General features: G+C 74.7%; 46 protein-coding genes. 31 read left to right on the top strand and 15 right to left on the bottom strand.

The window, feature by feature from the left end:
- Positions 1-15 precede the first annotated feature (15 nt).
- From ACFVXK_RS13005 to nadE, 10 genes are all read left to right on the top strand, one after another.
- On the top strand, positions 16-885 hold the full coding sequence (locus tag ACFVXK_RS13005; RefSeq protein ID WP_389611562.1) for a DMT family transporter: 870 nt from the start codon (positions 16-18) through the stop codon (positions 883-885).
- Positions 886-890: 5 nt separating this feature from the next.
- Positions 891-1187: a hypothetical protein gene (locus tag ACFVXK_RS13000; protein WP_389611561.1), complete on the top strand. Its 297-nt coding sequence runs from the start codon at positions 891-893 to the stop codon at positions 1185-1187.
- A 69-nt stretch (positions 1188-1256) separates the two neighbouring features.
- A complete protein-coding gene (locus tag ACFVXK_RS12995) occupies positions 1257-1523 on the top strand; it encodes a GlsB/YeaQ/YmgE family stress response membrane protein (protein ID WP_358893215.1) in 267 nt (88 codons plus the stop codon).
- A 72-nt stretch (positions 1524-1595) separates the two neighbouring features.
- Complete coding sequence (gene rraA / locus ACFVXK_RS12990) at positions 1596-2075, top strand: ribonuclease E activity regulator RraA (protein WP_389611560.1); 480 nt, start codon at positions 1596-1598, stop codon at positions 2073-2075.
- 78 nt (positions 2076-2153) lie between these two features.
- The gene (locus tag ACFVXK_RS12985) at positions 2154-3797 is read left to right on the top strand and encodes a peptide-N4-asparagine amidase (protein WP_389611559.1); all 1644 of its coding nucleotides are present in this window, start codon (positions 2154-2156) and stop codon (positions 3795-3797) included.
- A gap of 27 nt (positions 3798-3824) precedes the next feature.
- Positions 3825-5489, top strand: coding sequence for a serine/threonine-protein kinase (locus tag ACFVXK_RS12980; RefSeq protein WP_389611558.1), 1665 nt, complete (start codon positions 3825-3827; stop codon positions 5487-5489).
- A 65-nt stretch (positions 5490-5554) separates the two neighbouring features.
- On the top strand, positions 5555-6466 hold the full coding sequence (locus tag ACFVXK_RS12975) for a squalene/phytoene synthase family protein (protein WP_389611557.1): 912 nt from the start codon (positions 5555-5557) through the stop codon (positions 6464-6466).
- Between the two features lie 142 nt (positions 6467-6608).
- A complete protein-coding gene (locus tag ACFVXK_RS12970) occupies positions 6609-7835 on the top strand; it encodes a histidine kinase (RefSeq protein WP_389611564.1) in 1227 nt (408 codons plus the stop codon).
- Positions 7832-8437, top strand: a complete 606-nt coding sequence (locus ACFVXK_RS12965) for a response regulator (RefSeq protein ID WP_389611556.1) — start codon at positions 7832-7834, stop codon at positions 8435-8437. The genes ACFVXK_RS12970 and ACFVXK_RS12965 overlap by 4 nt, the downstream gene beginning before the upstream one ends.
- A gap of 124 nt (positions 8438-8561) precedes the next feature.
- Entirely contained in the window at positions 8562-9410 is an 849-nt protein-coding gene (gene nadE, locus ACFVXK_RS12960) for an ammonia-dependent NAD(+) synthetase (protein ID WP_389611555.1), read from the top strand.
- Between the two features lie 7 nt (positions 9411-9417).
- Here nadE and ACFVXK_RS12955 read toward each other — a convergent pair whose 3' ends face one another.
- Positions 9418-10194, bottom strand: a complete 777-nt coding sequence (locus tag ACFVXK_RS12955; RefSeq protein ID WP_389611554.1) for a transglycosylase SLT domain-containing protein — start codon at positions 10192-10194, stop codon at positions 9418-9420.
- Between the two features lie 393 nt (positions 10195-10587).
- Positions 10588-11550, bottom strand: a complete 963-nt coding sequence (locus tag ACFVXK_RS12950; protein WP_389611553.1) for a dihydrodipicolinate synthase family protein — start codon at positions 11548-11550, stop codon at positions 10588-10590.
- 71 nt (positions 11551-11621) lie between these two features.
- On the opposite strand from ACFVXK_RS12950, the gene ACFVXK_RS12945 reads away from it, so the two are divergent.
- The 5 genes from ACFVXK_RS12945 (at position 11622) to ACFVXK_RS12925 (ending at position 17108) form a co-directional block, all read left to right on the top strand.
- Entirely contained in the window at positions 11622-12848 is a 1227-nt protein-coding gene (locus tag ACFVXK_RS12945; protein WP_389611552.1) for a LysR family transcriptional regulator, read from the top strand.
- A gap of 73 nt (positions 12849-12921) precedes the next feature.
- Positions 12922-14007, top strand: coding sequence for an S-(hydroxymethyl)mycothiol dehydrogenase (locus tag ACFVXK_RS12940; protein ID WP_389611551.1), 1086 nt, complete (start codon positions 12922-12924; stop codon positions 14005-14007).
- A gap of 107 nt (positions 14008-14114) precedes the next feature.
- Positions 14115-15425, top strand: a complete 1311-nt coding sequence (locus tag ACFVXK_RS12935) for an alpha/beta fold hydrolase (RefSeq protein ID WP_389611550.1) — start codon at positions 14115-14117, stop codon at positions 15423-15425.
- A 19-nt stretch (positions 15426-15444) separates the two neighbouring features.
- A complete protein-coding gene (locus tag ACFVXK_RS12930) occupies positions 15445-16209 on the top strand; it encodes a PIG-L deacetylase family protein (protein WP_389611549.1) in 765 nt (254 codons plus the stop codon).
- A gap of 65 nt (positions 16210-16274) precedes the next feature.
- Entirely contained in the window at positions 16275-17108 is an 834-nt protein-coding gene (locus ACFVXK_RS12925; RefSeq protein ID WP_389611548.1) for an enoyl-CoA hydratase/isomerase family protein, read from the top strand.
- On the opposite strand, the gene ACFVXK_RS12920 is transcribed toward ACFVXK_RS12925, so the two are convergent.
- Genes ACFVXK_RS12920 through ACFVXK_RS12910 form a run of 3 tightly spaced genes read right to left on the bottom strand, consistent with a single transcriptional unit; the run spans position 17105 to position 19865 of the window.
- Positions 17105-17734, bottom strand: coding sequence for an SMI1/KNR4 family protein (locus ACFVXK_RS12920; protein ID WP_389611546.1), 630 nt, complete (start codon positions 17732-17734; stop codon positions 17105-17107). The two genes, ACFVXK_RS12925 and ACFVXK_RS12920, sit on opposite strands and share 4 nt — an antisense overlap.
- A gap of 38 nt (positions 17735-17772) precedes the next feature.
- The gene (locus ACFVXK_RS12915) at positions 17773-18672 is read right to left on the bottom strand and encodes an SDR family oxidoreductase (protein ID WP_389611545.1); all 900 of its coding nucleotides are present in this window, start codon (positions 18670-18672) and stop codon (positions 17773-17775) included.
- Positions 18673-18725: 53 nt separating this feature from the next.
- On the bottom strand, positions 18726-19865 hold the full coding sequence (locus tag ACFVXK_RS12910) for a hypothetical protein (RefSeq protein ID WP_389611544.1): 1140 nt from the start codon (positions 19863-19865) through the stop codon (positions 18726-18728).
- Positions 19866-20166: 301 nt separating this feature from the next.
- Between ACFVXK_RS12910 and ACFVXK_RS12905 the strand changes: the two genes are divergently transcribed.
- The 5 genes from ACFVXK_RS12905 (at position 20167) to ACFVXK_RS12885 (ending at position 24868) form a co-directional block, all read left to right on the top strand.
- Positions 20167-21153 (top strand): NADPH:quinone oxidoreductase family protein, encoded by a 987-nt coding sequence (locus ACFVXK_RS12905; RefSeq protein ID WP_389611543.1) that lies wholly within the window; start codon positions 20167-20169, stop codon positions 21151-21153.
- Entirely contained in the window at positions 21150-22340 is a 1191-nt protein-coding gene (locus ACFVXK_RS12900) for an acyl-CoA dehydrogenase family protein (RefSeq protein ID WP_389611542.1), read from the top strand. Before ACFVXK_RS12905 ends, ACFVXK_RS12900 begins: the two co-directional genes overlap by 4 nt.
- The gene (locus ACFVXK_RS12895; RefSeq protein ID WP_389611541.1) at positions 22337-23485 is read left to right on the top strand and encodes an acyl-CoA dehydrogenase family protein; all 1149 of its coding nucleotides are present in this window, start codon (positions 22337-22339) and stop codon (positions 23483-23485) included. Before ACFVXK_RS12900 ends, ACFVXK_RS12895 begins: the two co-directional genes overlap by 4 nt.
- Positions 23486-23608: 123 nt before the next feature.
- Positions 23609-23977 carry a tyrosinase family oxidase copper chaperone gene (locus ACFVXK_RS12890; RefSeq protein ID WP_389611540.1) on the top strand — a complete coding sequence of 123 codons (369 nt, stop codon included), beginning with the start codon at positions 23609-23611 and terminating at the stop codon, positions 23975-23977.
- A 27-nt stretch (positions 23978-24004) separates the two neighbouring features.
- A complete protein-coding gene (locus ACFVXK_RS12885; protein WP_389611539.1) occupies positions 24005-24868 on the top strand; it encodes a tyrosinase family protein in 864 nt (287 codons plus the stop codon).
- Positions 24869-24942: 74 nt separating this feature from the next.
- Here the strand turns inward: ACFVXK_RS12885 and ACFVXK_RS12880 are convergent, their stop codons facing one another.
- Together ACFVXK_RS12880 and ACFVXK_RS12875 are read right to left on the bottom strand one after the other, a co-directional pair.
- Entirely contained in the window at positions 24943-25227 is a 285-nt protein-coding gene (locus tag ACFVXK_RS12880; protein ID WP_389611538.1) for a chaplin, read from the bottom strand.
- 93 nt (positions 25228-25320) lie between these two features.
- Positions 25321-25644, bottom strand: coding sequence for a hypothetical protein (locus tag ACFVXK_RS12875; RefSeq protein WP_389611537.1), 324 nt, complete (start codon positions 25642-25644; stop codon positions 25321-25323).
- A 144-nt stretch (positions 25645-25788) separates the two neighbouring features.
- Between ACFVXK_RS12875 and ACFVXK_RS12870 the strand changes: the two genes are divergently transcribed.
- Entirely contained in the window at positions 25789-27243 is a 1455-nt protein-coding gene (locus tag ACFVXK_RS12870) for a carboxylesterase/lipase family protein (protein WP_389611536.1), read from the top strand.
- Here ACFVXK_RS12870 and ACFVXK_RS12865 read toward each other — a convergent pair.
- A complete protein-coding gene (locus ACFVXK_RS12865) occupies positions 27221-28615 on the bottom strand; it encodes an alpha/beta hydrolase-fold protein (protein ID WP_389611535.1) in 1395 nt (464 codons plus the stop codon). The genes ACFVXK_RS12870 and ACFVXK_RS12865 overlap by 23 nt on opposite strands.
- A gap of 269 nt (positions 28616-28884) precedes the next feature.
- On the opposite strand from ACFVXK_RS12865, the gene ACFVXK_RS12860 reads away from it, so the two are divergent.
- Genes ACFVXK_RS12860 through ACFVXK_RS12850 form a run of 3 tightly spaced genes read left to right on the top strand, consistent with a single transcriptional unit; the run spans position 28885 to position 32115 of the window.
- A complete protein-coding gene (locus ACFVXK_RS12860; protein ID WP_389611534.1) occupies positions 28885-29766 on the top strand; it encodes an alkaline phosphatase family protein in 882 nt (293 codons plus the stop codon).
- Positions 29767-29768: 2 nt separating this feature from the next.
- Positions 29769-31031, top strand: coding sequence for an MFS transporter (locus ACFVXK_RS12855; protein ID WP_389611533.1), 1263 nt, complete (start codon positions 29769-29771; stop codon positions 31029-31031).
- A gap of 55 nt (positions 31032-31086) precedes the next feature.
- Positions 31087-32115 (top strand): hypothetical protein, encoded by a 1029-nt coding sequence (locus tag ACFVXK_RS12850; protein WP_389611532.1) that lies wholly within the window; start codon positions 31087-31089, stop codon positions 32113-32115.
- 94 nt (positions 32116-32209) lie between these two features.
- Here ACFVXK_RS12850 and ACFVXK_RS12845 read toward each other — a convergent pair whose 3' ends face one another.
- The gene (locus ACFVXK_RS12845; protein WP_389611531.1) at positions 32210-32896 is read right to left on the bottom strand and encodes a GNAT family N-acetyltransferase; all 687 of its coding nucleotides are present in this window, start codon (positions 32894-32896) and stop codon (positions 32210-32212) included.
- Between the two features lie 140 nt (positions 32897-33036).
- Here ACFVXK_RS12845 and ACFVXK_RS12840 point away from each other — a divergent pair, with 140 nt between their 5' ends.
- The 3 genes from ACFVXK_RS12840 (at position 33037) to ACFVXK_RS12830 (ending at position 35907) form a co-directional block, all read left to right on the top strand.
- Positions 33037-33843, top strand: coding sequence for an alpha/beta fold hydrolase (locus tag ACFVXK_RS12840; RefSeq protein ID WP_389611530.1), 807 nt, complete (start codon positions 33037-33039; stop codon positions 33841-33843).
- An 81-nt stretch (positions 33844-33924) separates the two neighbouring features.
- Positions 33925-35178, top strand: coding sequence for an MFS transporter (locus ACFVXK_RS12835; protein ID WP_389611529.1), 1254 nt, complete (start codon positions 33925-33927; stop codon positions 35176-35178).
- Positions 35179-35229: 51 nt separating this feature from the next.
- Positions 35230-35907 (top strand): (2Fe-2S)-binding protein, encoded by a 678-nt coding sequence (locus tag ACFVXK_RS12830; RefSeq protein ID WP_389611528.1) that lies wholly within the window; start codon positions 35230-35232, stop codon positions 35905-35907.
- 55 nt (positions 35908-35962) lie between these two features.
- Here the strand turns inward: ACFVXK_RS12830 and ACFVXK_RS12825 are convergent, their stop codons facing one another.
- Both ACFVXK_RS12825 and ACFVXK_RS12820 read right to left on the bottom strand, forming a co-directional pair.
- Entirely contained in the window at positions 35963-37732 is a 1770-nt protein-coding gene (locus ACFVXK_RS12825) for a S8 family serine peptidase (protein ID WP_389611527.1), read from the bottom strand.
- A gap of 375 nt (positions 37733-38107) precedes the next feature.
- On the bottom strand, positions 38108-39475 hold the full coding sequence (locus tag ACFVXK_RS12820) for a cation:dicarboxylate symporter family transporter (RefSeq protein ID WP_389611526.1): 1368 nt from the start codon (positions 39473-39475) through the stop codon (positions 38108-38110).
- A 156-nt stretch (positions 39476-39631) separates the two neighbouring features.
- Here ACFVXK_RS12820 and ACFVXK_RS12815 point away from each other — a divergent pair, with 156 nt between their 5' ends.
- Positions 39632-41470, top strand: a complete 1839-nt coding sequence (locus ACFVXK_RS12815; RefSeq protein ID WP_389611563.1) for an ATP-binding protein — start codon at positions 39632-39634, stop codon at positions 41468-41470.
- Positions 41467-42171, top strand: coding sequence for a response regulator (locus ACFVXK_RS12810; protein WP_389611525.1), 705 nt, complete (start codon positions 41467-41469; stop codon positions 42169-42171). The genes ACFVXK_RS12815 and ACFVXK_RS12810 overlap by 4 nt, the downstream gene beginning before the upstream one ends.
- Here ACFVXK_RS12810 and ACFVXK_RS12805 read toward each other — a convergent pair.
- On the bottom strand, positions 42126-42974 hold the full coding sequence (locus ACFVXK_RS12805) for a tyrosinase family protein (RefSeq protein ID WP_389611524.1): 849 nt from the start codon (positions 42972-42974) through the stop codon (positions 42126-42128). The genes ACFVXK_RS12810 and ACFVXK_RS12805 overlap by 46 nt on opposite strands.
- Positions 42974-43369 (bottom strand): tyrosinase family oxidase copper chaperone, encoded by a 396-nt coding sequence (locus ACFVXK_RS12800; protein WP_389611523.1) that lies wholly within the window; start codon positions 43367-43369, stop codon positions 42974-42976. The genes ACFVXK_RS12805 and ACFVXK_RS12800 overlap by 1 nt, the downstream gene beginning before the upstream one ends.
- Positions 43370-43666: 297 nt before the next feature.
- Here ACFVXK_RS12800 and ACFVXK_RS12795 point away from each other — a divergent pair, with 297 nt between their 5' ends.
- Positions 43667-45058: a glutamate decarboxylase gene (locus tag ACFVXK_RS12795; RefSeq protein ID WP_389611522.1), complete on the top strand. Its 1392-nt coding sequence runs from the start codon at positions 43667-43669 to the stop codon at positions 45056-45058.
- Positions 45059-45885: 827 nt separating this feature from the next.
- On the opposite strand, the gene ACFVXK_RS12790 is transcribed toward ACFVXK_RS12795, so the two are convergent.
- Together ACFVXK_RS12790 and ACFVXK_RS12785 are read right to left on the bottom strand one after the other, a co-directional pair.
- Positions 45886-48363, bottom strand: coding sequence for a Helicase associated domain protein (locus ACFVXK_RS12790; protein WP_389611521.1), 2478 nt, complete (start codon positions 48361-48363; stop codon positions 45886-45888).
- Between the two features lie 99 nt (positions 48364-48462).
- Positions 48463-50130 (bottom strand): sigma-70 family RNA polymerase sigma factor, encoded by a 1668-nt coding sequence (locus ACFVXK_RS12785; RefSeq protein ID WP_389611520.1) that lies wholly within the window; start codon positions 50128-50130, stop codon positions 48463-48465.
- 209 nt (positions 50131-50339) lie between these two features.
- Between ACFVXK_RS12785 and ACFVXK_RS12780 the strand changes: the two genes are divergently transcribed.
- Positions 50340-50932, top strand: a 593-nt coding sequence (locus ACFVXK_RS12780) for a bifunctional 4-hydroxy-2-oxoglutarate aldolase/2-dehydro-3-deoxy-phosphogluconate aldolase (RefSeq protein WP_389611519.1), incomplete at its 3' end; no start/stop codon positions are given.

The raw sequence follows: 50932 nt of genomic DNA, 5'->3' as shown, positions 1-50932 counted from the left end.
CGCCGGAGGTGAGCGGTGAACGCCACCCTGCTCGCCGTCGCGCTCTGCCTCGCCTCCGCCGTCACCTACGCGGCCGCCGCCGTCGCCCAGGAGCGGCTCGCCCGCCGGGCCGTCGCCCGCTCCGCCCGGGACCTCCTCGGCAACGGCGCCTGGTGGTGGTCGGCCGGGCTGAACGCCGCCGCCGCGCTGCTGCACGCCGCCGCCCTGCGCTACGGCCCGCTCACCCTGGTCCAGCCCCTCGGCGCCCTCACCCTCGTGGCCGCCGTCCCGCTCGGGGCGCGCGGCGCCGGCCGGCGGGTCGCCGCCACCGAGTGGCGGGGCACCCTGGCCACCGTCGCCGGGCTCGGCCTGCTGCTGCTCCCCGCCTCCGGCCCGGCCCCCGACGACACCCTCAGCGTCGCCGAGGCCCTCACCGTCTCCGGCGCCACCCTGGCCGTCATCGCCCTGCTCACCGCCCGCAAGGACCCCGGCCCCGGCCTGCGGCACGCCACCGCCTCCGGGCTGGCCTCCGCCGTGGCCTCCGCCCTGACCCAGACCGTGACCGTCGCGGGCGGCCGCGGCGGCTCCCTGCTCAGCGTCCGGGTGGTCACCGTCGCGCTGCTCGTCGTGGTCTTCGCGGTCGGCGGGATGCTGCTCTCGCAGCGGGCCTACCGGGGCGGCCTCGGCGCCCCGCTCGCGGTGGTCAACCTCGCCAACCCGCTCGCCGCCGCCGTCATCGGCATGGTCCTGCTCGGCGAACGCCTCCACGGCGGAGCCTTCGGCATCGTGCTCGCCGTCACCGGGGCCCTCGCCGCCGGCCGCGGCGTCCTCCTGCTGACCCGGACGGCGCCCGCTGCCCAGACCGGCGAGAACCACCCCGTCCCGGCCGGGCATGTGGCAGCCTGAGCACCATGGCCGACCGTTCGTACCTCTCCCTGTGGTCCCGGGACTCCGTGCTGTCCATCGGCTCGGTGGGCTCGGTGCTCTCCGTCGGCTCCGTCGGCAGCGTGCTGTCCGTCGGCTCCCTCGGCTCGGCCCTCTCCGTCGGCTCGACGGCCTCCTGGCTGAGCGCGGGCTCCGCCTTCTCGGCCCGCTCCACCCTCTCCCTGTTCTCCTACCGCTCCCGGGGCGGCCTCGCCGTGGCCGGAATCGGCGCCGTGACGGCCGCCGCCCTGGCCACCCGTCTGCTGCGGACCCGCCGCGGCTGAGAACCGCCGGGCCCGCGTCCGCGTCCTCCTCACCGTAGAGACGCAGACCAACGAGCGGAGTGAACGACCATGGGCATCATCGGCTGGATCGTCCTGGGCCTGCTGGCCGGAGGCATCGCCAAGATCCTGCTGCCCGGCCGGGACCCCGGCGGCCTCATCGGCACCACCCTCATCGGCGTCGCGGGCGCCTTCATCGGCGGCTGGCTCTCCGCCAAGTTCCTGGACCGCCCCATCCAGAACCACTTCTTCGACCTCGCCACCTGGGGCTCCGCCATCGCCGGCTCCCTCGTCCTGCTCATCGGCTACCGGATCCTCTTCGGCAACTCCCGCGACTGAGCCGCGAGCACCCGCCGCATACGCTGGGCCGCGCACGGCACGACGTACGAGTTGCGAGGAGCCCCCAGCGAGATGAGCGTCACCCCCGTCCCCACCGCCGACCTCTACGACGAGCACGGCGAAGACCTCGGCATCTGCACCACCGCCTTCCGCGCCATCGGCGGCCGCCGCCTCTTCGCCGGACCGGTGCGCACCGTCCGCTGCCACGAGGACAACGCCCTGCTGCGCGAGCTCCTCCACACCCCCGGTGACGGCGCCGTCCTCGTCATCGACGGCGGCGGCTCGCTGCGCACCGCCCTCGTCGGCGACCTCATCGCCGGCGCCGCGGAGCGCTCCGGCTGGGCCGGACTGATCGTCAACGGCGCGGTCCGCGACAGCGTGGCGCTGGGCGGGCTCGACCTCGGCGTCCAGGCGCTCGGCACCTGCCCGCGCAAGAGCGGCAAGACCGGCGCGGGCGCCGTGGACGAGCCCGTCACCATCGGCGGGGTCACCTTCCGCCCGGGCGACACCGTGTACGCGGACGACGACGGCGTCGTGGTTCTCCCCGCCTGAAGCCGTAGGCGAGTTCGCGCCAGGACCGGACCACCGGCCCTGGCGGCCGGGACCGGGGAGCCGCTTCACTGCGGGCCCATGAGACGACACAGGATCATGGGCCTGCTCGGCGCGCTCACCCTCGCCGCGGGCACCCTGGCCGCCACCGCCGGACCCGCGGCGGCCACCCCCGCCCCGGTCTCCGCCCGGCCCGCGGACACCCCGCCCGCCGAGTTCGGCACCGACTGGCACGACCCCCTCACCGCCGCCCCGCCCGTGGAACACCCCGCCACCACCTCCTGCCGGGTCACCCTCGCCGAGGCGCAGTTCCGCGACTTCACCCCCTACCGGGGCGACTACACCCCGCCCGCGGGCTGCGGCCGCGCCGACTGGGCCAAGGTGGTGCTCCGCCTCGACGGCAAGGTCAAGGGCCGCCAGTACGACCGCCTCGGCCACCTCGCCGTCGGCGGCGTGGAGATCCTGAGCACCTCCACCCCCGAACCCTCGCCCGAGGGCATCGAGTGGTCCGTGGAGAAGGACGTCACCCGCTACCGCGACACCCTCGCCCGCCCGCAGCCCGTCGAGATGCTGATCGGCAACGTCGTCGACGACACCTACACCGGCGTCATCGACGTCAAGGTCACCCTCACCTTCTACGCCGCCGAGGGCCGCACCCGCCCCGCCCCCGCCCCCGACCGCGTCCTCCCGCTCACCACCCCGGCCGTCACCACCCCGCGCAACACCGAACGGATCCTCGCCGAGGTCTACGCCACCGGCTCCGGCGGCGGCTGCGAGGAGTTCTGGTACCTGACCGTCCCCGACGCGGCGCCCTACTCCTGCAAGGCCGCCGACGGCCCCTACCGCGAGGTCCGCGTCTCCGTCGACGGACAGCTCGCCGGGCTGGCCGCCCCCTTCCCGACCGTCTGGACCGGCGGCTGGTCCAACCCCTTCCTCTGGTACGTCACCCCCGGCCCGCACGCCTTCGACGTCCCGCCCGCCGTCTACGACCTCACCCCCTACGCCGCCCTCCTCAACGACGGCCGCCCGCACCGGATCGAGGTGACCGTCGCCGGGGTACCGGCCGGCCAGAGCGGCTGGAGCACCCCCGCCAACCTGCTGCTGTGGCAGGACCGGGGCCGCGAGGTCGTCACCGGATCCCTCACCCGCCACGAGGAGACCGCCCCCACCGGCACCTCCCGCTGGACCCCCGCCGCCCCCGGCGGCGAACACCGCCTGGACACCGACGGCGCCCACCGACTCACCACCGCCGGGTACCTCGACACCTCCCACGGCCGCGTCACCACCACCGTCACCCGGGCCGTGGGCAACACGTCCGCCCACCGCTGGACCGACGGCGAGAACCGCGACGCCCTCACCGCCACCTGGAACGACGAGGAGAGCGTCACCCGGGGCGCCACCACCACCCGCACCACCCGCGTCTACACCATGGACGGCGAGACCACCCTCGGCGCCGGCGACCGGCTGCGCACCGTCCTCTCCCTGGGCGACCGCGCCGACACCGTCACCCTGCGCGGCGGGCACGAGACCGGCCGGACCCGCCTGGACGACCGGTACACGGGCGACGCCTCGTACACCGCGAACGTCCCGCGCGACCAGCGCCACGCCGTCGGCACCACCACCGCCCGCTACCAGCTGTACGGGTCCGAAATCGGCGGCGGCTGTTACGACCGTACGGTGTCCACCGCGCAGGGCGCCCTGACGGCGGACCGGCGCCGCTGCTGACGGAGGCGCCCTCTACGATGACCGGCCATGGACACGAGTGAGGCCGGCAGACGGCTGGTCGACGGCCGTTTCGAACTGATCGCACCCCTGGGCGCCGGAGGCATGGGAACGGTGTGGCGCGCCCGCGACATCGCCCTGCACCGCGAGGTCGCCCTCAAGGAGGTGCGCCCGCCGGACCCGGCCTCCGAGGCCGCCAACCCCGGGCTCTCCGCCCAGATGCGCGAACGGGCCGTGCGCGAGGCCCGGGCCCTGGCCCGCCTCGCGCACCCCGGCGTCGTGACCATCCACCACATCGTGGAGCCCGCCCCCGGCACCGACGGCCACCCGTGGATCGTGATGGAGCTGGTCAAGGGCGGCTCCCTGCACGACCGGCTGGCCGACGGCCCCCTGCCGGTCGCCGACGTGGTGCGGCTCGGGCTCGACGTCCTGTCCGCGCTGCGCGCCGCGCACGCCGAAGGGGTCCTGCACCGGGACGTGAAACCGGCCAACGTGCTGCTGCGGCCCGACGGAGCCGCCGTGCTCACCGACTTCGGCATCGCCGCCCTGGGCGGGGCCACCGCCCTCACCTCCACCGGGGTCCTGATCGGCTCGCCCGAGTACATCGCCCCCGAACGGGCCCGGGGCGAGGAGGGGCTGGCCGCCTCCGACCTGTGGTCGCTGGGCATGATGCTGTACGTGGCCGCCGAGGGCACCCACCCGCTGCGCCGGGCCACCAGCCTCGCCACCGTCGTCGCCGTCCTCGACGACCCGATCCCGGCGCCGGTCCGCTCCGGCCCGCTGGGCCCCGTACTGGAACGGCTCCTCGTCCGCGACCCGGCGGTACGGCCCGACGGCGCCGCACTGGAAGCCCTGCTCCGCGCCGCGAGCACCGCTCTCGCCACCGGCGGGAGCCCGGCCGCCCCGGCGGTCCCGCCCGCGTACGCGCCCCCGCCCCCGCCGTCCGACACCCGGCCCTTCGTCCCCGGCGGCGGCTCCCCCTACGACGCCACGGCCCCCGTCACCCCGGCCCGCGGCCGCCGCCGCCCGGTCCTGATCGGCGCCCTCCTCGCCGTCGCCCTCACCGGCGGCGCCGTCGGCCTCGTCCAGGCGTTCCCCGACGGCGGTTCCGGCTCCGCCGGCGCGAACGCCAAGGGCCCCACCACCGGCGCCCCCGCCACGACCGGCGCCGCCGGCCTCGCCACCGGCGGCCGGGCCACCCCGGCCACCGTCCCGTCGGCACGGCAGAGCGGCCCCGCCGGCGAGGCCGGGGGCAGCATGCTCACCCCCGACCGGGTCCGCACCGCCCTCGCGGCGTTCAAGCAGCTGTCCGGCACCACCACCTTCGTGGAGATGACCGTCTACGAGGGGTACGTGCTCGCCTCCATCCCCACGCCCGACGGCGCCGGGACCTACGACCGCTACGAGTACCGCGACGGCCGGGCCAAGCGGACCGGACCCGGCGGCCGGATCGACGACGCCAAGGCGCTCGTCGACATGAACGCCGTGAACTGGGACGCCCTGCCCGGCCTCCTCGACCGGGCCCAGAAGGAACTCGGCGTGACCAAGCCGACCTCCCGCTACGTCATCGTGGAGCCCTGGCTGTTCGACGGCGGCTCCACCTCCGTGCGGCCCTACCTGAGCGACGAGTACGGCCGGGGCGGCTACCTGTACGCCGACGCCCAGGGCGACGTCAAGAAGGTCTACCGCTCCTGACATCGTGTCCCCGTGGCCCGCACACGCGTACGGGCGGGGACACGGCACAAGGGAGCACGCACACGATGCCCAGCTGGCGCACCACCCTCACCCGGGCCGGGATATCCGGCCCCGGGCTGCGGGACGACTACACCCGGGCCGCGCGCGGAGTGCTGCGCCGCGACCCCGCCCGGTTCGTCACCCTGCGCCTGCTGGCCGCACCGCCCCTGGTGCCCCGGCTCGCGGCGGGCCTGGCCTTCATGAACCTCGTCGACGACGTGGCCGAGACCGGTACCCCGCAGGCGCGGAGCGCCGGCCTCGCCGAGCTGACCGCCCGCACCACACGGGCCCTGGAGACCGGCGACAGCCCCGACCCGCTGCTGCGCGCGTACGCCCACGCCGTCGGCACCGGCGGGCTGCCCACCCACTGGATCACCCGCTTCCTCGACGGCGCGGCCACCGCCGAGGCCGCCTTCGACGGGTTCGGCACCGAGGAGGACTTCCAGGCCTACCTCGACGCCTACGCCTGGCCCGGGGTCCTGGTCTTCACCGGACTCCAGTACCAGGGCGGCCCGGACGCCGCGCAGGCCGCCGGCTGGCGCACCTTCGTCGACGCCGCCCAGCGCGTCGACTTCCTCGCCGACCTGGCCGGCGACCTCGCCGAGGGCCGGCTGTGCCTGCCGCGCGCCCGGCTCGACGAGCACTCCGTCACCCGCGCCGACCTCGAAGGCGCCCGCGACACCCCCGCCGTCCGCGCCCTCCTCGCCGCTGAATGCCGCCTCGCCCGCACGGCCCTGGCCGCCGCCGACGAGGGGATCCTCGAACTCACCGCCCCCGGACTGCGCCCGGTGGTCGCCGCCATGGCGGAGCTGATGGGCCACCAACTCGCCGCGGTGGAGCGGGCCGGGGCCGGAGTACTGCGCAAGGACGTCGGTTACGGCTTCAAGGCCCCGGCCGGCACCCTGCTGCGCGCACTGCGCCGGCGCCGGGCGTTGTGACATTCGTACTGCCCAGGAGCGTACGGGCGGCTCTGCCACCGGCCCCGTCCCGGTCCCTACCGTGGTGGTCATGAGAGAACAGCTCTCCCCGCCGCCCCTCCTCACGGACGGCGCGGCGGCGGAACGGGAAGCGGGAACGGACATGCGGGACGACTGCCGGAGCAAGGACGACTGGAAGGCCGACTGGCCCGCCCGCAAGGCGGCGTGGCGCGCGGCGGAGAAGGCCCGCAAGGCGCGCGGCGAGGCCCCCGACTACGGCCGCGGCCCCCTGGGGCCGCCCAACGCCTTCACCCTCCTGCCCTGGCTCCTCCTCGGCATGGGCGCCATCTCCAACGTGGTCCACGGCCAGACCCCCAACCCGTGGGTCGGCGCACTGGGCCTGCTGGTCTTCAACTCCCTCTACGTCACCCTGGCGTTCCGCGCCTTCCACAAGGAGGCCCGGGAACTGCCCTCCACCCGCTGGTGCCTGGTCGTCCTCGGCGCCGTCACCTGCGCCCTGGCCGGCGCCTACGGGGACAGCTGGCTGCTGTTCTTCCCGCTGCTGGGCCTGGCCGCCGGCGCGGTGATCCGGGGCCGGCGGCTCGGCCAGGTGATGTTCGGCATCAGCGCCCTCGCCGGGGTGATCGGCGGACTGCGCGAGGGCTGGGACGCCCTCGGCATCGTCTACGGGACCTTCCTGTCCGGCATGGTCACCGCGGCCATCCTCGCCCTGTCCGAGACGGTGAAGGAACTGCGCGACACCCGCCAGGAGCTGGCCCGGTCGGCGGTGGACCAGGAACGGCTGCGCTTCTCCCGCGACCTGCACGACCTGCTCGGCCACACCCTGTCGGTGATCGTCGTGAAATCGGAGGCGGCCCGGCGCATCGCCCCCCGCGACATGGAGGCCGCCATCGGCCAGGTCCGCGACATCGAGACCGTCGGCCGCCAGGCCCTCACTGAGATCCGCGAGGCCGTCACCGGCTACCGCGAGGCCAGCCTCGCCGCCGAACTCGACCGGGCCCGGGGCGCGTTGAGCGCCGCCGGCATCGAGCCCCGGGTGCGCCAGTCCGGCCCCCCGCTGCCCCCGCAGACCGCCGCGCTGCTGAGCTGGGTGGTCCGCGAGGCGGCCACCAACGCCGTCCGCCACAGCGGGGCCGCCGGCTGCGACATCGAGGTGCAGGGCGGGCCGGAACGGGTCCGGCTGGTGATCACCGACGACGGGCGCGGCGTAGGCTCGACCCCGCCGGGCAGCGGACTGACCGGCCTCGGAGAACGCCTCGCCGCCGCGGGCGGCACGCTCACCAGCGGCCCCGTACCGGGCGGGGGCTTCCGGGTCACCGCCGAACTCCCCGTGGAGCCGGCCGCGGAAGGGGACGAGGGGACCGGATGATCAGGCTGCTGCTGGCGGAGGACCAGGGGATGATGCGCGGCGCCCTGGCCCTGCTGCTCGGGCTGGAGGAGGACATCGAGGTCGTGGCGCAGGTGGCCGCCGGGGACGAGATCGTGCCCGCCGCCCTCGAGGCCCGGCCCGACGTGGCCCTCCTCGACATCGAACTCCCGGGCCGCAGCGGCCTCGACGCCGCGGCCGAGCTGCGCACGGCCTGCCCCGGCACCCGGGTGCTGATCCTGACCACCTTCGGCCGCCCCGGCTACCTGCGCCGGGCGATGGAGGCGGGGGCCGCCGGGTTCCTCGTCAAGGACGGGCCGGTGGAGGAACTGGCCGCCGCGGTCCGCCGGGTGCTGGCGGGGGAGACCGTGATCGACCCCTCGCTCGCCGCCGCCGCGCTCAGCGCGGGCCCGAACCCGCTGACCCCGCGCGAGGCGGACGTGCTGAACGCCGCCGTCGACGGGGCCACGGTCGCCGACATCGCGGCCCGGGTGCACCTGTCGGAGTCGACCGTGCGCAACTACCTGTCGGCGGCCATCGGCAAGACCGGCACCCGCAACCGCATGGAGGCCGTCCGCGCGGCCCGCCGCCAGGGCTGGCTCTGAGGCACGGCCGGGGCGGCGGGGCCGCCTGGGTAGGCTGGGGCCCAGACACCACACCGTCGAACGGGACGCGGCTGTCCGCGGACGGCGCGGACGGCGCGGACACCGCCGAGAACGAGGAGCAGACGTGAGCGAGCCGGCGTCCATCGCCCTGCAGCAGGAGATCGCCCGGGACCTGGAGGTCGCCGAGACCTTCGACGCCGAGCGGGAGATCGAGCGCCGGGTGGCCTTCCTCGCCGAGCGGCTGACCTCGACCGGCCTGCGCTCCCTCGTCCTCGGGATCAGCGGCGGCGTGGACTCCACCACCGCGGGCCGGCTGTGCCAGCTCGCCGTCGAGCGGGCCCGCGCGGCCGGGCACGAGGCCCGGTTCCACGCGATGCGGCTGCCCTACGGGGTCCAGGCCGACGAGCACGACGCCCAGCTCGCGCTGTCCTTCATCCGCGCCGACGCGGTCCTGACCGTGGACGTGAAGCCGGCGAGCGACGCCGCCCTGGAGGCCGCACGGGCCGCCGGCGTGGAGTTCCGCGACGCGCACCACCAGGACTTCGTCCACGGCAACATCAAGGCCCGCCAGCGCATGATCGCCCAGTACGCGGTGGCCGGCGCCCACGACGGCCTGGTGGTCGGCACCGACCACGCCGCCGAGGCGGTCTCCGGCTTCTTCACCAAGTTCGGCGACGGAGCGGCCGACCTGGTCCCGCTGACCGGCCTGACCAAGCGCCGGGTGCGCGCGGTCGCGGACGCCCTGGGCGCGCCCGCCGAGCTGGTGTGGAAGGTCCCGACGGCCGACCTGGAGACCCTCGACCCGGGCAAGGCCGACGAGGACGCCCTCGGGGTCACCTACGACGACATCGACGACTTCCTGGAGGGCAAGCCGGTCGACGCGCGGGCCTTCGAGACCATCGTCCGCCGCTACCGGCTCACCGACCACAAGCGCCGGCTGCCGATCGCCCCGGGGCACGCCGCGGCCCGGTAGCCCGGGCTCAGTAGGCGCCGTTGACGTTGTCGATCGAGCCGTAGCGGGCGGCCGCGTAGTTGCAGGCGGCCGTGATGTTCGCGACGGGGTCGTAGGAGTCCATCGCCGTGCCCGGCACGTGGTAGGCCCGGAAGGTCGGGTCGATCACCTGGAGCAGCCCCTTGGAGGGGATGCCGGCCGCGGCGTTGGAGTCCCAGTTGTTGATGGCGAGGGGGTTGCCGGAGGACTCCCGCATCACGTTGCGGTGGATGCCGTCGTAGCTGCCGGGGATCCCGTGCCGGGCCATGATGTCCAGCGACTGCCGGATCCAGCCGTCCAGGTTGTTCGCGTACGTCTTCACGGCGGCGGGCGCCGCGGCGGGCTGGGCGGCGAGGGCGGTGGCCCGGGCGGCGGCGGCCTTCGCGGCCCCGCCGAGCGCCAGTTTGAGGCCCGGGCGGATGACGGCCGGATCGCTGCCGATGACCTCGCGGTTGGCGGCGTAGAGGGCCTTCCAGCCGCCGCTCACGGAATGCTCGGCCGCGATCTTCGCCAGGGTGTCGCCGCCGACCACGGAATAGATCAGGGGGGCCGCCGCCTTTTTCGTCGCCGGTTGGGCGGCGGGCTCCGCGGCGGGGAGCGCCAGGGTGTGCGCGGCGGGTGCCGCGGCCGGCTGCAGGGCGGCCGCCCCGGCCGTGGTCGCGCTGATCAGGGGGAGGGCGAGGGCCGCTCCGCCCGTGCCGGCGAAGGCCAGCCTGCGGGCGATCTTGTGCTGCTTCGACCGGCGGTGCTTACCCGATGCGGGCATGGCGCATTTCCTCACGTGCGGGTGCGGGGAAGTCCCGGGGTGCGGCCGGATTCGGCAGTGGGCCACCGGGAATGAGGGTGACCGTAGGCCAGCGTGAAGGGCCGGACAAGACGCGAATTCCACCCGGAGATCGACTTCCGGCGGACCGCCCGCGAAACGACCTTGAAAAACTTCTCGGGAAATCCGGGTTTCCCTTTCCGGGAAAAGGGAATCGACCCTTCCGGGGAAATGGATGTTGGCCCGGCGGGTGTGGCTCACATCACGGCCCCGCCGGGCCCCTCGCCCCCGTTCCCCATACGGGTAATTAGCGGGCCGATGCCGCCGATTGGGGCGACCTGCGCGAGAGTTTGCAATCCGCTCGAATGTGAAGGAAACGGGCGCACCCGGGTGGGGTCAGAGCGCGGCCAGCTCCTTCAGGGCGGCCGTCACCGCCGCCTCGGACGCCGGCAGCATCGGAAGCCGTACGTCAGGCGTGGGGATCCGCCCCTGCGCGTACAGCACCCCCTTGACCACCCCCGGGTTCGGCTCCGCGAAGAGGGCCGCCGAAAGCCGCGCCAGCCGGTGGCCGAGCTCCCGGGCCCGCACCGCGTCGCCGTCCCGCCAGGCCCCGGCCAGCTCCGCGAACCGCTCCGTCGCCAGGTGCGCCGACGCCAGGATCCCGCCCGAGGCCCCGAGCGCGAGCAGCGGGGACACGTACACGTCGTCCCCGGCCAGCACCGCGAACCCGTCCGGCAGGTCGCCCAGCAGTGCCACCGTCTCCTGGTCGATCCCGCCGCCTGCGTACTTCACCCCGGCCACCCCGGGCAGCGAGCCCAGCTCACGCAGCGCGGCCGCGTCCAGCGGCTGCCCCGTCCGGTAGGGGATGTGATAGACGATCAGCGGAACCGGGCTGACGGCGGCCAGCCGTGCGAAGTGCGCCAGCACCCCAGCCGCCGAGGGCCGGACGAACGCGGGCACGGTCACCAGCGCGGCCCCCGTCTCCGGCCACCGCGCCAGCCGCGCCAGCGCGGCCTCGCTCGCCCGGGTCCCGCTCCCTCCCGCCCCCACCGTCAGCGGCGCGCCCCGCTCCCGGCAGACCCGCGCGCAGACCCCGGTGACCAGGTCGCGCTCGTCCTCCTCCAGGGCCGCCACCTCGGCGGTGGTGCCCAGGGCGACGATCCCGGCGGCGCCCGCGTCGAGCACCTCGTGCGCGAGGGCCTCCAGCGCCCCGGCGGCGACCTCCCCGCCGCGGGTGAAGGGGGTGACGAGGGGGACGTGGATCCCTTCGAGGGGCGGGACCGCAGTCCGGTCCGCCGTGTGCCGCGTGTCTTGCGTGTCCTGGGTGTGCTGTGTGTCCTGCTCCGTGTCCTGTCGCATGCCCAAGAGCCTCGCCCGCCCCGAGCGCCGAATCCAGTTCACATTCCTTACGTGATCCGTAAGCTGAGCCGATGCTCGACGTACGCCGCCTGCGGCTCCTGCGTGAACTCGCCCGCCGCGGCACCATCGCCGCCGTGGCCGAGGCCCTCGCCTACAGCCCCTCCGCCGTCTCCCAGCAGCTCGCCGTCCTGGAGCGCGAGGCCGGGCTGCCGCTGCTGGAGCGCACCGGCCGCCGGGTCCGGCTCACCCCGGCCGCCCAGAACCTGGTCGGGCACGCCGAGGCGGTCCTGGAGCGGCTCGAACAGGCCGAGGCCGACCTCGCCGAGGCCCGCAGCGGCCTCGCCGGGGTGCTGCGCGTCGGGGCCTTCCCCACCGCCACCCGCGCCCTCGTCCCGGCCGCCCTGGTCCACCTGGCCCGCCGCCACCCGGCGCTGGAGCCGATGGTCCACGAGACCGACCCGGCGGCGGTCGCGCACGCGCTGCGGGCCGGGGAACTGGACGTGGCCCTGGTCCACGAGTACGACTTCGTCCCCACCCCCGCCGAGCCGGGCCTCGCCACCCGACCCCTGTACGGGGAGGCGATGTACCTGGCGACCCCGGCGCCGGAGCCGCCTCCGACCGCGGGACCGACCCCCTACCCGGCCCCCGGCCCGCGGTCGGAGCCGGACGCGCACCCGGAGCCCGGCCCCGGAACGGCACCGGCCGCGGGACCGTACCCGGGGCCGGCCTCGTGCCCGGCCCCCGCCCCGGCGGCGGAGGCGTGGCCGGAGCCGGACGCGTACTCGGGGCCCGGTCCCGGAACGGCACCGGCTGCGGCCGGGTACCCGGCCTCCGCCCCGGGTGCGGAGCCGTGGTCGGGGCCGGGGGCGCACCCGGGGCCCGGCCCGGGAGCGGGCCCGGCCGCGCCCGTCGGCGACCCCGTCCGCGACCAGGGCGCGGTGCTGCGGGCGCACCGGGACGCGCCCTGGATCACCGCCACCCCCGGCACCCTCTGCCACACCATGACCCTGCGCGCCTGCCAGGCCGCCGGGTTCACCCCGCGCGTCCGCCACCGCATCGACGAGTTCGCCACCGTCCTCGCGCTGGTCGCGGCCGGGCAGGGGGTGGCCGTCGTACCCCAGCTCGGGATGGCCGGCCCCCCGGACCCCGGCGTCGCCTTGACCCGCCTCCACATGGAACGCCGCACCAAGATCGCCTTCCGCGGCGGGGCCGGCGCCCACCCCGCCGTGGCCGCCTTCGCCGCCTCCCTCCGGGCCTGCGTACCGCCGGATCTGGCCGTACCGCGCGCCGGGACGTGACACAACTCCCGTACCGCGCGCCGCCCGTGTACGTTCGGTGATCCAGACCGATCCGATCAGAACGGGGTACGACGTGACACATCGCGTACGAGGAGTCATCGCGCGGAGCAAGGGCGCACCGGTGGAGACGACCACGATCCTCGTGCCCGACCCGGGCCCGGGCGAGGCCCTGGTCAAGGTCCAGGCCTGCGGGGTCTGTCACACCGACCTGCACTACCGCGAGGGCGGCATCAACGACGAGTTCCCCTTCCTCCTCGGCCACGAGGCGGCCGGCGTCGTCGAGTCCGTCGGCCCCGACGTCACCTCCGTCGCCCCCGGCGACTTCGTCGTCCTCAACTGGCGCGCGGTGTGCGGCACCTGCCGGGCCTGCAAGCGCGGACGCCCCTGGTACTGCTTCGCCACGCACAACGCCACCCAGCCCATGACCCTGGAGGACGGCACCCCGCTCTCCCCGGCGCTCGGCATCGGCGCCTTCGCGGAGAAGACCCTCGTCGCCGCCGGCCAGTGCACCAAGGTCGACCCGGCCGCCTCGCCCGCCGCCGCGGGCCTCCTGGGCTGCGGGGTGATGGCCGGCCTCGGCGCCGCCCTGAACACCGGCAACGTCGGGCGCGGCGACTCGGTCGCCGTCATCGGCTGCGGGGGAGTGGGCAACGCGGCGGTGGCCGGCGCCCGGCTGGCCGGCGCCTCGAAGATCATCGCCGTCGACCTGGACGACCGGAAGCTGGAGTGGGCGCGCGGACTCGGCGCCACCCACACCGTCAACGGGCGCGAGCAGGACGTGGTCAAGGCGATCCAGGAGCTGACCGGAGGCAACGGCGCGGACGTGGTCGTCGAGGCCGTCGGCCGCCCCGAGACCTACCGGCAGGCCTTCTACGCCCGCGACCTGGCCGGCACCGTCGTGCTGGTCGGCGTGCCCACCCCGGAGATGAAGCTCGAACTCCCCCTCCTCGACGTCTTCGGCCGCGGCGGGGCCCTGAAGTCCTCCTGGTACGGCGACTGCCTGCCCGAACGCGATTTCCCCCTGCTGATCGACCTCTACCTCCAGGGCCGGCTCGACCTCGACGCCTTCGTCTCCGAGACCATCCCGCTCGACGGGGTCGAGGAGGCCTTCGCCCGCATGGAGCGCGGCGAGGTGCTGCGCTCGGTGGTCGAGTTCTGAGCGGGTGACGCCGGGGCCGGTTCCGTAGACTCGGCCGGACCGCACACCTCCGCCCGCCCCGGCCGCGACCCGGCCGGGGCCAGGGCCCGCACCCCCAGGGGCCGTCCGTGACCCGCCAGCGCAGCCACAGCTACCGCCAGCCCGGTGTCGTCCTGACCGACCACCACTTCACCGTGCCGCTCGACCACGCCCGCCCCGGCGGGGAGCACATCGAGCTCTACGCGCGCGAGGTGGTGGCCACCGGCAAGGACCCCGAACGGCTGCCCTGGCTGCTCTACCTGGAGGGCGGCCCCGGCTTCGGGGCCCGGCGCTTCACCGGACGGCAGGCCTGGCTGGAGCGGGCCCTGGCCGACTACCGTGTCCTGCTCCTCGACCAGCGCGGCACCGGCCGCTCCACCCCCGCCAACCGGCAGACCCTGCCCCTGCGCGGCACCCCCGAGCAGCAGGCCGACTACCTCGCCCACTTCCGCGCAGACTCCATCGTCCGCGACGCCGAGCACCTGCGCCGCACCCTCACCGGCGGCGCGCCCTGGACCGTACTCGGCCAGAGCTTCGGCGGGTTCTGCGCCACCCACTACCTCTCCACCGCGCCCGAGGGCCTCACCGCCGCCCTGATCACCGGCGGGCTGCCCTCCCTGGACGCCACCGCGACCCAGGTGTACGAGGCCGCGTTCCCGCGCATCGAGCGCAAGAACCTCGCCCACTACGCCCGCTACCCGATGGACGTCGAACGCGCCCGCCGCATCGCCGCCCACCTCGCCGACCGTCCCGCCGAACTCCCCGGCGGCTACCGGCTCACCGCCGAGGCCTTCCAGTCGCTCGGCCTGCTCCTGGGCGGCGGCGACGGCAGCCACCAGCTCCACTACCTCCTCGAGGACGCCTTCGTCACCACCGCCTCCGGCCCCGCCCTCTCCGACGCCTTCCTCGAAGCGGCCCTCTCCCACCTCTCCTTCGCCGGCCACCCCCTCTACGCCCTCCTCCACGAGTCCATCTACGCCCAGGACCCCGCCACTCCCACCGGCTGGGCCGCCGAACGGGTCCGCGCCGCCCACCCGCGCTTCGACGCCGCGAAGACCCTCGGGGGCACGGACCCCCTCCTGTTCACCGGCGAGACCATCCATCCCTGGCACTTCACCGCGGACCCCGCCCTGGCCCCCCTGCGCGAGACCGCCGGCCTCCTGGCGGCCCGCACGGGCTGGCAGCCCCTCTACGACCCGGAGCGCCTGGCCGTCAACGAGGTCCCGGTGGCGGCCGCCGTCTACCACGACGACATGTACGTCGACACCGACCACTCCCTGCGCACCGCCCGCACGATCCGCGGCCTGCGCACCTGGGTGACGGACGAGTACGAACACGACGGCGTCCGCGCGGGCGGCCCCCGCGTCCTGGACCGCCTGCTCACGCTCCTGGAGGAGTAGTTCGCCTATTGTGCGACGCATGACCGAACAAGCTGATCAGCAGGCGCCCTTGCAGCCGATGCCCGCCGACTGGAAGCGCGCGCTCGCGGTCGTCGCCCACCCCGACGACCTGGAGTACGGCTGCGCGGCGGCCATCGCCCACTGGACGGACGGCGGCCGCGAGGTCGCCTACGTGCTCGCCACCCGCGGCGAGGCCGGGATCGACGGGGTGGCCCCGGACGAGTGCGGCCCCCTGCGCGAGGCCGAGCAGCGCGCCAGTGCGGCCGTCGTCGGGGTCTCCACCGTGGAGTTCCTCGACCACCGCGACGGAGTCGTCGAGTACGGCCCGGCCCTGCGCCGGGACATCGCCGCCGCCATCCGGCGCCACCGCCCCGAGCTGGTGATCACCCTCAACCACCGGGACACCTGGGGCGGAGCGGACGGCGGCGGGAACTGGAACAGCCCCGACCACAAGGCCGTCGGCCGGGCCGTCCTGGACGCCGCCGGAGACGCGGGCAACCGGTGGATCTTCCCCGAGCTCATCTCCGAGCAGGGCCTGGAGCCGTGGGACGGCGTGCGCTGGGTCGCGGTGTCGGGGACCACCACGCCCACGCACGCGGTCGAGGCGGAACCCGGGCTGGAGCGCGCCGTGCACTCCCTGCTGGAGCACAAGGCCTACATCGCGGCCCTGACCGACCAGGACCCGCAGGAGTACGTCCGGGACTTCCTGACCGGCAGCGTCCGGCAGGCGGCGGCCCGCTTCGGCGGCGTCCCTGCGGTCGCGTTCGAGGTCTTCCCCCGTTGACCCCTTGACCGCGGGCACCTAATCTGACGAGCCGTCAATTCTGGTGCCCGCGGGGGTGTTTCACGGTGATCGACACGATCGGCACGGACATCGGCGAGGGTGAGGAACGCCTCCGGCTGGAGGTCGAGGACGGGATCGCGCTCCTCACCCTCTGCCGCCCCGGCACGCTCAACGGCTGGAGCTGGGAGTCCACCCGACAGCTGGGCCTTCTCGCCGACCGGATCCGCTTCGACCCGGCGGTGCGCGCGGTGCTGCTGCGGGCGGAGGGCCGGGCCTTCTGCGCCGGCATCGACGTGACCGCCCCCGGCGGAGCCATGACGGGGGACTCCGCCGCCCAGCGGACCCGGAACTACTACGAGGGCATCCGCTGGGTCCACGAGCGCTTCGCCGTCCTCTCCCGCCTCCCGCAGCCCGTCGTCGCCGCCGTCCAGGGCTACTGCCTCGGCTTCGGCTTCGAACTGGCCCTGATGGCGGACATCCGGGTGGCCGCCGACGACGCGGTCTTCGCGCTGCCCGAGGCGCGGTTGGGGGTGGCGGTGGACGCCGGCGGGGACCTGCGGATCGCCCGGGAGGCGGGCGCGGGCTGGGCCAAGCTGCTGGCCCTGACCGGCCGGCGGATCGACGCCGTGACCGCCGAGCGGCTGGGCCTGGTCCAGCTGGTGGTGCCCCCGGCCGAGCTGGACACGACAGCCCGCGCCCTGGCGGCGGAGATCGCGGCGAACGCCCCGCTCGCCGTCCAGGGGATCAAGCGCGCGGTCGACGCCTACGCCGACGCCGCCCTCCCCGCGGCCCTCGACCGCGTGGCGATGACCGCCGCCCTCACCCTGACCTCCGAGGACGCCCGCGAGGGCTACACCGCCCAGGCCGCCCGCCGGCCCCCGCGCTTCGGGGGAGCCTAGGAGGCGGCCCCCGGTATGCGCAGGGCGCGGAAGCCCTCGTACTCCGCCCGCATCAGCCCGGCGAAGGACGCGTGGCGCACGGGGCCGGAGCCGCTCCAGCTGGAGTACCGGTACGCCGCCCACTCGCCGTCGGCGCCGATGTCACCGGGATCGAGGAGCAGCCAGGTCTGGTCCCCCGTCAGGGAGATCTGGACGGCCCGGTTCCACCGCGCGCTCTCGTACTCCTCGTGGTCCTCGTGTTCCTCGTAGCCCTGCTCGTCCTCCGCCTCGTCGTCGGCGTCGGCCTCGTCGTCGGCGTCCTCTTCCGCGTCCTCCGCCTCCCACAGGGTGAGGTCCTCGTGGACGGACGGCGTCAGCTCCCGCAGCAGTCCCACCTCCGCCGCCGGTGCGAGCAGCTCCACGAACTCCCCGGCCCACCGCCACCCGTCGGTGACCTCGAGGAACGCGCGGTAGGAAGGCGGCAGCGGGGCCCCGAGCCGGGCCTCGAGCGCGGCTGTCCGCTCCGCCGGGGCCGGGTCGAAGCCCAGCCAGCCGAGCGGCGGCCGCGCCGGGTCCTCGGTCCGCCCGGCGGCATCGCGCTCGGCGCTCCAGGTGCGCAGGAACGCTTCCCATTCGTGGATCTTCATGCTGCCGATGGTGCCGTACGCCACTGACAACGCCCCGGTCAGGGGGTGAACGGTCCCCGCCCCAGCTGCTCGCGCACCGGTACGACCTCCGGCTGGACCAGGGACCGCCGCTGCCAGTTCGCCCCGTCGACCACCAGGGTGTGCCCGGTGACGAAGGAGGCGTAGGGGGAGGCGAGGAAGGTGGCCGCCCAGCCGAGTTCGCGCGGTGCCCCCACCCGCAGCGCGGGCTGCCTGGCATCGCTGCCCTCCGGGGCGGCCCGTTCCAGCCCGCCCCGGATGTCGCGGGTCATGTCGGCGTGCGGGAACAGTCCCGGCACGAGGCCGTTGATCCGGATCCCGTACGGGCCCCACTCCACGGCGAGGGTCTCCACCAGGTTCTTCACCCCGGCCTTGGCCGCGGCGCTGTGCGCGAAGCCGGGGCCGCCGGTCCAGGCGTACGAGGCGCCGATGCTGACGATCGAGCCCGGGGTGCCGGCGGCGAGGTGGCGCCGGCCGAACTCGCGGGTCATGAACCAGGTCCCGGTCAAGGTGGTGTCCACCACCGCCCGCCAGGCGTTGGGGGAGAGGTCCTCGGCCGGGCAGGGGAAGTTGGCGGCGGCGTTGTTGACCAGGACGTCCGGCGGCCCGAGCGCCGCCGCGGCCGCGTCGAAGACCTCCGCGACCCGCTCCGGGTCACGGATGTCGCACACGGCGGCCGCCACCCGGCCCGCGCCGGGTACCGCCGCCAGTTCCTCGCGCGCCGCCGCGAGCTGCTCCGCGCGGCGGCCGGCGACCACCACGTCGGCGCCGAGCCGCGCGAACTCGGTGGCGATGGCCTTGCCCAGCCCGGTGCCGCCGCCCGTCACGAGGACCACCCGCCCCCCGTAGGTGCCGGGGGGCAGGGCGCTCGCGCCGAGCGGCGGGGGCGCGGGCAGCCCGCGCCTGGTCTCGTCCGTCATGGGGCATCGATAGCGCGTGGGCGCGGGGATGGCCAGGCCCGCGCACCCGCCGGTCACTGCGGCAGGTAGGCCTGCTTCGTGGCGCAGGTCCAGATCACCGGCTTCAGCGTGCCCGCGGAGTTGACGGCCGCGCCGCCGACCCGGCCGTCGTCGGCGGCCGACGAGGCGGTGCTCGCCCCGTTCGCGGCCAGCCGGGGCAGGGCGAGCAGCGGACCCGCGCCCGGCCACAGCTGCGCCTGGTCGGGGAGGGTCTGCTCGTCCGGATGGAACCTGGCGGTGCCCACGGACACGTTGGTCGTCGGGGTGATCGCCTCGAAGGTGCCGTAGGGGTGGGTCTTCAGGGTGCCGGGGAAGGAGGCGGGCCCGGTGCGGGGCGGCGTCCAGACCGCCGGTGTGAACCGGTAGGCCATGCCGAGCCAGTCGTAGCCGACGATCCGGCCGCTCTCGTCGAGGTCCTGTACGTGGCTGTCGTTCCCGGTGGGGGCCAGGGCCTCGGCGGGGCCGCCGTCGGCGGGCCAGAGCACCGGGTAGGTGCCCTCCCGGTGCTCGCCGGTCTCCGGGACCTCGTAGTCCTCGCGGGCCATACCGAGCACGTCCCCCTTCGTGTTGATCCCGGTGACCAGTTCGATCCTGGTGCCGGGGAGGGCGGTTGCGGGCGCGGGCAGGTCGCGGACCTTCCGGCCGTCCTTCCACACGACGCCCAGACCGCTGCGGTTGCGCGAGACGACGTACCCGGCGTCGTTGACGTCGGCCTCGTCGGACTGGAAGTCGCTGCCGGGCAGGCGGGTGACCGCGGCGTCCCCGGCCCGGTAGGTGAAGAGGTACCCGTCGGCCCCGAGCACGGCGCCCACCATCAGCCCGCTCTTGTTCACGGCCAGCACGGCGCCCGAGAGCGTGGCGTCGGGCACGGGGACCTTGTGGAGCCGGGTACCGGTCCAGTAGACGGGCCTGCCGTCGGAGCGGCCGACGGACAGGTTGCCCGTGCCGAGGCCGAGGACCAGCTCGGTCTGCGGGTTGCCCGTCTGGTAGCCGCCGGAACCGATGGAGCCGAGCACCTGGATGCGGGGCGTGCAGCCGGTGGCCGCCGTGGCCGGTCCGGCCGCGGTGACGATCCCCGCCAGGACGACGGCGGCGGCCGCCGCCGCGGTGGCGCGGCGCGTACGGGTGCGCGTGTGCGTGCGGGTGCTGTTCAAGGTGGTGTTCCCCCCGTGGTCCGTGCCCGTGGGGCGGGCGCGCCCCGGAGCGATGCGCTCCGGTCGCACACCCCCCCCACGGTGCGTCATATGCCCTGGGAAAGGGGCGTGTTGATGCTATATCCCGGTACTCCCGTTCACCCGTCGTTCGCGCGTTTGATGATCGGGAAGGGTGGCCGGTCCTGGCGGGAGCGGCTCCCCACCCCCGGTACGCCCCGTTCCGCGGAGGGTTCCCAAGGTGTCAAGCGACCGCTTAGTATGCCGCCGAGCGTGGTTCCTCGACGGCGGCTGGAGGCCCCGGATGCAGGCATGGCGAGTACACACGACCGGTGAACCCCGCGAGGCCATGCGCCTCGAGGAGGTCCCCGAACCGGTACCCGGCGAGGGCGAGGTCAGACTCAGGGTGCTCGCCGCCAACGTCAACTTCCCCGACGCCCTCCTCGCCCGGGGCCAGTACCAGATCCGGCCGCCGCTGCCCTTCACCCCCGGCGTCGAGGTCTGCGGCGAGACCGAGGACGGCCGGCGCGTCCTCGCCAACCCGAGCCTGCCCCACGGCGGGTTCGCCGAGTACGTCACCGCCCCCGCGCGCGCCCTGCTCCCCGCCCCCGGCTCCCTCGACGACGCCGAGGCCGCCGCCCTGCACATCGGCTACCAGACCGGCTGGTTCGGCCTCCACCGCAGGGCCCGCCTGCAGCGCGGCGAGACCCTGCTCGTGCACGCCGCCGCAGGCGGGGTCGGCAGCGCCGCCGTCCAGCTCGGCAAGGCCGCCGGGGCCACCGTCATCGGGGTCGTCGGCGGCAAGGCCAAGGCCCGCACCGCCGAGGAGCTCGGCTGCGACCTCGTCCTCGACCGCACGGACGAGGACCCCGCCGGGATCGCGGCCCGGGTCAAGGAGTTCACCGGCGGCCGCGGCGCCGACGTCGTCTACGACCCCGTCGGCGGCGACGCCTACGCCGCCTCCGCCAAATGCGTGGCCTTCGAGGGCCGCATCGTGGTCGTCGGCTTCGCCGGCGGCACCGTCCCCGCCCCGGCCCTCAACCACGCCCTGGTCAAGAACTACGCCGTCCTCGGCCTCCACTGGGGGCTCTACGCCGCCAAGGACCCCGCCGCCGTCCTCGCCTGCCACGCCGAACTCACCCGCCTCGCCGACCAGGGCGCGATCACCCCCCTGGTCAGCGAACGCATCCCGCTCGCCGGGGCCGCCGACGCCGTCCAGCGCGTCGCCGACGGCACCACCACCGGCCGGCTCGTCGTCGTACCGTCCCTCCCGGACGGCGGCGGCCGATGACCCTCACCGCCGGGGAACTCCTCGCCCGCACCCGGGACCTGCTCGCCGCCCACCCGCCCGGCACCACCGCCCCCGCCGACTTCCTGCGCGCCCGCTTCGACGCCGGACTCGCCTGGGTCCACTACCCCGAGGGCCTCGGCGGCCTCGGTGCGCCCCGCACCCTCCAGGCCGCCGTGGACGGCGAACTGGAGGCAGCCGGAGCCCCCGACAACGACCCGCGCCGGATCGGCATCGGCCTGGGCATGGCCGCGCCCACGATCCTCGCCTACGGCACCGACGAGCAGAAGCACCGCTTCCTGCGCCCCCTGTGGCTGGGGGAGGAGGTCTGGTGCCAGCTGTTCAGCGAGCCCGGAGCCGGCTCGGACCTCGCCGCCCTCGGCACCCGCGCCGTCCTCGACGAGGAGGCCGGGGAATGGGTGGTCGACGGACAGAAGGTGTGGACCTCCAGCGCCCACACCGCCCGCTGGGCCATCCTGATCGCCCGCACCGACCCGGCGCTCCCCAAACACCGGGGCATCACCTACTTCCTGTGCGACATGCACGCCCCCGGCGTCGAGGTCCGCCCGCTGCGCCAGATCACCGGCGAGGCCGAGTTCAACGAGGTCTTCCTCACCGGCGTCCGCATCCCCGACGCCCACCGCCTCGGAGCCGTCGGCGAAGGCTGGGCCGTCGCCCGCACCACCCTGATGAACGAACGCGTCTCCATCGGCGGCATGCGCCTCCCGCGCGAGGGCGGCATGATCGCCCCCGTCGCCGCGGCCTGGCGCGCACGCCCGGAGCTGCGCACCCACGCCCTGCACCAGCGGCTGCTCGGCCTGTGGGTGGAGGCCGAGGTGGCCCGCCTCACCGGCGAACGGCTGCGCCAGCAGCTCGCGGCCGGCCAGCCGGGCCCCGAGGGCAGCGGGATGAAGCTCACCTTCGCCCGCCTCAACCAGGAGATCAGCGGCCTGGAGGTGGAACTCCTCGGCGAGGAGGGCCTCCTGTACGAGGACTGGACGATGCGCCGCCCCGACCTCGTCGACTTCACCGGCCGCGACGCCGGATACCGCTACCTGCGCGCCAAGGGCAACAGCATCGAGGGCGGCACCAGCGAGATCCTCCTCAACATCGTCGCCGAACGCGTCCTCGGACTGCCCGCCGAACCGCGCGACGACAAGGACACCCCCTGGAAGGACCTCGCCCGATGACCGCACTCCCGCCGCGGCCGGGCCACCCGGCCCCCCGCGCCCCCATCGACCTGCTCTACTCCGGCACGGAGGAGGAACTCCGCGCGGCCGTACGGTCCCTGCTCGCCGACCGCTGCGCCCCCGCGGACGTGCTGGCCCGCGCGGAGACCGGCCGCCCCCACGACCCGCGGCTGTGGCACACCCTGGCCGCGGAGATCGGCGCCGCCGGACTGCTCGTCCCCGAGCAGCTGGGCGGGGCGGGCGCCGGTCACCGGGAGGCCGCCGTGGTCCTGGAGGAACTGGGCCGGGCCGTGGCCCCCGTCCCGTACCTGACCGGCTCCGTGCTCGCCACGGAGATCCTGCTCACCTGCGCCTGCGACGGCCCCGAAGCGGCGGACCTGGTCCGGGAGCTCGCGGCCGGCCGCCTCTTGTGCGTGCCCGCCCTGCCGCTCACCCTGGCCCCCGGCGCGCCGCTGCCGGCGCCGCTGCACGACGCCGGGGGAGGGGTGCTCAGCGGTACCGTCACCTCCGTCGCCGACGCGGTGGCCGCCGACGTGCTGCTGGTCCTCGCCGACACCGGGCTGCACGCGGTCCCCGCCGACCGGGCGGTCCTGCGGCCGGCGGTCCCGCTCGACCTGACCCGTCCGCTGGCCACCGTCACCCTCGACGCCGCCTCCGGCACCCGTCTCGCCGACCCCGCGACGGCCCGGGCGGCCGTGGCCGGGGCCCTGCTGTCCGGGGCGGGCCTGCTGGCCTCGGAACAGCTCGGGCTGGCCGAGTGGTGCCTCACCGAGACCGTCGCGTACCTGCGCGGCCGCCACCAGTTCAACCGCCCCGTCGGTTCCTTCCAGGCCCTCAAGCACCGCCTGGCCCAGCTGTGGCTGGACGTGGCCTCCGCCCGCGCGGCCGCCCGCGCCGCCGCCGACGCCCTCGCCACGGCCGCCCCGGACGCGCCCCTCACGGTGGCCGTCGCCCAGGCCCACTGCTCCGGGGTCGCGGTCCGCGCGGCCGAGGAGTGCGTACAGCTGCACGGCGGCATCGGCATGACCTGGGAACACCCCGCCCACCTCTACCTCAAGCGCGCCAAGGCCGATTCGCTGGCGCTGGGCACCGCGGGCCACCACCGGGGCCTGGTGGCCGACTTCGCCGAACTCCCGGCGCCGTAGCCCCGGCCCGCCGCGCGGCGGCGAAAGTCCGGCCCCGCGCGGCGGAACCGTTCCGCACTGGTGACCTCCCCCCGCCACTCCGCGTTAGACCCCCGTACGCGGACCACCGAGCGAGGGAGACCCATGCACGCCAGCGCCAGCGCCACCTGCACCCGCCGCGCCTTCCTCCGTTCGGCGTTCGGCGCGGCCGCCCTCGCCGGTACCGCCGCCGCGCTGGCCCCCGTGCTGCGCGCCCGCCGCCCCCGCCAGACGCTCGGCCCGGCCCCGCTCAGCGAGGAGACGTACCGGGGCCGGCACATCAGCGTCGACCCGGCCTCGGCGGCGGTCCGCATCGACGGCCGTCCCCTGCACGTGATGCGCCGGGCCGACGGCAGCTACCTCAGCGCGGTCAACCACTTCCAGTCCTACGACACCCCGCTGGAAGCGGCCCGCGCCGCAGTCGACGAACTCGGCACCACCCAGCTGGCCCTGGCCGCCCCGCACCACGGCTGACCGGCCGGGAGAAGGAGGACCCCCGCGGTGTACACGCGGCAGAACCAGAAGAACCTCACCAGTGCGCAGAAGAAGCGGTTCACGTCCGCGCTGCTGGAACTCAAGCGCGACGGAACCTACGACGAGTTCGTGCGCACCCACGGCACCTATTTCGTGCCCGACCGGGACACCAAGCGGCGCGTGGGCCACATGTCCCCGTCGTTCTTCCCCTGGCACCGCAGCTACCTGCTGGAGTTCGAGAAGCGGCTGCGGGCCGTGGACCCCCAGGTCTCCGTGCCGTACTGGGACTGGACCGCCGACTCCAGCCCCGTCTCCTCCCTGTGGGCCGAGGACTTCCTCGGCGGCACCGGCCGGGAGGGCGACCTCCAGGTGACGACCGGCCCCTTCGCCCACCGGAACGGGAACTGGACGATCACCGAGGGGGTCAGCGAGGCCCCGTTCCTCACCCGCAACCTCGGACGCCCGGGCAACCCGGTCTCCCTGCCGACGGCCGCCGAGCTCAAGTGGGCGATCGACGACCCGGTCTACGACTCCTCGCCCTGGAACTCCACCACCGGGGCCGGGAGCTTCCGCAACAAGCTGGAGGGCTGGGCCGCCCCCAAGAGCGAGCGCTGGCGCAACCACAACAAGGTCCACCAGTGGATCGGCGGCCACATGACGGGCGCGACCTCCCCGAACGACCCCGCGTTCTGGCTGCACCACGCCTTCGTGGACCTGATCTGGGACCGCTGGCAGCAGCGCCACCCCGGTTCCGGCTACCTGCCGGCCGCTCGGCTGGAACCCGGCGACCTCCAGCGCGGCCGGGTGATCTCCCTGGACGAGCCGATGCCCCCGTGGGGCGTCACCCCGCGCGAGATGCTCGGCCACGGGGGCGTCTACCGCTACGAGTGACGGGGGACGAGGGACACGGGAAAGGCCCCCGCCGTCGGGCGGGGGCCTTGTCGCCGGTCAGGCGGGGGAGGCGATCACTCGCCGTAGCTGCCGCCCTCGGTGTGGTGGCCGCCGCCGCCCGAGGCGTTGACGCAGGTGTTGCCGAAGGCCGGGTTCAGCAGGGCGATCACGTTGACGGTGTTGCCGCAGACGTTGACCGGGACGTGAACCGGAACCTGAACGAGGTTGCCCGACAGGACACCGGGGGAGCCGACCGCCGCACCGTGCGCTCCGGCATCGGCGACGGCCAGACCGGCGCCGGCGGCCAGGGTGCTGCCGGCGACAGCGGTGATGGCGAATGCCTTCGCGATACGCGACATCAAGATCTCCTCGTGAGATGTGGGCGCCGCATCCTCTGCGGCATTTGACATGGCATACAACGCGGCGAGCGCCGAGTGGTCACGGCCCGTGGGCTACCCGGGGAGAGAAAAACGGACAGAGGCGAAGGAGGGCCGGACCGGACTGACCGCTTCCGGCCGCATAACCGCCACCACCGGGCCCTTGCAGTGCGGTTCGCGGTACAGGGAGGCGACGAGCGGCGTCTGGTTCGTGACCGCGCGCCCGCCGCCGCCCGCCGCCTCCACGCAGCCCTTCGTGGAGGTCACGCCGTGGACGCGGTCGTCCTGGCCGACGTACTGGAATCCGGCTCCGGCGGCCTGCGCCGCGCCGGCCGCCGCCGACAGCAGGGCGCCCAGGACCAGGGCGGCCGCGGCAGGGGGGATGAGGTTCGCTCGCATGCCGGTCCAACCCGGCGCGCCCGGGAGCCGGTCACGCCTTGTCACCCTCCGGACGGCTGTGCGACCGTGCTCGCAACGCCCGGAAGCGGAACCGGGCCTGAGCGGAGCCCGGACGCGGACCGGGGCCGACCGAGGAGAGCGCGGATGAGTACAGCGGGCGGCGCCCACCGGCCCCGGGCCGGCACCGGGCACGGAGTCGTGGAGGGCCGCTGGGAGTCCGGCGGCACCGCCGTCTTCCGCGGCGTCCCCTACGCGGCCCCGCCCACCGGCCCCCTGCGCTTCGCCGCCCCGCGGCCCCCGGACGCCTGGGACGGCGTGCGCGACGCGGGGGCGTTCGGGCCCACCGCGCCCAAGGTGCCCTACCCGCCGGCCTTCGCCGCCCTGCTGTCCGACCCGGAGATCCCCGGCGAGGACTGCCTCACCCTCAACGTCTGGACCCCGGACCCGGCGCCCGGGGCCCGGCTGCCCGTCATGGTCTGGATCCACGGCGGCGCCCACACCCGGGGCTCGTCCGCGGTCCCCGTCTACGACGGCTCGGCCTTCGCCCGTGACGGGGTCGTGCTGGTCTCGATCAACTTCCGGCTCGGGGTCCTCGGCTACGGACTCTTCCCCGACGCCCCGGCCAACCGGGGCCTCCTCGACCAGATCGCCGCCCTGGAATGGGTCCGGGACAACATCGCCGCCTTCGGCGGGGACCCCGGGCGCGTCACCGTCTTCGGGGAGTCCGCCGGGGCCATCAGCATCGGCGCCCTGACGGCCGCCCCGCGCGCCGCCGGCCTCTTCGCCCGGGCCGTGCTGCAGAGCGGGGCCCCCGAAGCGCTCCCGCGCGACCAGGTCCGCACGATGGTCCGGCGGATGGCCGCCCGGCTGCGGGTCCCCGCGACCGCCCGGGCCTTCGAGGGGGTGGGCCTGCCCGCGCTGCTCGCCGCCCAGGAGGCGGCCATGCGCCGCTCCTCCCCGGTGCTGGGCGGCCCCGCCTTCGGGCTGGTCACCGACCCGGACACGCTCCCGGCCGACCCCCTGGAGGCCGCCGCGGCCTCGGACGTGCCGCTGCTGATGGGCTGGACCGCACAGGAGCACCGGCTGTGGCTCGCCCCGACCGGCGGGGGGCGGCTGCTGGACCGGCTCGGGCCGCTCGCGGTGGCGTACGGGCGGCTGCGCGGGGGCAAGGACCGGGCCGCCGTACGGGCCGTGCGCGCGGCGCTGCCGGACGCCTCCCCGGCCGACCTCGCCGGGCACCTGGTCACCGACCGGCTGCTGCGCGACCCCCTGCGCCGGATCGCCGGGGCCGACCGGCCGGCCCCGAGCCACCTCTACGAGTTCCGCTGGCCGAGCGGGCTGCCCGGGCTCGGCGCCTGCCACGCGCTGGAGCTGGGCTTCGTCTTCGACACCCTCGGCCTGCCCGAGTCCCGCTGGCTGGCCGGGCCGGACGCGCCGCAGGCCCTCGCCGACGAGATGCACCGGGCGTGGGTCGGCTTCGCCACCACCGGGGACCCGGGCTGGGCCCCGTGGGACGGCAACGGCCCGCCGAAGGTCTTCGACGGGCCGGAGCCGGAGGCAGTGCGTGCGGAGGCCGTTACTCCACTGGTCCTTCCATGACCTTGCTGATGAACTCGATCGGTCCCTCGCCCATGTTGGGCACATAGGTCTTGGCGTTGTGCTCGCCGCCCGGGATCACCCTCAGCGTGGTGTGGATGGGTCCCTTGGTATAGGTGGAGACGAACTTCTGCACGTCGGGAAGGGTCTTCTTGTTGCTCTCGTTGTCGCCGACCTGGAAGGCCAGGTAGACGTCCGGAGACCCCTTCTTGTCGATGAGCTGCTTGGCGAGCACCTCGGGGTTGTTCTCCGCCTTCTCCTTGTCGAAGCCCTTCCACAGCGGGGAGTCGGGCACGATGTCGGGGCCGGAGCAGATGGCGGCCTTGAACTTCTCGGGGTACTTCAGCACCGCCTTGAGGCTCGCGAAGCCGCCGGTGGAGGAGCCCATGAACGCCCAGCCGTCACGCGACTTGATGGTGCGGAAGTTCTCCCGCATCAGGTCCGGCACGTCGTCGGTCAGCCAGGTGCCCATCTTGGGCTGGTTGGGGATGTCGGAGCCGTCCCAGTAGATGCCCTTGTCCGGCTCCGGGTTCAGCACGGGCATGGCGAGGATGAACGGCTTGCTCTTGCCCTCGCTGTACCACTTGCTGATGCTGGCCTGGAGCTTGAGGTCCGTGCCCATCCAGTAGTTCACCGGGTAGCCGGCGCCGCCGGGCAGGGCGATCATGACCGGGAAGCCGCTCTTGGCGAACTTGGGGTCGTTGTACTCCTTCGGAGCCCAGACCCACACCTTGCCCTTGAACCCGGACTTCTTGCCGTCCAGCTCGGTGACCGCCACGTGGGTGCCGTCCGAGAGGGTCGAGGCGTTCTTGAACTGGGCCGTGGGGTTGGTCGGCATCGACATCTTCGAGTTCGGCGCCTGCTTGCCGCCCGCCTGGCCGCCGCCCCCGGGCTTGCCGAAGGACACGGCCTCGCCCTTGTCGCTGAACGGCGGTATCTCGAAGTACGCCATGACACCGGCGCCGATGCCGGCGAGGGCCAGCACGGTGACGCCCGCGATGATCCACTTCTTCGCCTTGGACTTCCGGCGCGGCGGTTCCTCGTCGTAGGGAGGCTCGTACCGGTCGTACTGCTGCTGCTGCTGCTGCTGGTGCTGGTACTGCTGCTGCTCGAAACGGGGCTGCACCTGCGTCGGCGCGTCGTAACCGTACTGGTCCTGCCCGTACGGGCCGCCCTGCTGCGGCCGGCCCTGCTGCGGCCGGCCCTGCTGGGGTCCGCCGTAACCGGGTCCGCCGTAGGGCTGGCCGCCCTGCGGGGGCTGGCCGTAGGGCGGCTGCGGCCGGCCCTGCTGCTGGCCGTAGGGCGGGCGCGGGGGCGGGTTCTGACCTTCCGGCCTGTACGGCGGCTGGTACTGGCCGTCGGGTGAGTACGACATGTGCGGTGGCTCTCCGGCTGTAGCTGGCCCCGTCGTGGGGAGGACTGCTTCCGTTCGAATGATGAACGATAGTGCCTCGGGGTTCCCTATTTTTCCTTTTCTTGACGGTCCAGGGGGTAGTGCGTTGCCCATCGCCTGGAGGGCGCGCGGAGTTCCCCTGCTGTTACCCGCGCGTCCCTGGCCCATGCACATGCCCCTGGGTATGGTGCGTCCGCGCCGCCGCCCCCAAGACTTCCCCCATGTGCCCGGAGGTACATCCCGTGTTTGGCATGACCATTTCACGGCCTCGCCGCAAGACCGCCCTCGCCACCGCCTTCGGCGTCACCGCCGCCGGCGCCGCCCTGTGGGCCGGCGTCGGCAGCGCCCAGCCCGCGCACGCCGCGGGCCTGCCCGCCCCCGACCACACCGTCGTCGTGGTCTTCGAGAACCACGCCTACAACCAGGTCATCGGCAGCTCCAGCGCCCCCTACATCAACTCCCTCAAGGCCGGGGGTGCCAACCTCACCCAGTCCTTCGGCATCACCCACCCCAGCCAGCCCAACTACATGCAGCTGTTCTCGGGCTCCAACCAGGGCGTCACGGACGACAGCTGTTACACCCCCGGCTTCAGCTCCGCGCCCAACCTGGCCTCCGAGCTGATCGCCGCCGGCAAGAGCTGGGGCAGCTACAACGAGACCCTCCCCAGCCAGGGCTCCACCACCTGCTCCAGCGGCAAGTACGCCCGCAAGCACAACCCCTGGTTCGCCTTCTCCAACGTGCCCACCAGCACCGCGAAGACGATGACCCAGTTCCCGACGGACTTCACCACCCTGCCCCAGGTGTCCTTCGTCGTCCCGAACCTCTGCAGTGACATGCACGACTGCTCCGTCGGCACCGGCGACACCTGGCTCAAGAACAACCTCAAGGCCTACGCGGACTGGGCCAAGACCCACAACAGCCTCCTCGTGGTCACCTTCGACGAGGACAACCGCCTCGCCGGCAACCAGATCCCGACCGTGCTCTACGGCCAGCCCGTGACCCCCGGCTCCTCGTCGGCCACCACCTACAACCACTACGACATGCTGCGGACCCTGGAGGGCCTGGCCGGGCTGACCACCCACGCCGGGAACGCCGCCACCGCCAAGGACATCACGGGGATCTGGGCTTCCTGACCATGTACGTCGCGGACAGTCGCGGTACCCCCGCGCCCGCCGTGGCCCCCGAGACGCCGGCCGTCGCCCTGGGCACCAGCCCGGGGCGGCGCGCCGCCCTCGCCCCCACGGTGCTCGCCCTGGGCACGGTCAGCCTGATCACCGACGTCTCCTCCGAGATGGTCACGGCCGTGCTCCCGCTCTACCTCGTCGCCGGACTCGGGCTCACCCCGCTCGGCTTCGGCCTCCTCGACGGGGTCTACAACGGCGTCAGCGCCCTGGTCCGCCTCACCGGCGGCCACCTCGGCGACCGCCTCGGCCGCCACAAGGCGCTCGCCGGCATCGGCTACGGCCTCTCCGCCCTGTGCAAGCCGCTCCTGCTGCTCGCCCACACCCTGCCCGCCATCGGCGCCGTCCTCGCCCTGGACCGCACCGGCAAGGGACTGCGCACCGCCCCGCGCGACGCGCTGATCTCCCTGGCCGCCGCCCCCGAGGACCGCGGCCGGGCCTTCGGCGTGCACCGGGCCATGGACACCGCCGGCGCGCTGATCGGACCGCTCCTGGCCTTCCTGATCCTGCGCGGCGCCGCCGACGGCTACGACGCCGTCTTCACCGTCAGCGCCTGCGTGGCCGCCCTCGGCGTCCTGGTGCTGGTCCTCTTCGTACCCGGCCGCCGCACCGAGCCGGCCCCCGACGCCGCCCCGGTCTCCCTGCGGGCCTCCCTCGGCCTGCTGCGCCGCCGGGACCTGCGCCGCACCGCCCTGTGCGCGCTGCTGCTGGGGCTGTGCACCGTCAGCGACGCCTTCGTCTTCCTGCTGCTGCAGAAGGCCACCGGGATCGCCGACCGCTGGTTCGCGCTGCTGCCGCTCGGCACCGCCGCGGCCTTCTTCCTGCTCGCGATGCCCCTGGGCCGCCTCGCCGACCGCGTCGGCCGCCGCCGGGTCTTCCTCGGCGGCCACCTCGCGCTGCTCCTCGCGTACGGACTGCTCCTCACCGGCGCCGCCCACCCGGCCCTGCCCTACGCGGTCCTCCTGCTGCACGGCGCCTTCTACGCCGCCACCGACGGCGTGCTCATGGCCGAGGCCGCCGGAGCCGTGCCCGAGGAGCACCGGGGCGGCGGGCTCGCCCTCGTCCAGACCGGCCAGGCCCTCGCCCGGTTCGCCGCCTCCCTGGGCTTCGGCGCCGCCTGGACCGTCTGGGGTCCCCGGCCCGCCCTCGCGGTGGCCGCCGTCCTGCTCGCGCTCGCCGTCGCCGGCTGCGCCCGGCTGAAGCCCGACGGGACCTGACCCGGGCCGCCGCCCGCACCACCGCATCCCCACACGAGAAAGACCGAAGGCCCCCATGACCCTCCAGCGCCGGATCCTGATCCTGGTCTGCGCCGTCGTCCTGCTCGCCGCCGTCGGAGTGATCGCCGTGGTCCGGGCCGGGTCGCGGGCCGACGAGAAGGACCAGGCCCGGCCCGGCGGCCCGCAGATCACCCCGGGAACGGTCTCCCTCGCCCCCGGCGACGGGGGCCGGCGGATGGTCTTCCGGAACATGGCCTGGGGCCCGCACCGCGACGAGCTCACCTCCGTGCCGGCCGCGGCCCCCGACGGCCCCCGCACCTCCTCCGGGGTGAAGTGCCTGCGCTTCTTCGCGGCCGCCGGCACCGGGATCTGCCTGCAGTCCGACAAGGGCGGGGTCCAGGAGAGCTACCGGGCGGTCGTCCTCGACGCCGGCCTGGGGGAGGTCGCCTCCCGCCCCCTCGCCGGGATCCCCACCCGCGCCCGGGTCTCGCCGGGCGGGCACCTGGTGGCCTGGACGGTCTTCGTCGGCGGGGACTCGTACGCGGGCACGAACTTCTCCACCCGCACCTCCCTGCTCGACCTGCGCACCGGGAAGTACGACGCCTCCCTGGAGGACTTCACGATCCTCATGGACGCCAAGACCTACCGGAACGCCGACGTCAACTTCTGGGGGGTCACCTTCGCCGCCGACGAGAAGACCTTCTACGCGACCCTCGCCACCGGCGGCCGCACCCACCTGGTCCGCGGCGACCTCGCCGCGCGCACGGTGACCGTCCTGCGCGAGAACCTGGAGTGTCCCTCGCTCTCCCCGGACGGGACCCGACTGGTCTTCAAGAAGCGGGTGCCCGGCCTGCCCGAGGACGCCCCCTGGCGGCTGTACGTCCTGGACCTGGCCTCCATGAAGGAGACCCCGCTCGCCGAGGAGCGCAGCGTGGACGACCAGGTGGTGTGGACCGACGACCGGACCGTCGTCTACTCCCTGCCCGGGGACTTCGGCGCGGACCTGTACTCCGTGCCGGCCGACGGCGGCGGCACGGTGACCCGGGTGACGGCCTCGGCCCTCGCCCCGGCCTTCCTCGGCTGAGCGGCCGGGGCAGGGGCGGGACGAGGGCCGGGAGTCCCGCGGCGCGGGGCGCCGCGGGACGGTGGAACCGGGCGGGCGGGAGCCCGCAGGACCGTTACGCCGGAATCAGCGTCTTGCGCCTGCGCCTGCGCGGCGCCGCCGCCGACATGCGCAGCTCGATGATCGAGCGGACCGTGGGCCACTCCTCGTCGAGGATCGAGTAGAAGGCCGTGCTGCGCACCGCTCCGTCCAGCCCCCGCGAATGGGCCCGGCGGACCCCTTCGCAGGTGAAGCCGAGACGTTCCATCGCGGCCCGCGAGCGCCCGTTGCGGGCGTCCGCCCGCAGCGAGATGCGGCGCACGCCCCAGGTCTCGAAGGCGTGGCGCAGCATGAGCAGCTTGGCCTCGGTGTTGATGCCGGTCCCCTGGGCGGCCGGGGACAGCCAGGTGTTCCCGATCTCGGCCGCGTCGGGGATCGCCGTCGCGGGATCCCCGAAGGGCACCCCGGGCACGGCGGGCCAGACGAGCGGCCCCTGCCAGTAGTCGAGTTCCAGGAACCGGGTCGACCCGACCACCCGCCCGTCAGAGGCTCTGACCACGGCGAACGCAAGGGATCGACCCGCTGCCTGATCGGAGAGGGCGCGGTCGATGTACTCGTGGGACGCCTGCAACCCGTGCGGCACGGGAGTGAAGGCGTAAGTCGTACGATCCTCGGCCCCGGCCTCGGCCAGGGCCTCGGTGTGGTGGGGGGCGAGGGGCTCGAGCCGCACGGAGCGGCCGGCGAGGAGTACGGGTACGGGCACGGAGCCTTCGGTCCTTCTGGGCGGTGGGGTGGTTGCACAGTCTGCGTCCCTGACGTCACCCCCCGCGCAAAACGCGGGTGAAAGGCAACGGGCTGTCAGGTGAACGCGAGTGGCTCAATGTAGCCCCTTAGGGTCCTCTCATGAACCCCCTATTTGGCAATGGCGCAAAGTGTGTTTTCGATGACTTTGGTCCGACGGCCGGAGCGCCCGTGATCCTCGTCCACGGACACCCGTTCAACCGCTCGATGTGGGCCCCGCAGACGGCGGCGCTGACCGCGGCCGGCTACCGCGTAATCGCCCCTGACCTGCGAGGATACGGGGAGAATCCGGCCGTCGAGGAGAAGACCCCGCTCGCCGCCTTCGCCGACGACCTGGCGGGGCTGCTCCGGGACCTGGGTATCGAACGGGCGGTCGTCGGAGGAGTGTCCATGGGCGGGCAGATCGCGATGGAGCTCAGGTTGCGCCACCCGGGTCTCGTGCGGGCCCTCGTCCTCTCCGACACCTCCCCCGTTCCGGAGACCGGGGAAGGCGCGGAGTTCCGCCGGAGGACCGCCGAGCGGCTTCTTGCGGAGGGGATGGATCCGTATGCCGAAGAAGTCATTGACAAGATGCTGGCGCCCTACAACGTCACCGGCCAGCCGGAGGCGGCCGCCCGGGTCAGCGCCATGATGCGGGCCACCGACCCGCGGGGCGCCGCCGCGGCCCTGCGCGGCCGGGCCGAGCGGCCCGACTACCGGCCCGTGCTCGCGGCCCTGCCCCCGGAGGTGCCCTGCCTGGTGCTGGTGGGCGCCGACGACGTCTACACCCCGGTCGCGGAGGCCGAGGCCCTGTGCGCCCTCGTCCCGCACGCCCGGCTCGAGGTGATCGAACGGGCCGGGCACCTGCCGGGGGTGGAACAGCCGGAGGCCTTCAACCGGGCGCTGCTGGAGTTCCTCGGCGGCCTCTGAGCCGCGGGCCGCGGAATGGCCCATCTGACAGATGCCTGAGCGGCCCATGCCGGCGGGCCGTTTCGATGATCCAATGGACCGGTGACGATACGGTTCCTGCCCGCGCCCGGCGCGCCCCGCCGCCTGGCCGCCGCCCAGTTGAGCAACTCCGTCGGCGATGGTGCCTACTACGTGTGCTCCGCGCTCTACTTCACCCGCGTGGTGGGCCTCTCGCCCGCCCAGATCGGCCTCGGCCTGACCCTCGCCTGGGCGGTCGGCTCGGTCGCCGGGGTGCCGCTGGGCGCCCTGGCCGACCGCCGGGGGCCGCGCGGCACCTCGGTGCTGCTGGCGCTGGCCACCGCGGCCTCGGTGGCCTCCTTCCTGTTCATCCGGTCCTTCCCGGCCTTCCTGTGCGCCGTGGTCCTCTACGCCGTCTCCCAGTGCGGCCTCGCCGCCGCCCGCCAGGCCCTGCTCGCCGGCCTGGTGGCCCCGCAGGAGCGCACGGGTGTGCTGGCCCACCTCCAGTCCACCCTCAACGCCGGACTGGCGCTGGGCGCGGCCCTGGGCGGCCTCGCCCTCGGCGCGGGCACCGAGCGGGCCTACCTCGTGGTGTTCGCCCTGGACGCGGCGAGCTTCCTGGTCTGCGCCGCCGTCCTGCGCGGGCTGCCCCCGGTCGGGCCCGCCCCCGGGCGGGCGGCGGGGGAGCCGCGGCTGGCGGTGCTGCGCGACCGGCCGTACGCCCTGGTCACACTGCTCAACGCGGTCCTGCTGCTGCGGATGCCGCTGCTGAGCCTGGCGATCCCGCTGTGGATCGCCGAGCGCACCCAGGCCCCGGGCTGGCTGGTGTCGGCGCTGTTCGTGCTGAACACCCTCGCCGTGATGCTGTTCCAGGTGCGCCTGGCCCGGCCCGTCACCGACCTGGACAGCGCCGGGCGGGCCCTGCGCGTCTCCGGTGTTGTCATGGCCCTGTCCTGCGCGGTGTTCGCCGTCTCGGCGCTGCCGTCCTCCGGGTGGGCGGCGGCCGCGCTGCTCGTCGCCGGCGCCGCGCTCCAGGCCGACGCCGAGATGCGGCAGTCGGCGGGGTCCTGGCAGATCGGGTTCTCGCTGGCCCCGGCCGAGCGGATCGGGCAGTACCAGGGCTTCTTCGGTACCGGGGTCCCCGTCGCCCGGACCCTGGGCCCGCTGCTGCTGACCGCGCTGCTCCTGCTCTGGGGGATCCCCGGCTGGCTGCTGCTCGGCGGGCTGCTGCTGGCGGCCTCGTTCGCGATGGGCCCGGCCTCCCGCTGGGCCGAGGCCAAGGCCCGGGGCGAGGGCGGCCGGACGCCCGCCGACGCGACCTCGCCCGGGCTCTCCTGACCCCCCTCCCCGGCGCCTCGGGATGGCAAGCGCCCCTGCGATCATGCGGGGATGGACTTCGAGGACGTACTGGCCGGGCTGGCCGCCGTCGGCCCCTTCTTCACCGTCCCGTACGGGGAGGAGCCGCCCGGGCCGGGCTTCCGGCCGCTGACGGAGCTCTACGGGGAGCACCTCGGCCCCTACGTCGCCGAGGTGGGCCGGCGGATCCGCTGCGGGCCGGACCGGGTGGCGGCCTCGACCGCGCAGTTCGGGATCGTCTCCCGGCTCTGGTCGCTGGGCCTCGGCTGCGCCGCCCTGGGCGGGCGGGTGCCGGACCTGGCCCCCGACCGGGTGTGGTGGCGGCTGCCCGAGGCGGGTTCGCTCCAGCTGTGGCTGCCCGCGCCCGCCGCCGTCCTGCCCGCGGCGGCGCTGGGGGAGACCGTGCTGGGCAACCTGGCCGTACTGGACTCCGCGCTGCGGCGGGCGTACGGGGTCTCGGAGCGGGTGCTGCGCGGGAACGCCGCCTCCGGGCTCGTCGGGTCCCTGCGCGTGCTGCTCGACCGGGTGCCGGGTGAAGCAGCCGTGGAGCTGGCCGCCGCCCTGCTGGCCGAGGGCGGGGCGCTGGCGGGCACCGGGGAGTTCGTCCACGAGGAGGGCCAGGGGGTGGCCTTCGTCCGCCGCAGCTGCTGCCTCTACTACAAGGTGCCCGGCGGCGGGCTGTGCGGGGACTGCGTCCTGCGGACCAGGTAGCGCGAAGGGGCCGCCCGGGAGTTGCCTCCCCGACGGCCCCCGCTCGCGGTCCCGACTAGAAGGTCAGGTTCCAGGAGTCGATCTTGCCGGTGTCGCCGCCGGCGTTGTCGTTCACCCGCAGCTTCCAGGTCCCGTTCGCGACCTCCGAGGAGGCGTCGACGGTGTAGGTCTGGTTGATGTTGTCGGTGCTGCCGCCGGCCCGGTTGTGGACCGTGTAGACGGTGCCGTCGGGGGCGACCAGGTCGACCTTCAGGTCACCGATGTAGGTGTGGACGATGTTCACGCCGACCTTGAGGGTGGCCGGGGCGTTGCCGGTCACGCCGGAGACGGTGATGGGGCTCTCCACCGTGCTGTTGTCGTTGATCGCGAAGTCCGCGGTGTTCTCGAAGTACTTGCCCGCGGGCGGGGTGGCGCCCACCGCCTTCAGCGCGTCGACCTGGCCCTCGCCGAAGAAGGAGTTGTTGGCCGTCGTACCGGTGCAGCGGCCGTCCGCCGGGCAGGCGATGTCGTTGGCCTGGGCGGCCAGCTTGTCGCGGATCTGCGCCGGGGTGATGCCCGGGTTGGCGCTCGCGATCAGCGCGGCGACGCCCACCACGTGCGGGGTGGCCATCGAGGTGCCGCTCTTGGTGCCGTACTTGCCGCCGGGCAGGGTGGAGTAGACGTCCTGACCGGGGGCCGCGACGTCGATGACGCCCTGGCCGAAGTTGGAGAACGAGGCCTTGGTGGTGCCGGTGCCGTTCGCCGCGACCGTGACCACGCCCGGGAGTTCGGTCGGGATGTCCAGGCAGGCGTTGGTGATGGTGCGGGTGACCGGCGTCGAGTCGTTGGGGCTCGCGGTGTCGGTGCTCTTGTGGGCGAGGTCGTAGTTCTCGTTGCCCGCCGCGGCGATCTGCAGCGAGCCCTTGCCCTCGGCGTACTCCTGGGCGCGCTTGACGCCCTCGATGATGGCCGCCTGGTCGATGTTGTCCGGGCAGTTGAACTGCCACGGGTCGGTGTAGTAGCTGTTGTTGGTGACCTTGAAGCCGTGGTCACCGGCCCACACGAACCCGCAGATGGTGTTCTCGGCGAAGAAGAACGAGTTGCCCGGCTCCGCGACGCGGACGGCGGAGATCTTCACGCCCGGGGCGACGCCGACGACGCCCTTGCCGTTCTTGGCGGCGGCGATGGTGCCCGCGACGTGGGTGCCGTGCGTGTCGACGTCACGCCAGGCGCCGGCGCGGGTGTCGGGCTTGCCGTAGGCGCAGGAGACGGAGTCCGCCGCGTTGAAGTTGGGCGCCAGGTCCTGGTGCTGGTCGTCCACACCGGTGTCGAGGATGCCGACCTTGACCGAGGACGAGCCGGGGTTCACGGCCCAGGCCTGGTCCGCCTTGATCTGCGTCATGTCCGCCCGCGCGGGCTCGCCCGCCGGGGTGCTGGCCTGCGCCGGGTTGGCCGGCAGCGCCGGGTTGTAGGCGTCGGCGGGCACGTCCGAGGTGCGGGTCGCGCCGACCTGCTGGACCCCGCTGACACCGCGCATCGTGGCGGCGAAGGAGGCCGAGGAGGAGTGGGCGACGACGACGCCGATCTGGTCGAAGTACGAGAAGACCGTGCCGCCGTTGGCGGTGACGGCCGAACGCACCGCCGAGCTGTCGCCCGGGGCGGTGATCACGAGGTAGGCACGGGTGCCGGCAACCCAGGTCGCACTCTGGGAAGAAGCCGGGGCCGAGGCCTTGGGAGCCTTGGGGGCCACCGCGACGGCGGAGCCCGAGGGGCCGACGGGAGCGGTGCCGGCGAGCGCGGCGGGGGCTCCGAGGGTGAGGGCTGCGCCCAGGGCGGCAGCCACCACCAGGGCACGTCGAGGTCGACTGGATATGTGGGGTATCAAAACGTCCTCCGATGACCCGGCGACGGTGCTGGTGGCACCTACCGGGCCGTACGAAACGAGTGGTGGACGCAAGATGTCAGACGCGCGGCCCCGTAGGGAAGTACCTTTTGCAGCGCTCGACTTGAGACGCGGTGGCCGAAACCCGACGGTCCATGGCCGGAGGGGGCTGTTCCGCTCCGCTTCGCCGGACTTGCGCCGCCGTGCGGCCCACCGGACGGGGGCGGAGGCCCGGATCCGGCCCGGCGCCGCGAGGAGGGGCGGCGCCGGGCCGGGGGCCGGCCGGGCTGGGCACCGTGGGGGCGAGCCCTGCCCGGCCGGCTTGCGGGGTGCGCCGGTTCAGACCGGCACACCGTCCTTGGGGCCCGCCGCGGGGCCGGGGAGGGCGGCCGGGGGATCTGCGGGGGCGGGGGCGTGGCCGTCGTCCACGAGCACGGCCTCGTCGAAGGGCAGCCGTCCCGCGAGGACTTCGCCGGCCCGCTCGCGGTCGAACTCCTTCGTCCAGGCACCGATGAGGACCGTGGCGACCGCGTTGCCCGCGAAGTTCGTCAGGGCCCGCGCCTCGCTCATGAAGCGGTCGATGCCCACGATCAGGCCCACCCCGTCGACCAGCTCCGGCCGGTGCGACTGGAGGCCGCCCGCCAGGGTGGCCAGCCCGGCCCCGGTGACCCCGGCCGCGCCCTTCGAGGCCACGATCATGAACAGCAGCAGGGAGACCTGCTCGCCGATGGCCAGGGGCTTGCCCATGGCCTCGGCGACGAACAGCGAGGACATCGTCAGGTAGATGGCCGTGCCGTCCAGGTTGAAGGAGTAGCCCGTGGGCACGGTGATCCCGGTGACCGGCCGGGACACGCCCAGGTGCTCCATCTTCGCGATCAGCCGCGGCAGCGCCGACTCCGAGGAGGAGGTCGACAGGATCAGCAGGAACTCCCGTCCCAGGTAGCGCAGCAGCGCGAAGATGCTGACGCCCGTGCACAGCCGCAGCAGCGTGCCCAGGACCACGATCACGAAGATCAGACAGGTCGTGTAGAAGCCGATCATGATCACGGCCAGGGACTTCAGCGCGTCGATCCCGGTCGCCCCGACCACCGCCGCGATCGCCCCGAAGGCACCCACCGGCGCCGCCCACATGATCATCGCCAGTACCCGGAACACCAGCTTCTGCACGTGCCCGATCCCGCGCAGCACCGGCTCGCCCGCCGGTCCCATCGCCTGCAGCGCGAACCCGCACAGCAGCGCCACCAGCAGCGTCTGGAGCACCTGGCCGCCGGTGAAGGCCGAGACCAGGGTGGTCGGGATGATCCCCAGCAGGAACTCGGGCGTGCTCTGCGCCCCGCCCGCCTTGGCCTGGGCCTCGCCGGCGTGCCGGGCCGCCTCCGTCAGGTGCAGCCCGCTGCCGGGCTCCAGCAGGTTCCCGACGACCAGCCCGATGGCCAGGGCCACCGTGGACATCACCATGAAGTAGCCGAGGGCGAGACCGCCGACGGCGCCCACCTTGGCGGCCTTGCGGACCGAGCCGATGCCCAGCACGATCGTGCAGAAGATCACCGGCGAGATCATCATCTTGATGAGGTTGACGAAGCCGGTGCCCAGCGGCTTCAGCTCGACCGCCGTGCCGGGCGCGGCGAAGCCGACGGCGATGCCGAGCAGCACCGCGGCGATCACCGCGAGGTAGAGGTAATGGGTTCTGTCGCGTCTGGCGGCCACGTTCGCCTCCTGGTGGTGAATGCGTTCCGGGAGACCATCGCCCACCCTGTGACCCCGGTCACCCTTGCGTTCATTGAGTTCACGGCCCGGTGCACACTGAGCGCCATGTTCCGCTTCGCCCGTCCGCCCCGGAGCCTCGCCGGCCAGCTCTTTGCCATGCAGGTCCTGCTCGTCGCCCTCGTCGTCGCCGGCTGCGCGGTCTTCGCGTACGCGACCGCCCGCGGCCAGGCCGAGGACGCCGCCCGGCGCCAGGCCGGGGCCGTGGCCCGGGCCGTCGCCGACTCGCCGTCCGTGCGGGCGGCCGTACAGGACGCGGCGCGCACGGGGGCGGACCCCTCGGCCGCCCTCCAGCCGTACGCCGAGCAGGTGCGGGCGGACGCCGGGGTGGACTTCGTGACGATCATGGCCCCCGACGGGCGGCGCTGGACCCACCCCGACCCGCGGCGCATCGGCGAGCGCTACCTCGGCAACACCGCCCGGGCCCTGCGCGGCGAGACCTTCGGCGAGACGTACACCGGCACCCTCGGCCCGTCCATCCGCGTGATCACCCCGCTCACCGGGCCGGGCGGTGACGTCGTCGGGCTGGTCAGCGCCGGGATCACGATCCGCGCCATCAGCGCCCGGCTCGCCGAACAGCTGACCGCCCTCGCCTGGGTGGCGGCCGGGGCCCTCGCCCTCGGCGGTATCGGCACGTACGTGGTCAACGCACGGCTGCGCCGCCACACCCACGGGCTGGACGCGGCCGGGCTGAGCCGGATGTACGACTACCACCAGGCGGCCCTGCACGGGGTCCGGGAAGGGCTGCTGCTGCTGGACGGCCACCGCAGGATCACCCTGATCAATGACGCGGGCCGGGAGCTCCTGGGCCTGTCCGGCGAGGTCACCGGCACCGGCGTCGACGCCCTCGGGCTGCCCGCGCCGCTCACCGGCGCCCTGCTCGCCGACCGGCCCCGGGTGGACGAGGTGCACCTGACGGCGGAGCGGGTGCTGGTGGTCAACAGCTCACCGGTGGCGGGCGGCGGCCGCCGCGGGACGGTGGTCACCCTGCGCGACCACACCGAACTCCAGTCCCTCACCGGGGAACTGGACCACGAACGGGGCTTCACCCAGGCGCTGCGCTCCCAGGCCCACGAGGCGGCCAACCGGCTGCACACCGTGGTCTCCCTCATCGAACTGGGCCGCAGCGAGGAGGCGGTGGAGTTCGCCACCGCCGAACTGGAGCTGGCGCAGGCCCTGACCGACGAGGTGGTCACCGCCGTCGGCGAGCCGGTGCTGGTCGCGCTGCTCCTCGGCAAGGCCGCCCAGGCGCACGAGCGGGGCATCGAGCTGCACGTCACGCCGGACAGCGGCGCGATCGAGGCCGGGCCGGGGCTGCCGCCCGCCCGGGATCTGGTCACCGTCCTCGGCAACCTCGTCGACAACGCCCTCGACGCCCTCACCGGGGTACCCGGCGGCCGGATCGCCGTCACGGTCCGCCGGGACGCCGGCGGGCTGCTGCTGCGGGTCGCGGACAACGGGCCAGGGCTGCCGCAGGGGGTGGACGTGTTCCGGCGCGGCTGGTCCGGCAAGGGGGAGGGCCGCGGCCTGGGCCTGGCCCTGGTCCGCCAGGTGGCCCACCGGCACGGCGGCTCGGTGGAGGCGGGCGACACCCCGACGGGCGGCGCGTCCTTCACAGCCCACCTGCCGCTGCCTCCGGCGGTTGGGGTGGGGCCGGTGTCGGACCCGTCGGACCCGGACACCGGCCTGCCGGACCCTGCGGGCCCGTGGCCGTCGTACGTGGAGCCGGCCGCGTCCGACCCGGACACCGGCCTGCCGGTGCCTCCGGCGGTCGGAGCAGGGCCGGGTGGCGTGCCGGACCCTGCGGGACCCGGGGCTGTCCGGGGCGGCGCCGTCGGAGGGGGTGTCCGAGGGCCGGACTGCGGGGCGGGGTCCGTCGGCGGCCCGGTGGTGGAGTGCCGTCTGCCCGGCCGGTGCGCCGCAGGCGGTGGCGCGTGAGCGGGCCCGTGCGGGTGCTCGTCGTCGAGGACGACCCCGTCGCCGCCGACGCGCACGCGCTCTACGTGGGCCGGGTGCCCGGGTTCACCCCGGTGGCGGCCGTGCACACCCTCGCGGAGGCCACCCGGGTGCTGGAGCGCACCCGGGTCGACCTGCTGCTGCTCGACCTCACCCTGCCGGACGGCAACGGGCTGCGCTTCGCCCGGGCGCTGCGCGCCTCCGGGCATCCGGCCGACGTGATCGCGGTGACCTCGGCGCGGGACCTGGCCGTGGTCCGCGAGAGCGTCTCCCTGGGCGTCGTGCAGTACGTGCTCAAGCCCTTCGCCTTCCCCACCCTGCGCGAACGCCTGCTGCGCTACGCCGAGTTCCGGGCGGCGGCCGCGGGGGAGGCCGTGGGCCAGGACGACGTGGACCGGGCCCTCGCGGCCCTGCGCGCGCCCGCCGCCGCCCAGCTGCCCAAAGGGCTCAGCGCCCCGACCCTGGACCGGGTCGCGGCGCTGCTGCGGGAGGCCCCCGAGGGGCTGACCGCCGCGGGGGCGGCCGGGGCGGCCGGGATCTCGCGGATCACCGCCCGCCGGTACCTGGAGCACCTGGTGGACACCGGCCGCGCGGACCGTGCCCCCCGGTACGGCCAGGTCGGCCGCCCCGAGCTGCACTACCGCTGGCGGGCGGCGGAGGCGGGCTCGGTGTCGAAGGTGTAGAACTTCCGGTGGTCGAGCATGTCGGCCGGGGTCACGTCGTTCCAGGGGCGCATGGTGTCGCGCAGGTCGACGACGTTCGGGGTGCCGGCGGCCGGCAGGTACGGCGAGTTCGGGTTCTTCGCCTGCCAGTCGGCCCACAGCTTGTCCACGAAGGCGTGGTGCATCCAGAACACGGGGTCGTTCGGGGAGACGCCGGTGCCCATCTGGCCGCCGACCCACACGTGCACCCGGTTGTGCAGGTTGGCGCCGCGCCAGCCCTCGAGGTTGTTGCGGAAGCCGTTCGAGGCGCTGTTCCACGGGGCCATGTCGTAGACCGGCATCGCGAGCACCGCGTCCACCTCGGCGCGCGTCGGCAGCTGGGCCACGCCCTCGCCGAGCGCACGGCGCAGGTAGGACCGGCCGTCCACGCGGACCGAGACCTCCCACTTGCCGGTCGCGTACGCGAACGGGCCGTCCATCACCTGTCCGTCGCGGGCCCGGCCGGTGCCGCCGAGGAAGTCGGCGGCCCAGAGGGAGGAACGGGTGGTGCGGTCGGCGGTCCAGTCCCAGTACGGGATCGAAACGCTCTTGTCCACCGCCTGAAGCGCCGCCTCGAACTCGAGGAGAAAGCGGCGGTGCCAGGGGAGGAAGGAGGGGGAGCGGTGGCCGACGCGGTCGCCCGAGTCGGTGTCGCTCATGATGAACCCGTTGTGGGTGGTCACGAAGCGGTCGTAGCGGCCGGTCCGCTTCAGTTCGAGCAGCGCGTTGGTGAAGGCGCGCTTCTCCTCGGCGGTCAGCGTGGCCTGGTTCTTGCGCACGGTCATCACATGCCGCCCATCTGCATCGGGGCCAGCTGGGAACCCTGGAGCTCGCGCACGGCGGCCCGGGCCAGCGAGGTCGGGTCGGCGAAGGTCTCGTAGTGGTTGACCACGCTGATCCAGGTGCCGTCGGCGTTCTGCATGACGTGCAGCTCGCGGCCGTCTATCCGGACGCTGGGCGCCCCGGCGCCGCCGTGGTGGCCGCCGTGGTGTCCGCCGCCCGAAGCGGGGGATATCTGGATGCGACGGCCCATGTACACCTCGTCGACGGTGCCGGCCGGGGTGGTGGCCGCGGCGCGCGAGTCGGTGGCGGCGGCGTGCGCGGTGGCGCCCGCGATGCCGAGGACGGTGAGAGCGCCGGCGGTGGTGCCCAGGGCCTGCCGGCGGGTGATCTTGTTCATGGCCGAAGAACTATCAGCGGCCGGACGGCAGTTGGCCGGAATCCGGACATCGGTGGATAAGTTCTATGTCGAACAAATTAAATGATCTTCCCGTCCGGACCGGCTCCAGTGGTCCGGACGGGAAGATCTACGGCAGAAATACTACCAGGCGGTAAGTTTTGCGGTCCGATGGTACGCATGTGGAGGGGGTCACGCTCCGGAGTCGGCCGGAAGCAGTGCCGGAATACGCCATTCCCGATCAGTCCTCAAGGGTCCCTGAAGTCTGATTTGCCGCTATCTACGCCCTATAGTCCCGATATGGCTCTCCATCAGACGAAGGACACGCGCACCGAGGACACCGACACGGACGTCTTCGCGTCCGCCCTGAGCGGCCAGGTCCTCCCCAAGTACCGGATGCCCGAGGACCACTCGTCCTCCGAAGTGGTCTACTCGCTCCTCCACAACGAGCTCCTCCTCGACGGCAACGCCGCCCAGAACCTCGCCACCTTCTGCACCACCTGGTCGGACGACGGCGTGCACCGGCTGATGAACGAATGCCTCGACAAGAACATGATCGACAAGGACGAGTACCCGCAGACCGCCGAGATCGAGGCCCGCTGCGTCAACATCCTGGCCGACCTCTGGAACGCCCCGGCCGGCACGACCGGCACCGGCTGCTCCACCACCGGCTCCAGCGAGGCCGCCATGCTCGGCGGACTCGCCCTCAAATGGCGCTGGCGGGCCCGCCGCAAGGCCGAGGGCAAACCCGCCGACCGCCCCAACCTGGTCTGCGGGCCGGTCCAGATCTGCTGGGAGAAGTTCGCCCGCTACTTCGACGTCGAGCTCCGCCAGGTCCCCCTGGAACCCGGCGCCACCGGGCTGCGCCCCCACCAGCTCGCCGCCCACGTGGACGAGAACACCATCGGCGTCGTCGCCATCCTCGGCGTCACCTACACCTGCGACTACGAACCCGTCGCCGAGCTCGCCGCCGCCCTCGACCGGATCCAGGAGGAGCACGGCTGGGACGTCCCCGTGCACGTCGACGCCGCGAGCGGGGGCTTCGTCGCCCCCTTCCTCCACCCGGACGTGGTCTGGGACTTCCGGCTGCCGCGCGTGGCCTCCGTCAACACCTCCGGCCACAAGTACGGGCTCGCGCCGCTGGGCGTCGGCTGGATCGTCTGGCGCACCGCCGACCTGCTCCCCGCCGAGCTGGTCTTCGACGTGGACTACCTCGGCGGGGACATGCCCACCTTCGCCCTCAACTTCTCCCGCCCCGGCGGCGAGGTCATCGCCCAGTACTACCTCTTCCTGCGCCTGGGCCGGGCCGGCTACCGCCGCGTCCAGCAGGCCTGCGCCGACACCGCGCGGTACCTGGCCCGCGAGATCGCGGGGCTCGGCCCCTTCACCCTGCTCTACGACGGCCGGGGCGCCCTGCCCGCCGTCTCCTACACCCTCACCGACCCGGGCGGGGCCGGGTTCAGCCTCTACGACCTCTCCGACCGGCTGCGGATGCGCGGCTGGCAGGTGCCCTCGTACCCGCTCCCGGCCGACCGCGAGGAGACGGTCATCCAGCGCGTCCTGATCCGGCACGGGGTGACGCGCGACCAGATCGCCCTGCTGGTCGAGGACATGCGCCGGGCCGTGGCCCACCTGCGCGCCGTCCCGCAACTCACCCCGGCCACCCCGGGCCGCTCGGGCTTCCACCACTGACGGCCCCACGGCGCGCGGGGCCCTGCCGTGTGCCCGGTCCGAAGGCGCCCACCACGTGCCGGCGCCCGGGACCCTGCGCCCCCGGCACACCGCCGGCCGCAGGCCGAAGCCCTCTGCACCGCTCGCCCCGCCCGGGGCCCGGCGGGGAGCTGGGTCCCGTGGTGTACCCGGTCCGAAGGCGCCCACCGGGCGGCGGTGCCCGGGATTCGGTGCCCGGGTGCCTGGGTGCCCGGGTGCCCGGGTGCCCGGGTGCCGGGTGCGGGGTGCGCGGCTGTGGGGCGAAGGCGCTCTGCGCTGGTCGCGCCTGCCGGGGCCGGGGCCGGGGGCGCCTGGGGCCGGCCGTGTGGCCGGTCTGAGGGTGCCCGCCGTGCGGCGGTGTCCGGCTCCGGTCGCGTCCCCGGGCCGGTGGCGCCTGCGGCCTGTCGGCGATCGGGGCCGGGCGGCACCGTGTTCGCGTCGCGGGGGGCGGGGGCGTCTGGTTCCGTTCGGGTTCCCCGGGTCGAACGTGAAGGCGGGCGGGCCCGTCGGCGCCCGGGATGGGCGGCACCGTGTTCGCGTCGCGGGGGTGAGGGCGTCTGGTTCCGTTCGGGTTCCCCGGGTCGAACGTGAAGGCGGGCGGGCCCGTCGGCGCCCGGGATGGGCGGCACCGTGTTCGCAGCGGCGGGGGTGAGGGCGTCCGGTCCCGCTCGGGTCCCCCGGGGCGAAGGCGAAGACGAGCGGGCCCGTCGGCCCGCCGGCTCGCGTTGCGGGGCCGGCGGTGCCCGGGGACGGTCGGGCTCCCGTTGCCGAAGGTGCCCGCGCTCGTGGCGCCCGGGCGGCGGCGGGGCTCAGGGCGGTGGCGTCGGCCAGTGCATCCCCAGGGCCGTCAGCGCGGCCACCCGTTCCGGGGCCAGGTTCGCCGCCCGGGAGCGCTGGTTGGCGATCCACGAGCCCAGTCGCAGCTCCTGGCCGCCCACCCGCTCCACATGGGTCCGCGGCACCCGCAGGTGCCCCTCGCGGGCGTGGAAGCGCCGGGCCGCCTCCAGGTGGCCGGCCCAGGCCTCGGCATGGCTGAGCCGCGGCGGCGGCCGTTCCGCCTCCGCCGCCGGGGTCAGCCCCAGCGCGTGCTCCAGCAGCCACCGCTGCGCCCAGGCCAGCCGCTCCCAGCCCAGCCGCTGGGCCCGCACCCACAACCCCAGGTCCTCGCCCTGCACCACCACCCGCCCCGGCCCGGACGGCACCGCGCCGCCCGCGTCCAGATGGGCCCGGGTCAGCTGGAAGCCGCGCTGCCAGCCGATGTCCCAGGCCGGGCACCAGGCCGGGTCGATCTCCTCCAGGGCCTCCCGGCGCTCCTGCGCGAGCGCGCCCGGGCCCTCGCGGCGGGCGGCGGCCCGGTTGTTCTTCATCCACACCCCGACCGGCACCCCGTGCCAGGTGGCGTCCACCGGCGGCAGCAGGTGCCCGTGCTCCGCGGCCCAGGCACGGGCCGCGGCGAGCCCCTCCTCGAAGGCCACGTCGAAATGGCTCCACACCATGCCGAGTTCGTCGAGCTCCCGCGTCCGCTCCCGGCCCAGCGCACCGCGCCGGTAGGTGCGCCGCGCGTCGGCGATCCACTGGCCGAGCGGGAACCCGGCCAGGGCGGGCGGCCATTGCCCCTGTTCCCCCTGTTCTCCCTGTTCCCCCGGTTCCGCCGGGACCCGGAACGCGAACGGCACCTTCAGGTCCCCGGCCGCCGCCGCGTAGACCCGGGCCGCCTCCGCCCCGCGCCGCCACCGCGTGTGCTCCGGGTTGAGCACCCGCAGCCGGATGAAGGCGGCCAGCAGCGCCGGATCGCGCGGCGTGGAGAAGCTCAGCAGCGCCCGCGCCCCTTCGCCGGGCCCGGCCGACGCCGCGGCCGCCGCAGGGGCCTTCGCCGCCGCGCTCGGGGCCTGCGGCTGGGCCAGGGCCTCCACCAGCCGCGAATCGTGCGCCCGCAGGGCCTCCAGGAGCCGCGCGAGGTCCCCGTACGCCCGCGAGGTCAGCATCGACTCCGGTGACTCGCCCGGCCCCAGCAGCACGGGCACCACCAACGAGGCCACCTTCCCCTCGCCCGGCCGGATCCGCAGCGCCCGCCCGACCGCCTGCACCAGGTCCGGCATCGAACCGCGGACGTCCGCCCAGAAGACGGAGTCGCACTCCTTCGTGTCCACCCCCTCGCCGAGCACCCGGACGCTGCCGAGGAAGGCCTTGTCCGCCACCCGGTCCGCCGCGAACGCGTCCAGCACCCGCCGCCGGTGGGCCGCCGTGTGCTGCCCGCACAGCCAGTCCGCCCACACCGTCCGCGGGTACACCGGCAGCGGGCTCCGGCTCGCCGCCCGCATCCGGGCCGCGACCGCCGGCAGCCCCGCCGCGAAGGCCTCCGCCTCCTTCGTCAGATGGTGGAACACCAGCGTCCGCCGGAAGCCCTGGTCCGCCGCGGCCTTGACCAGCGCCGCCTGGAGCGCCGCGAGCCGCATCCCGCGCACCCGGTCCGAGCGCCCGTCCGCCCCCAGCAGCACCGCCGACTGGAACCCGGGGTCGCTGACGTCCACGCACACCACCCGGTACGGGGCGCAGATCCCCCGGTCGATGGCCTCGGACAGCGACAGGGTGTGGCAGCGGGAGCCGAACGGACCCTCCGGGTCGTCCTCCATCGAGGCGACCAGCTCGCCCCGCCCGCGCGGCTCCCGGCCGACGCCGCCCGGCTCCTCGTCCTCCTCGTCGACCTCCTCGCCGTCGCGCCACACCCGGGGGGTGGCCGTCAGGTACAGGCGCCGCAGGGAGGGGATCCGCGCGTTGTCGTGCACCACGGCCCAGGGCTTGCCGATCCGGCCGGAGGTCCGGTGCGCCTCGTCGACCACGACCAGGTCCCAGGACGGCAGCCCGGCCAGGTGCGCCCGTTCGATGGTGCCCAGGCCCAGCGAGGCGTACGTGGCGAACACCGTCACCCGCTCCAGCGGCCGGGCGCCCCAGCGGGCCAGGACCCGCGGATCGGTGGTGGTGGGCACCCCCACGTCCTCACCGCGCAGCGAGCACACCGCCAGGGCCCGCCCCGTGCGGCCGCCCTCGCGCCAGGCGGCGACGGTCTGCACGAGCAGGTCGAGGGAGGGCACCAGGACCAGGACCCGTCCGGCCCGCAGCTCCTCGGAGGAGCCCACGGCGACCAGCGACTTCCCGGACCCGGTGGCCATGATCACCTGGGTCCGCAGCCCCCGCGCGGGCACCCGGCCGTCGGGGGGCAGCTGGAGGGCGCGCACGACGGCGTCGACGGCCTCGCGCTGATGGGGCCGCAGCTCCTTCCTCGGCACGCACCCTCACCCCCGTCCGCTCGCTGATCTGCTCCTCGGTCTCCAGCCTCTATCTTGCCCGGATTCTGAGTCAAACAGGAGGACGCGGGGCGCGGCCGGTCAGCCGCGCGCGCCGAAGTTCTGCGTCCACCACGGGCCGCCGGCCCCCGGGTGCATGCCGACGCCGATGTCCTTGAAGGAGCAGTTGAGGATGTTCGCCCGGTGCCCCGGACTCTTCATCCAGGAGTCCATCACGTCCTGCGCCGTCTGCTGACCCTTGGCGATGTTCTCGCCGTAGGTGGACCAGCGGTACCCGGCGGCCGTCGTCCGGTCGCCCGGGTCCGCGCCGTCGGGGTTGGTGTGGTCGAAGAAGCCGCGCCGCGCCATGTCGTCGGAGTGCCCCTGCGCGGCCCGGTCCAGCTGCGCGTCCTCCTTGAGCGGACCGCAGCCGGCCGCCGCCCGCTCGGAGTTGACCAGGGCGATCACCTGCCCGACCACCCCTGCCGGGGCGGGCGCGGGCGCGGGCGGCGCGGGCTTCGGCGGGTTGCTGCGGGCCGGCTCGGGCGCCGCGGCCGAGGACTTCGCGCTGCTCGGGGACGGCGACGGCGAGGCCGAAGCGGAAGCCGAGGCCGAGGAGGAGGGCGAGGCCGAACCGGAGGGCGAGGCCGAGGCGGAGCCGGAGGGCTGCGCGGAGGCCGTGTCCGGCGCGGAGAGCGCGGCCAGGGGCGAGGCGGGGGTCGCACCGCCCGCCTCGGCACCCTTGTCGCCGGGCGTCGTCAGGTAGACGAGCCCGCCGCCCGCCACGCACGCGGCGATCACCGCCCCGCCGATCGCCCGGCGGCGGTTCTGGCGCCGCTTGCGCTGCGCCCCGCGGCCGCCGGACGGGTCGACCGGACCGGTGTCGCCGCCCTTGCGCCGGGCCGCCCGGCCCGGCCCGGACACCACCGGGGCGAGCTGCGTCGCCGCCTCGGCGAAGGCCACCGGCGCGGTGTGCGCCGTCACGGCCGCCCGGACGCCCGCCGTCAGCGCCGCCGCCACCGGGACCAGGGCCAGCCCGGCCAGCAGCCCCTCCGCCGGCATCAGGCCGTTCCAGAGCCCGGAGCAGCGCAGGCACTCCCGGGCGTGCCGGGCGATGCGCTTGCGCCACAGCGGCGACGGGCGGCCGTCCCAGGTGCCCGTCATCGCGCGGATCTGCTCGCACGGCGGCTGCGCCTCCAGGGCCCGCTCCACCACCCGCGCCGACTCCAGCTGCGCCTTCATCCGCTGCACCCGTACCGCAGTGTGCTGCGGGGTCAGCTCCAGGGCCGAGGCGACGTCGGCCCGGGTCAGCTCACCGGCGCACTCCAGCCACCACAGCGACAGCAGCGCCCGGTCGTCGGGCTCCAGCCAGCGGGTGGCGCGGGCCGTCTCCCGGCGCTGGCCCGACAGCTGGAGCTTGACCACCGTCAGGTCGGCGAAGTCGGCGCCGGGGTCGGCCAGGTCCTGCGCCTCCTCGAGGCCGCCGGCCCCGGCGGCTCCGCTGCGGGACTGCCAGTGGGCCCGTATCCGGTTCATGGTGATGGCCACCAGCCAGGACCGGAAGTTCTCGTCCGCGTGCAGGGAACCCAGGCCGTCGAGCGCCCGCAGCATGGTGTCCTGCACGACGTCGTCCACGTCGACGGAACCGTTGAGGGCCCGGCCGACGATGTTGTAGACGAGCGGCAGGTGGGTGCCGACCAGCTCGTCCTGCGCTCGGGGGTCGCCCGCGCGGGCCGCTGCCACCAGCTCTGCCGTGTGCTGTGTACTCATGTGAACTTCCCTGTCCGTACCGGCGGTCGATGATGTCCGACAACTGGGAGACCGTCGAGGGGGACACCGATAACACTTATCCGGAAGAAGTTTTTATCCGGCGGAAGATCTCCGGCGCCAGCCGGGCCCCGGATGTGTAAGGTCTGGACCAATAAGTTCCCGTGCACGATGCCGAGTTCCCCCCGGGGAACGTCCGGGAGGGCCCGCCCGTGTCCCTGCGTCCGTACGAAGTCATAGCCGCCCAGCGCCTGCTCCCGGTGCTGCGCAGCGCCGACGCCGACGAGGCCGTCCGCACCACGCGGGCCCTGCTCGCCGCCGGCTGCCGCGCGGTGGAGCTCACCACCTCCGTCCCCGGCTGGCCCGGGGCCGTGGCCCGCGCGGCCGCCCTCGCCGACGCGCTGGGCCGCCCGGCGCTGATCGGCGTGGGCACCGTCACCACCGCGGCCGACGCCGAGACGGCCCTCGACGCCGGGGCGGGCTTCCTCGTCTCCCCGCACCCCGCCCCCGAGGTCCGCGAGACCGCCGCGCGGCGCGGGGCGGCCTTCGTGGAGGGCGGCTACACCCCCGGCGAGATCGCCGCCGCGGTCCGCCGCTCGGGCGCCGCGAAGGTCTTCCCGGCCCACGTCGGCGGCCCGGAGTTCCTCCGCTCCCTGCGGGCCGTCCTCCCCGACGCCGTCCTGATCCCGACGGGCGGTATCGCGCCCGGCGAGGTCCGCGAGTGGCTCGCCGCGGGCGCGACCGCCGTCGGCATCGGCAGCGGCCTCCCGACGGACCCGACGGAACTGGCCACCCTCTTCGCAGC

The sequence above is a fragment of the Streptomyces sp. NPDC058157 genome (genome assembly GCF_042884105.1).
Lineage (GTDB): Bacteria > Actinomycetota > Actinomycetes > Streptomycetales > Streptomycetaceae > Streptomyces.
Note: the sequence above shows the minus strand (reverse complement) of the source record. Positions and strands in the feature narration are given on the sequence as shown.

Bases quoted from the DNA above. Each gene is read 5' to 3' on its own strand.
- ACFVXK_RS12975 (WP_389611557.1), top strand. From the start codon at position 5,555: ATGCCCAGCTGGCGCACCACCCTCACCCGGGCCGGGATATCCGGCCCC.
- ACFVXK_RS12890 (WP_389611540.1), top strand. From the start codon at position 23,609: ATGCACGCCAGCGCCAGCGCCACCTGCACCCGCCGCGCCTTCCTCCGT.
- ACFVXK_RS12955 (WP_389611554.1), bottom strand. From the start codon at position 10,194: ATGCCCGCATCGGGTAAGCACCGCCGGTCGAAGCAGCACAAGATCGCC.
- ACFVXK_RS12900 (WP_389611542.1), top strand. From the start codon at position 21,150: ATGACCCTCACCGCCGGGGAACTCCTCGCCCGCACCCGGGACCTGCTC.
- ACFVXK_RS12895 (WP_389611541.1), top strand. From the start codon at position 22,337: ATGACCGCACTCCCGCCGCGGCCGGGCCACCCGGCCCCCCGCGCCCCC.
- ACFVXK_RS12930 (WP_389611549.1), top strand. From the start codon at position 15,445: ATGACCGAACAAGCTGATCAGCAGGCGCCCTTGCAGCCGATGCCCGCC.
- ACFVXK_RS12815 (WP_389611563.1), top strand. From the start codon at position 39,632: ATGCAGGTCCTGCTCGTCGCCCTCGTCGTCGCCGGCTGCGCGGTCTTC.
- ACFVXK_RS12945 (WP_389611552.1), top strand. From the start codon at position 11,622: ATGCTCGACGTACGCCGCCTGCGGCTCCTGCGTGAACTCGCCCGCCGC.
- ACFVXK_RS12865 (WP_389611535.1), bottom strand. From the start codon at position 28,615: ATGTCGTACTCACCCGACGGCCAGTACCAGCCGCCGTACAGGCCGGAA.
- ACFVXK_RS12875 (WP_389611537.1), bottom strand. From the start codon at position 25,644: ATGCGAGCGAACCTCATCCCCCCTGCCGCGGCCGCCCTGGTCCTGGGC.
- ACFVXK_RS12850 (WP_389611532.1), top strand. From the start codon at position 31,087: ATGACCCTCCAGCGCCGGATCCTGATCCTGGTCTGCGCCGTCGTCCTG.
- ACFVXK_RS12800 (WP_389611523.1), bottom strand. From the start codon at position 43,369: ATGAACAAGATCACCCGCCGGCAGGCCCTGGGCACCACCGCCGGCGCT.
- ACFVXK_RS12965 (WP_389611556.1), top strand. From the start codon at position 7,832: ATGATCAGGCTGCTGCTGGCGGAGGACCAGGGGATGATGCGCGGCGCC.
- ACFVXK_RS12840 (WP_389611530.1), top strand. From the start codon at position 33,037: ATGAACCCCCTATTTGGCAATGGCGCAAAGTGTGTTTTCGATGACTTT.
- ACFVXK_RS12995 (WP_358893215.1), top strand. From the start codon at position 1,257: ATGGGCATCATCGGCTGGATCGTCCTGGGCCTGCTGGCCGGAGGCATC.
- ACFVXK_RS12785 (WP_389611520.1), bottom strand. From the start codon at position 50,130: ATGAGTACACAGCACACGGCAGAGCTGGTGGCAGCGGCCCGCGCGGGC.
- ACFVXK_RS12905 (WP_389611543.1), top strand. From the start codon at position 20,167: ATGCAGGCATGGCGAGTACACACGACCGGTGAACCCCGCGAGGCCATG.
- ACFVXK_RS13000 (WP_389611561.1), top strand. From the start codon at position 891: ATGGCCGACCGTTCGTACCTCTCCCTGTGGTCCCGGGACTCCGTGCTG.
- ACFVXK_RS12920 (WP_389611546.1), bottom strand. From the start codon at position 17,734: ATGAAGATCCACGAATGGGAAGCGTTCCTGCGCACCTGGAGCGCCGAG.
- ACFVXK_RS12795 (WP_389611522.1), top strand. From the start codon at position 43,667: ATGGCTCTCCATCAGACGAAGGACACGCGCACCGAGGACACCGACACG.
- ACFVXK_RS12980 (WP_389611558.1), top strand. From the start codon at position 3,825: ATGGACACGAGTGAGGCCGGCAGACGGCTGGTCGACGGCCGTTTCGAA.
- ACFVXK_RS12880 (WP_389611538.1), bottom strand. From the start codon at position 25,227: ATGTCGCGTATCGCGAAGGCATTCGCCATCACCGCTGTCGCCGGCAGC.
- ACFVXK_RS12860 (WP_389611534.1), top strand. From the start codon at position 28,885: ATGACCATTTCACGGCCTCGCCGCAAGACCGCCCTCGCCACCGCCTTC.
- ACFVXK_RS12915 (WP_389611545.1), bottom strand. From the start codon at position 18,672: ATGACGGACGAGACCAGGCGCGGGCTGCCCGCGCCCCCGCCGCTCGGC.
- ACFVXK_RS12830 (WP_389611528.1), top strand. From the start codon at position 35,230: ATGGACTTCGAGGACGTACTGGCCGGGCTGGCCGCCGTCGGCCCCTTC.
- ACFVXK_RS12855 (WP_389611533.1), top strand. From the start codon at position 29,769: ATGTACGTCGCGGACAGTCGCGGTACCCCCGCGCCCGCCGTGGCCCCC.
- ACFVXK_RS12950 (WP_389611553.1), bottom strand. From the start codon at position 11,550: ATGCGACAGGACACGGAGCAGGACACACAGCACACCCAGGACACGCAA.
- ACFVXK_RS12985 (WP_389611559.1), top strand. From the start codon at position 2,154: ATGAGACGACACAGGATCATGGGCCTGCTCGGCGCGCTCACCCTCGCC.
- ACFVXK_RS12970 (WP_389611564.1), top strand. From the start codon at position 6,609: ATGCGGGACGACTGCCGGAGCAAGGACGACTGGAAGGCCGACTGGCCC.
- ACFVXK_RS12805 (WP_389611524.1), bottom strand. From the start codon at position 42,974: ATGACCGTGCGCAAGAACCAGGCCACGCTGACCGCCGAGGAGAAGCGC.
- ACFVXK_RS12870 (WP_389611536.1), top strand. From the start codon at position 25,789: ATGAGTACAGCGGGCGGCGCCCACCGGCCCCGGGCCGGCACCGGGCAC.
- rraA (WP_389611560.1), top strand. From the start codon at position 1,596: ATGAGCGTCACCCCCGTCCCCACCGCCGACCTCTACGACGAGCACGGC.